This window comes from Streptomyces sp. NPDC026589 (assembly GCF_040638385.1).
GTDB lineage: Bacteria > Actinomycetota > Actinomycetes > Streptomycetales > Streptomycetaceae > Streptomyces.
Genome location: NZ_JBEZYG010000013.1, coordinates 57672 through 113519, shown reverse-complemented (window position 1 = coordinate 113519; position 55848 = coordinate 57672). Strand labels below are relative to the sequence as shown.

At 72.9% G+C, this 55848-nt stretch carries 51 protein-coding genes and 3 pseudogenes (2 of these 54 running past the window's edge); 33 read left to right on the top strand and 21 right to left on the bottom strand.

Translation table 11 applies throughout. The features are described 5' to 3' along the window. The 3 genes from AB0F29_RS22815 to AB0F29_RS22805 form a co-directional block, all read left to right on the top strand. A protein-coding gene (locus AB0F29_RS22815) for a CoA-transferase (RefSeq protein WP_361874707.1) crosses the window boundary here: on the top strand, positions 1-397 show its 3' portion. It extends 389 nt beyond the left edge of the window; 397 of the gene's 786 nt are visible here — the last part of the coding sequence; the start codon falls outside the window, past its left edge; the stop codon is at positions 395-397. A gap of 145 nt (positions 398-542) precedes the next feature. Beyond that, entirely contained in the window at positions 543-2093 is a 1551-nt protein-coding gene (locus tag AB0F29_RS22810; RefSeq protein ID WP_361874704.1) for a 3-hydroxyacyl-CoA dehydrogenase, read from the top strand. A 63-nt stretch (positions 2094-2156) separates the two neighbouring features. Further along, entirely contained in the window at positions 2157-2561 is a 405-nt protein-coding gene (locus AB0F29_RS22805; RefSeq protein WP_361874701.1) for a VOC family protein, read from the top strand. Here AB0F29_RS22805 and AB0F29_RS22800 read toward each other — a convergent pair. Both AB0F29_RS22800 and AB0F29_RS22795 read right to left on the bottom strand, forming a co-directional pair. Further along, positions 2489-3277: an AraC family transcriptional regulator gene (locus AB0F29_RS22800; protein WP_361874698.1), complete on the bottom strand. Its 789-nt coding sequence runs from the start codon at positions 3275-3277 to the stop codon at positions 2489-2491. The genes AB0F29_RS22805 and AB0F29_RS22800 overlap by 73 nt on opposite strands. A gap of 88 nt (positions 3278-3365) precedes the next feature. After that, entirely contained in the window at positions 3366-4568 is a 1203-nt protein-coding gene (locus AB0F29_RS22795) for a YihY/virulence factor BrkB family protein (protein ID WP_361874696.1), read from the bottom strand. A gap of 17 nt (positions 4569-4585) precedes the next feature. On the opposite strand from AB0F29_RS22795, the pseudogene AB0F29_RS22790 reads away from it, so the two are divergent. The 15 genes and pseudogenes from AB0F29_RS22790 to AB0F29_RS22720 form a co-directional block, all read left to right on the top strand. Next, a pseudogene (locus tag AB0F29_RS22790) lies at positions 4586-4758 on the top strand (DNA alkylation response protein); the annotation flags it as partial. Between the two features lie 382 nt (positions 4759-5140). Further along, on the top strand, positions 5141-6436 hold the full coding sequence (locus AB0F29_RS22785; RefSeq protein WP_361874693.1) for a GAF domain-containing protein: 1296 nt from the start codon (positions 5141-5143) through the stop codon (positions 6434-6436). 224 nt (positions 6437-6660) lie between these two features. After that, positions 6661-7257 carry a GNAT family N-acetyltransferase gene (locus AB0F29_RS22780; protein WP_361874691.1) on the top strand — a complete coding sequence of 199 codons (597 nt, stop codon included), beginning with the start codon at positions 6661-6663 and terminating at the stop codon, positions 7255-7257. A gap of 190 nt (positions 7258-7447) precedes the next feature. Then, positions 7448-7531, top strand: a complete 84-nt coding sequence (locus AB0F29_RS22775) for a putative leader peptide (protein WP_310738857.1) — start codon at positions 7448-7450, stop codon at positions 7529-7531. 107 nt (positions 7532-7638) lie between these two features. After that, the gene (locus tag AB0F29_RS22770) at positions 7639-9336 is read left to right on the top strand and encodes a nitrite/sulfite reductase (protein WP_361874689.1); all 1698 of its coding nucleotides are present in this window, start codon (positions 7639-7641) and stop codon (positions 9334-9336) included. Further along, a complete protein-coding gene (locus AB0F29_RS22765) occupies positions 9333-9512 on the top strand; it encodes a hypothetical protein (RefSeq protein ID WP_018956813.1) in 180 nt (59 codons plus the stop codon). The genes AB0F29_RS22770 and AB0F29_RS22765 overlap by 4 nt, the downstream gene beginning before the upstream one ends. Next, a complete protein-coding gene (locus AB0F29_RS22760; RefSeq protein ID WP_361874686.1) occupies positions 9509-10225 on the top strand; it encodes a phosphoadenylyl-sulfate reductase in 717 nt (238 codons plus the stop codon). The genes AB0F29_RS22765 and AB0F29_RS22760 overlap by 4 nt, the downstream gene beginning before the upstream one ends. Further along, on the top strand, positions 10225-10794 hold the full coding sequence (gene cysC, locus AB0F29_RS22755; RefSeq protein ID WP_078625707.1) for an adenylyl-sulfate kinase: 570 nt from the start codon (positions 10225-10227) through the stop codon (positions 10792-10794). Before AB0F29_RS22760 ends, cysC begins: the two co-directional genes overlap by 1 nt. Continuing rightward, positions 10791-11726, top strand: coding sequence for a sulfate adenylyltransferase subunit CysD (cysD, locus tag AB0F29_RS22750; RefSeq protein WP_018956816.1), 936 nt, complete (start codon positions 10791-10793; stop codon positions 11724-11726). Before cysC ends, cysD begins: the two co-directional genes overlap by 4 nt. Before the next feature lie 2 nt (positions 11727-11728). Then, positions 11729-13075: a GTP-binding protein gene (locus AB0F29_RS22745; RefSeq protein WP_361874683.1), complete on the top strand. Its 1347-nt coding sequence runs from the start codon at positions 11729-11731 to the stop codon at positions 13073-13075. A 228-nt stretch (positions 13076-13303) separates the two neighbouring features. Further along, on the top strand, positions 13304-14419 hold the full coding sequence (locus AB0F29_RS22740) for an aliphatic sulfonate ABC transporter substrate-binding protein (RefSeq protein ID WP_361874681.1): 1116 nt from the start codon (positions 13304-13306) through the stop codon (positions 14417-14419). Positions 14420-14467: 48 nt separating this feature from the next. Then, entirely contained in the window at positions 14468-15259 is a 792-nt protein-coding gene (locus tag AB0F29_RS22735; RefSeq protein ID WP_018956819.1) for an ABC transporter ATP-binding protein, read from the top strand. Continuing rightward, positions 15246-16172: an ABC transporter permease gene (locus AB0F29_RS22730; RefSeq protein ID WP_265598458.1), complete on the top strand. Its 927-nt coding sequence runs from the start codon at positions 15246-15248 to the stop codon at positions 16170-16172. The genes AB0F29_RS22735 and AB0F29_RS22730 overlap by 14 nt, the downstream gene beginning before the upstream one ends. Positions 16173-16180: 8 nt before the next feature. Continuing rightward, positions 16181-16945 carry a sirohydrochlorin chelatase gene (locus AB0F29_RS22725; protein WP_361874679.1) on the top strand — a complete coding sequence of 255 codons (765 nt, stop codon included), beginning with the start codon at positions 16181-16183 and terminating at the stop codon, positions 16943-16945. 173 nt (positions 16946-17118) lie between these two features. Continuing rightward, positions 17119-17939 (top strand): annotated as a pseudogene (locus tag AB0F29_RS22720) (class I SAM-dependent methyltransferase). Between the two features lie 79 nt (positions 17940-18018). Here AB0F29_RS22720 and AB0F29_RS22715 read toward each other — a convergent pair. Further along, positions 18019-18516 (bottom strand): annotated as a pseudogene (locus tag AB0F29_RS22715) (hypothetical protein); the annotation flags it as partial. Positions 18517-18581: 65 nt separating this feature from the next. Here AB0F29_RS22715 and AB0F29_RS22710 point away from each other — a divergent pair. After that, positions 18582-18812 (top strand): DUF2283 domain-containing protein, encoded by a 231-nt coding sequence (locus tag AB0F29_RS22710; protein ID WP_361874677.1) that lies wholly within the window; start codon positions 18582-18584, stop codon positions 18810-18812. A 39-nt stretch (positions 18813-18851) separates the two neighbouring features. Here AB0F29_RS22710 and AB0F29_RS22705 read toward each other — a convergent pair whose 3' ends face one another. The 7 genes from AB0F29_RS22705 to AB0F29_RS22675 form a co-directional block, all read right to left on the bottom strand. Continuing rightward, positions 18852-19259 (bottom strand): nuclear transport factor 2 family protein, encoded by a 408-nt coding sequence (locus AB0F29_RS22705; protein ID WP_361874675.1) that lies wholly within the window; start codon positions 19257-19259, stop codon positions 18852-18854. Further along, a complete protein-coding gene (locus tag AB0F29_RS22700) occupies positions 19252-19800 on the bottom strand; it encodes a DUF1697 domain-containing protein (RefSeq protein WP_361874674.1) in 549 nt (182 codons plus the stop codon). The genes AB0F29_RS22705 and AB0F29_RS22700 overlap by 8 nt, the downstream gene beginning before the upstream one ends. A gap of 238 nt (positions 19801-20038) precedes the next feature. Further along, on the bottom strand, positions 20039-21241 hold the full coding sequence (locus AB0F29_RS22695) for a S8 family serine peptidase (protein ID WP_361874672.1): 1203 nt from the start codon (positions 21239-21241) through the stop codon (positions 20039-20041). 566 nt (positions 21242-21807) lie between these two features. Next, positions 21808-23007: a macrolide-inactivating glycosyltransferase gene (mgt, locus tag AB0F29_RS22690; RefSeq protein WP_361874670.1), complete on the bottom strand. Its 1200-nt coding sequence runs from the start codon at positions 23005-23007 to the stop codon at positions 21808-21810. 56 nt (positions 23008-23063) lie between these two features. Further along, the gene (locus AB0F29_RS22685) at positions 23064-24362 is read right to left on the bottom strand and encodes a sugar ABC transporter substrate-binding protein (RefSeq protein ID WP_361874668.1); all 1299 of its coding nucleotides are present in this window, start codon (positions 24360-24362) and stop codon (positions 23064-23066) included. Continuing rightward, the gene (locus tag AB0F29_RS22680; protein ID WP_361874666.1) at positions 24362-25261 is read right to left on the bottom strand and encodes a carbohydrate ABC transporter permease; all 900 of its coding nucleotides are present in this window, start codon (positions 25259-25261) and stop codon (positions 24362-24364) included. The genes AB0F29_RS22685 and AB0F29_RS22680 overlap by 1 nt, the downstream gene beginning before the upstream one ends. A gap of 11 nt (positions 25262-25272) precedes the next feature. Continuing rightward, a complete protein-coding gene (locus AB0F29_RS22675) occupies positions 25273-26286 on the bottom strand; it encodes a sugar ABC transporter permease (RefSeq protein WP_361874664.1) in 1014 nt (337 codons plus the stop codon). A gap of 142 nt (positions 26287-26428) precedes the next feature. Between AB0F29_RS22675 and AB0F29_RS22670 the strand changes: the two genes are divergently transcribed. From AB0F29_RS22670 to AB0F29_RS22655, 4 genes are all read left to right on the top strand, one after another. After that, positions 26429-27295, top strand: a complete 867-nt coding sequence (locus AB0F29_RS22670) for an aminoglycoside phosphotransferase family protein (protein ID WP_361874662.1) — start codon at positions 26429-26431, stop codon at positions 27293-27295. Positions 27296-27392: 97 nt separating this feature from the next. Continuing rightward, the gene (locus AB0F29_RS22665) at positions 27393-28490 is read left to right on the top strand and encodes a sugar diacid recognition domain-containing protein (RefSeq protein ID WP_361874661.1); all 1098 of its coding nucleotides are present in this window, start codon (positions 27393-27395) and stop codon (positions 28488-28490) included. A 172-nt stretch (positions 28491-28662) separates the two neighbouring features. Next, positions 28663-30090 (top strand): GntP family permease, encoded by a 1428-nt coding sequence (locus tag AB0F29_RS22660; RefSeq protein WP_361874659.1) that lies wholly within the window; start codon positions 28663-28665, stop codon positions 30088-30090. A 90-nt stretch (positions 30091-30180) separates the two neighbouring features. Further along, a complete protein-coding gene (locus AB0F29_RS22655) occupies positions 30181-30534 on the top strand; it encodes a DUF4333 domain-containing protein (RefSeq protein ID WP_018956834.1) in 354 nt (117 codons plus the stop codon). 48 nt (positions 30535-30582) lie between these two features. On the opposite strand, the gene AB0F29_RS22650 is transcribed toward AB0F29_RS22655, so the two are convergent. Continuing rightward, positions 30583-31293: a 3'-5' exonuclease gene (locus AB0F29_RS22650; protein WP_361874657.1), complete on the bottom strand. Its 711-nt coding sequence runs from the start codon at positions 31291-31293 to the stop codon at positions 30583-30585. Between the two features lie 205 nt (positions 31294-31498). After that, on the bottom strand, positions 31499-32734 hold the full coding sequence (locus tag AB0F29_RS22645; RefSeq protein ID WP_032790987.1) for an SAV2148 family HEPN domain-containing protein: 1236 nt from the start codon (positions 32732-32734) through the stop codon (positions 31499-31501). A gap of 395 nt (positions 32735-33129) precedes the next feature. On the opposite strand from AB0F29_RS22645, the gene glgX reads away from it, so the two are divergent. Together glgX and treY are read left to right on the top strand one after the other, a co-directional pair. Beyond that, on the top strand, positions 33130-35259 hold the full coding sequence (gene glgX / locus AB0F29_RS22640) for a glycogen debranching protein GlgX (protein WP_361874655.1): 2130 nt from the start codon (positions 33130-33132) through the stop codon (positions 35257-35259). Positions 35260-35338: 79 nt separating this feature from the next. After that, on the top strand, positions 35339-37729 hold the full coding sequence (treY, locus tag AB0F29_RS22635; RefSeq protein WP_361874653.1) for a malto-oligosyltrehalose synthase: 2391 nt from the start codon (positions 35339-35341) through the stop codon (positions 37727-37729). Between the two features lie 19 nt (positions 37730-37748). Here treY and AB0F29_RS22630 read toward each other — a convergent pair whose 3' ends face one another. After that, a complete protein-coding gene (locus tag AB0F29_RS22630; protein ID WP_361874651.1) occupies positions 37749-38771 on the bottom strand; it encodes a cytochrome P450 in 1023 nt (340 codons plus the stop codon). Positions 38772-38897: 126 nt separating this feature from the next. Next, a complete protein-coding gene (locus AB0F29_RS22625) occupies positions 38898-39839 on the bottom strand; it encodes a LysR family transcriptional regulator (RefSeq protein ID WP_361874649.1) in 942 nt (313 codons plus the stop codon). Positions 39840-39951: 112 nt separating this feature from the next. Here AB0F29_RS22625 and lpdA point away from each other — a divergent pair, with 112 nt between their 5' ends. Continuing rightward, complete coding sequence (gene lpdA / locus AB0F29_RS22620) at positions 39952-41391, top strand: dihydrolipoyl dehydrogenase (RefSeq protein WP_361874647.1); 1440 nt, start codon at positions 39952-39954, stop codon at positions 41389-41391. 9 nt (positions 41392-41400) lie between these two features. On the opposite strand, the gene AB0F29_RS22615 is transcribed toward lpdA, so the two are convergent. Continuing rightward, entirely contained in the window at positions 41401-42126 is a 726-nt protein-coding gene (locus AB0F29_RS22615; RefSeq protein ID WP_361874645.1) for a DUF1707 and FHA domain-containing protein, read from the bottom strand. A gap of 130 nt (positions 42127-42256) precedes the next feature. Here AB0F29_RS22615 and AB0F29_RS22610 point away from each other — a divergent pair, with 130 nt between their 5' ends. Both AB0F29_RS22610 and AB0F29_RS22605 read left to right on the top strand, forming a co-directional pair. Then, positions 42257-43219 carry a GNAT family N-acetyltransferase gene (locus tag AB0F29_RS22610; RefSeq protein WP_361874643.1) on the top strand — a complete coding sequence of 321 codons (963 nt, stop codon included), beginning with the start codon at positions 42257-42259 and terminating at the stop codon, positions 43217-43219. 224 nt (positions 43220-43443) lie between these two features. Next, positions 43444-44355 (top strand): GNAT family N-acetyltransferase, encoded by a 912-nt coding sequence (locus AB0F29_RS22605; RefSeq protein ID WP_361874641.1) that lies wholly within the window; start codon positions 43444-43446, stop codon positions 44353-44355. Here AB0F29_RS22605 and AB0F29_RS22600 read toward each other — a convergent pair. Together AB0F29_RS22600 and AB0F29_RS22595 are read right to left on the bottom strand one after the other, a co-directional pair. After that, positions 44327-45457, bottom strand: a complete 1131-nt coding sequence (locus AB0F29_RS22600; protein WP_361874639.1) for an alpha-L-fucosidase — start codon at positions 45455-45457, stop codon at positions 44327-44329. The genes AB0F29_RS22605 and AB0F29_RS22600 overlap by 29 nt on opposite strands. A gap of 14 nt (positions 45458-45471) precedes the next feature. Next, positions 45472-46893, bottom strand: coding sequence for a GH1 family beta-glucosidase (locus AB0F29_RS22595; protein WP_361874637.1), 1422 nt, complete (start codon positions 46891-46893; stop codon positions 45472-45474). 214 nt (positions 46894-47107) lie between these two features. On the opposite strand from AB0F29_RS22595, the gene treZ reads away from it, so the two are divergent. Together treZ and AB0F29_RS22585 are read left to right on the top strand one after the other, a co-directional pair. Then, positions 47108-48868 (top strand): malto-oligosyltrehalose trehalohydrolase, encoded by a 1761-nt coding sequence (gene treZ / locus AB0F29_RS22590; protein WP_361874635.1) that lies wholly within the window; start codon positions 47108-47110, stop codon positions 48866-48868. Between the two features lie 94 nt (positions 48869-48962). Further along, positions 48963-49982 carry an aldo/keto reductase gene (locus AB0F29_RS22585; protein WP_361874633.1) on the top strand — a complete coding sequence of 340 codons (1020 nt, stop codon included), beginning with the start codon at positions 48963-48965 and terminating at the stop codon, positions 49980-49982. A 77-nt stretch (positions 49983-50059) separates the two neighbouring features. On the opposite strand, the gene AB0F29_RS22580 is transcribed toward AB0F29_RS22585, so the two are convergent. Then, positions 50060-51205, bottom strand: coding sequence for an aminopeptidase P family protein (locus AB0F29_RS22580; RefSeq protein ID WP_361874631.1), 1146 nt, complete (start codon positions 51203-51205; stop codon positions 50060-50062). Between the two features lie 145 nt (positions 51206-51350). After that, positions 51351-51992 (bottom strand): nucleoside/nucleotide kinase family protein, encoded by a 642-nt coding sequence (locus AB0F29_RS22575; RefSeq protein ID WP_361874629.1) that lies wholly within the window; start codon positions 51990-51992, stop codon positions 51351-51353. A gap of 89 nt (positions 51993-52081) precedes the next feature. Here AB0F29_RS22575 and AB0F29_RS22570 point away from each other — a divergent pair, with 89 nt between their 5' ends. After that, positions 52082-52474 (top strand): VOC family protein, encoded by a 393-nt coding sequence (locus AB0F29_RS22570; protein WP_361875065.1) that lies wholly within the window; start codon positions 52082-52084, stop codon positions 52472-52474. 37 nt (positions 52475-52511) lie between these two features. Here AB0F29_RS22570 and AB0F29_RS22565 read toward each other — a convergent pair whose 3' ends face one another. Together AB0F29_RS22565 and AB0F29_RS22560 are read right to left on the bottom strand one after the other, a co-directional pair. Continuing rightward, positions 52512-53177, bottom strand: a complete 666-nt coding sequence (locus AB0F29_RS22565) for a response regulator transcription factor (protein ID WP_361874627.1) — start codon at positions 53175-53177, stop codon at positions 52512-52514. Then, positions 53165-54397, bottom strand: a complete 1233-nt coding sequence (locus AB0F29_RS22560) for a histidine kinase (protein WP_361874625.1) — start codon at positions 54395-54397, stop codon at positions 53165-53167. Before AB0F29_RS22560 ends, AB0F29_RS22565 begins: the two co-directional genes overlap by 13 nt. Before the next feature lie 179 nt (positions 54398-54576). On the opposite strand from AB0F29_RS22560, the gene AB0F29_RS22555 reads away from it, so the two are divergent. Continuing rightward, the gene (locus AB0F29_RS22555) at positions 54577-55275 is read left to right on the top strand and encodes an ABC transporter ATP-binding protein (RefSeq protein ID WP_361875062.1); all 699 of its coding nucleotides are present in this window, start codon (positions 54577-54579) and stop codon (positions 55273-55275) included. Positions 55276-55403: 128 nt separating this feature from the next. Then, positions 55404-55848, top strand: the 5' portion of a protein-coding gene (locus tag AB0F29_RS22550; RefSeq protein ID WP_361874623.1) for an ABC transporter permease. It continues 2189 nt past the right edge of the window; the window shows 445 of its 2634 coding nt (coding positions 1-445); its start codon is at positions 55404-55406; the stop codon falls past the right edge of the window.

Genomic DNA, 55848 nt, shown 5'->3' with positions numbered 1-55848 from the left:
CGTCCGGCTGCCGGGTTCCGGTGGGGCGGTCGAGGTGATGGCGAACGCCCGGGAGGTGTTCGTGGTGATGCGCCGCCACACACCGCGTTCCTTCGCCAAGGCCCTCGACTTCTGCACCACGCCGGGCCCGGACCGGGCGCTGGCGGACGGGATCCGCCCGCTGGGCGTCGGCGTCACCCGGGTCGTCACCGAACTGGGCGTCCTCGCCAGGGAGGGGGTCGGCGACGAACTGCGGCTGGTCGCCGTCCATCCCGGGGTCACCGTCGAACAGGTGCGGGCCGCGACCGGGTGGGAGCTGAGGACGGCCGGCTCGGTGGCGACGACGGCCCCGCCGACCGCCGCCGAGCTGCGGCTCCTGCGCGACGATGTCGACCCCGACCGCGTCTACCTCCGCTGAGGACCGCGTCCGCTCCCGTGGACGAACCGCCTGGGTCCCCGTCGGCCGACCGCCTCTGTCCCCGTCGAAGAACTGTCTCTGTCTCCCGTTGCCCATCGTCTCTTTGAGAACCGTCTCTGTCGCCGCTGAAAGGGCTCCCACCGCCATGCGTATCAGGATCGTCGGAGCCGGGGCCATGGGCCGCGGCATCGCCCAGTGGGCGGCGAGCGCCGGTCACACCGTCGAGCTCGGGGACGTACGGCCCGAGGCGGTGACGGACGCCCTGGACTTCGTCGCCTCGATGCTGGACCGGGCCGTCGCCAAGGGCCGGATGCCGGCCGCCGAGCGGGACGCGGCCGTGGCCCGGCTGGTGCCGCTCGTCGAGCCGTGGGCGGCGGGCCCGGAGGTGGAGGTGGTGATCGAGGCCGTACGGGAGGACCTGGCGACCAAGGCCGAGGTGTTCGGGAAGCTGGAGCGCGCGCTGCCCTCCTCCGCCGTCTTCGCGACCAACACCTCCTCCCTGTCGGTGACCCGGATCGCCGCGACGCTCCGGGATCCCTCGCGCCTGGCCGGACTGCACTTCTTCAACCCGGTGCCGCTGATGAGGATCGTCGAGGTGGTGCCGGGCGCGGCCACCCGACCGGAGATCCCGGCCCTGCTGACCGAGCTGGTGGAGGGCTGCGGACACCGGGCGGTGACCGTCGCCGACACTCCCGGCTTCCTGGTCAACCACGCCGGGCGGGGGCTGGTGACCGAGGCGCTGGCGCTGCTGGAGGAGTCGGTGGCGGACCCGGCGGAGATCGACCGGATCGCCCGGGACGTGCTGGGACTGCGGATGGGCCCCTTCGAGCTGATGGACCTGACCGGTCTCGACGTGACGGCCGCGGTGATCGACTCGATCTGGGAGGGCTTCCGGTACGAGGACCGGCTGCGCCCGTCCTTCCTGACCCCGAACCGGGTGGTGGCGGGGCTGCACGGCCGTAAGACGGGCCGTGGCTGGTACGCGTACGGCGAGGGGGCGTCGGGCCCCGCGCCGGAGAGCGCGGTCGCCGGGGACGCGGAGCGCCCGGTGTTCCTGGTCCCGGGCGGTCAGCCGGAGACCGCCGCCTACGAGGAGGCCCTGGCCGGGTCCCTGGAGGCGGCGGGGGCCCGGGTCGAGCGGGGCGCGGGGCCGTCCGCGCGGGCCGTGGTGCTGGTGCCCGTCTGGGGGACGCCGGTGTCGGCGGCGGTCGCGGCGGGTGCGTGGCCCCGGGAGCGTACGTTCGGCGTGGAGGTGCTGCCCCCGGCTGGGCGGCGGCGGGTCCTCGCGGTGACGGCGGCCGGCGACCCGGTGGCCGCCCGGGACGCGCGGGCGGTGCTGGCGCGGGCCGTCGAGGGCGACGGTCCGTACGCGGTGTCGGTGGTGCGGGACACCGCGGGCACGGTCGCGCAGCGGCTGCTGTCCTCCGTCGTCGCGGTCGGCTGCTCGATCGCGGAGCGCTCGCTCGCCGCGCCCGCCGACATCGATCTGGCGGTGACCACGGGGCTCGGCTATCCGTACGGGCCGCTGGCCTGGGGTGAGCGGGTGGGGGCGGCGAGGCTGTTGGAGCTCCAGCGGTCACTGCACGCGACGACGGGCGACCCGCGCCACCGGCCGACGCGGTGGCTCACGGAGCGGGCCGCCCTGGGCCTGGCCGTGACCGACCCGGGGACCTCGCCGGCCGACTGCCTGGGGTGAGGTCCCGGCGCGGGCGACCGATTCGTACAAGACCGTCGGGCGGCGCGTGCGTACGGTCGGGGCATGACTCCACGACTCGACGCGATCAGCATCATCACGGCGGACCTGGCGGCCTCGCTCGCCTTCTACCGCAGGCTCGGCCTCGACATCCCCGAAGGGGCCGAGTCCGCGCCGCATGTCGAAGTGGCCCTGCCGGGCGGGCAGCGGCTGCTGTGGGACACGGAGGAGGTCATCGCCTCGTTCGATCCGGACTGGAAGCGCCCGGCGGGCGGTGAGCGGGTCGGCCTGGCCTTCGTCTGCGACAGCCCGCGGGAGGTGGACTCGGTGTACGCGGAGCTGGTCGACGCCGGGTACACCGGGCATCTGAAGCCCTGGGACGCGGTGTGGGGGCAGCGCTACGCGGTCGTCCTGGACCCGGACGGCTGCGGGGTGTCGCTGTTCGCCTCCGCGTCGCCCGCCGAGAAGTAGGCCCCGAGCGTCGTCCCGGCCAGGGCGCGCATCTCGCGGGACAGGTGCGCCTGGTCGACGCAGCCCGCCGCGGGGGCCGCCTCGGCGTACGGCAGGCCCGCGCGGACGAGGGACAGAGCGCGCTGGAGGCGGAGGATCCGGGCCAGGGTCTTGGGTCCGTAGCCGAAGGCGGCCAGGGAGCGGCGGTGCAGTTGGCGGGCCCCGAGGCCGACCTCGGCGGCCGTCGCCGCGACGGAGCCGCCGCGCCGCAGCCGGTCGGCGACGGCCGCCGTGAGCGGGTCCGGGGGGCCGGTCTCGGCGGCCAGGCCCAGGGCGTAGTCCTCCAGGGCGGCCGCGGGGTCGGCGGCCCGGTCGATCCGGTCGACGAGCCCGCTGACGGCGGCGCGGGGCCAGAGGTCGGCGAGCTCGACCCGGTGGTCGCGCAGTTCGTCGGCCGGTACGCCGAGGAGGACGGGGGCGGTTCCGGGAGGGAAGCGGATCGCGGCGCAGGAGGCGCGGTCGCGGGGGTCGACCCGGAAGGCGTGGGTGTCGGGTCCGGCGACGACCAGGCGGCCGGCGGACCAGATCAGGTCCATGCAGCCGTCGGGAAGGACGGACCGGGCGGGGCCCGGCGGTCCGGACGGGACGTCCAGGGTCCAGACGACGGCCCCGGCCAGCCGCGACGGCCGTTCCTGGTAGTGCTGCCGTTGCTGGTCGCGCTGGTGTTCCCGGGGCATGCTTCCACGCTAAGGGCTGTTCCGCCCGGCCTCTCGGGGCCGTCCTCCGGGCGACGACGGGAGTTCGACGGGAGTTCGGCGACAGGGCCTAACGCGGCCGGCGGGAGGAGGGGTCCTCCGACGACGTGGACTCCTTGGGCTCCCTGCTCTCCTTCGTGTCCCTGGGGTCCTTCTCCCAGGTCGCGTGCAGCCGGGACTTCACGTCGTCGGGCGGCAGGAAGCGGGACCAGCGCTCGGGGAACTCGGAGGGCATGTACGCGGGGCCGTCGTCCTCGTCGTCGTCCGCTCCGGCCTGGGCGGCCGAGCGGGTACGGGCGACGAACTCGGCGGCCTGCGCTGCCCGGACGCGTTCGGTGGCCTCGCGGGCGGCGGCCGTGGCGAGCGAGGGCCACACCCGGTCGATGGCCGCGTTGACCGCGGCGCCGACCAGGACCGCGAAGGCGGAGATGCCGATCCACAGCAGGACGGCGATCGGCGCCGCCAAGGAGCCGTAGATGGTGGGGCCTTCGACCGTGTTGGTCAGGTAGATCCGGAGCAGGAAGCTGCCGAGGACCCACATGCCGAGCGCCATCAGGGCTCCGGGGACGTCCTCGATCCAGGGCGAACGCACCGGCACGGACACGTGGTAGAGCGTCGTGAGGAACGCGACGCCCAGCAGGATCACGAGCGGCCAGTACAGGACGGCTATGACCTCGGTGCCCCACGGCACCAGCTCGACCACCCGGTCCGGGCCGACGACCAGCAGCGGCAGCACCACCGCGCCGATCAGCAGGGCGACGACGTACAGCAGGAAGGCGAGCAGCCGGGTCTTGACGATGCCGCGGTGGCCGTCGAGTCCGTACATGACGGTGATGGTGTCGATGAAGACGTTCACCGCGCGGGAGCCGGACCACAGGGCGATGGCGAAGCCGATGGAGATGATGTCGGGGCGGGCCCCGGTCGTGACGTCGGCGAGCAGCGGTTTGGCGAAGTCGTTGACCCCGCGCTCGGACAGTACCGTCTGGGCGGCGGAGAGGATGTTGCGCTCGATGGAGGCGACGGTGGTGGTCGTGGTCCACTCGTCGACGTAACCGAGCAGCCCGATCATGCCGAGCAGCAGCGGGGGCAGGGAGAGCAGGGTGAAGAACGCCGCCTCGGCCGCGAGTCCCAGAATGCGGTACTCGATGCACGAGTTGACGGTGTCCTTGAGCAAGTGCCACGCCATCCGTCGTTTGGAGACGTTGCGGTAGAGCACTCGCGCCCGGTGGAGCCGGCCCGGTGGCCGCTCGGGTGTTTCATTTGCTGCCTGCACGTCCTTACCGTATCGGCATGGCAGCCACCCCCCGCACCGTGACCGTTCAGGTTCCACCGCTGGTCGGCCATGACGTCCTCGCCGCGGGCCGGGCCCTGGCGAGGCCGTGGGACGGCATGTCGCGCCCGGGGTCCTGCCCGTGGCGCTGGAGGCGCTCGGCGAACTCGGCCGGGCCGCGGGCTCGGGGCGCGTATCCGCTCACCCGTCACCAGTGGTTCTGTTCGGCGCCGATGTTGAGGGCCGGGGCTCGGTGTTCGGGACGCTGCAGCAGTCCGGACCTGGCGTCGGTGGTGACACGGGCCCGGCCGGACGGCGCGCGGCGAAGGAGGGCGGGGAAGCGACGGAGGGTGGTGCTGCGCCGACACGGCACCACCCTCCATGCTTCTGCGACACCGGGCGACCGGGACAGGCCCGGCGCACAGTGTTCCTGCCACTCTTGTACGGAGCCGCGGGACCTGGCCAGAGTTGCAAAGGGTTGCAACGATTGTGTGGACTGAGTGGACTGATCGGCGGTCCGGCCAGGTGACCGGCAGGACGGGCCGGGCGGGAAACGTTCGGGGGGAACGGGGACCATGACGGAGACAGGTTCTGCGGGGGTGGCGCGAGTGACGGGCCAGGAGGCGGGCCGCCAGGCGACCCGGTCGCTCCACCGGGCGCGGGAGGCGCGGCTGGCGGGGGCCCGGTCCGAGGTCGCGCCCCGGGTGGAGATCGACGCCTCCTGGGACCGGGTGGTGCGCAGCGGTATCGACCCCGACCAGTCGCCGGAGAGTGAGCTGTTACAGGCGGACGAGATCGAGCACCGGCGCCACAGCACGGCGCTCGGCGAGCTGATGCCGTTGCTGCGGGCGGGGCTGGCCTCGATAGCGGATGCCGCGCAGCAGATCCTGGTGGTGACCGACACCGAGGGCCGGGTGCTGTGGCGGCAGGGCCATCCGGGGGTGCTGCGCCGGGCCCACGCCATCTGCCTGGAGGAAGGGGCGGACTGGGCCGAGGCGGCGACCGGGACGAACGCGATCGGGACGGCGCTGGCCGCCCGGGTCCCCGTCCAGGTCCACTCGGCCGAGCACTTCATCCGGGCCCTGCACGGCTGGACCTGTGCGGCGGCCCCGGTCCGGGATCCGCGCGACGGCCGGCTGATCGGGATCGTGGACATCAGCGGTCCGGCGTCCACGTTCCACCCGGCGACGCTGGCCCTGGTCGATTCGGTGGCCCGGCTCGCCGAGGGTGAGATCCGCACCCGTCACCTGGCGGAGATCGAGCGGCTGCGCGCGGTGGCCGCTCCGATCCTGTGCCGGATCGGCGGGCGGGCGCTGGCGGTGGACGTGCACGGGCGGCTGGCGGCGGTGACGGGGATGGCTCCGGTGGACCGGCTGCCGCTGCCGAAGTCGCTGGGGCCGGGTCCGGTGTGGCTGCCCTCGCTCGGTATGTGCCGGGTCGAGCCGCTGCCGGGCGGCTGGCTGGTACAGGTGGACGACGGCGGCACGGAGGAGGCGCCGCGACGGGTGGTGTTGGACCTGAGCCGTCCCCGGGCGCTCGTCGTGCGGGTGACCGGGCCGCTGGGGAGCCGCACCGAGCGGCTCTCGCCGCGTCACGCGGAGCTGTTGTACGCGCTGGCGGTGCACCGGCAGGGGCGGTCGGCCTCGGAGCTGGCGCGGGACATCTTCGGGGACGGGACGCGGACGGTGACGGTCCGGGCCGAGATCTCCCGGCTGCGGCGTCAGCTGGCGGAGGTGCTGGCCCACCGCCCGTACCGCTTCGGGGACGGGGTGGAGGTGGAGGTGATCCACCCGGAGGACCGCGCGGATCTGCTGCCGCACTCCAGGGCGCCTGTGGTGACGGAGTCCCGCGGGGCGGCTCCGCCCGCCTGAGGAGGGCGGCCGATGGGGGCGTGGTCTTCCCGCGCGGGGGCCGCCCGTGCGGGGGGGCCGTCGGACGCGTGGCTCCCCGGGCGGGGGCGCCGTGCGGGGGTGGGCGTTGAGGACGTGTGTCTTCCCGGGCGGGCGCCACCCGTGCGGGGGCGGCCGTCGGACGCGGGGCCTCCCGGGCGGGGCCGCCGTGCGGGGGTGGGCGGCGGCATGGTTCTCTGGCCGTCATGAGCGATACCCCGCAGCCCGCAGCCCCGACCACCGAGGTGACCGTCTGGTCGCTGGAGCAGACCTCGCCCGACGATCTCCGGCCCGCCGCCGTACCGGAGGGCGATCTGCGCATCGTCCGGTCCGAGGTGGTGCTGCCGGAGTTCAGCCGGTTCCTCTACTCCGCCGTGGGCGGCGACATCCAGTGGACCGACCGGCTGGGCATGACGTACGCCCAGTGGCAGGAACTCCTTCAGCGGCCCGGGGCGGAGACCTGGGTGGCCTACGAGAACGGGACGCCGGCCGGGTACGTCCAGCTGGACGCGCAGGACGACGGCGTGGTCGAGATCATGTACTTCGGGCTGATCCCGGCGTTCCGGGGGCGGCGGATCGGCGGGCACCTCCTCAGCTACGGGGTGGCGCGCGCGTGGGACCTGGCGGAGCGCTGGCCGGAGCGGCCGGCGACGAAGCGGGTGTGGCTGCACACCTGCTCGAAGGACGGCCCGCACGCGATGGACAACTACCTCCGGCGCGGTTTCCGGCTCTTCGACACGAAGACCGAGGTGGAGCCGGACGTGGCGACGCCGGGGCCTTGGCCCGGGGCGTACTCCTCCTGACCACCCGTGACCCCTGAGGGCGGTGGAGCGGTGGCTCCACCGCCCTCAGGGCTGCCAGCTGGGCGTTTTGTCGCCATTGCGGGTGCCGTACTCCGTGACCAGCGCCACACCGTCCCACCCTTCGAGACTCAGCCGTCCACATAGCGGATAGTGGTGGACTGCCCCGAGATGCGCGTGACACGCTTCCGCCATGCCTGGAACTGGAATTGCCTTGGTGAGTCGACGCCACGTCGACCTCTGCCGCATGTCCAGCGCCATCTGTCCGGCGAGCTGAGAGTCCCAGCACCGCCGCCCCCTCTGAACCGCCCTGCGCACCGCCGCGCCTCTGCGCGAGTGTGCCGCTCAGAGCCGCCCTCCCGCAGTCCCGAAGGACGTATTGTCATGGCCGCTACCCCGGAACAGCCTGCGACCACCACGCCCCGCCGCAAGGCCGGACGCCACCGCGGCGAGGGCCAGTGGGCCGTGGGCCACCACACCCCCCTGAACGGGAACGAGCAGTTCAAGAAGGACGACGACGGTCTCAACGTACGGACACGTATTGAGACGATCTACTCCAAGCGCGGCTTCGACTCCATCGACCCGAACGACCTGCGCGGACGCATGCGCTGGTGGGGGCTGTACACCCAGCGCAAGCCCGGCATCGACGGCGGCAAGACGGCTGTGCTGGAGCCGGAGGAGCTGGACGACGAGTTCTTCATGCTGCGCGTCCGCATCGACGGCGGCCGGCTGACCACCCAGCAGCTGCGGGTGATCGGGGAGATCTCGCAGGAGTTCGCGCGAGGCACCGCCGACCTCACCGACCGGCAGAACGTGCAGTACCACTGGATCCGCATCGAGGACGTGCCGGAGATCTGGCGGCGGCTCGAAGAGGTGGGCCTGTCCACCACCGAGGCCTGCGGTGACACGCCCCGCACCATCCTCGGCTCGCCCGTGGCGGGCGTCGCGGAGAACGAGATCATCGACGGCACGCCCGCCATCGACGAGATCCAGCGGCGGTTCATCGGCAACCCCGACTTCTCCAACCTGCCCCGTAAGTTCAAGACGGCGATCTCGGGCTCCCCGCACCTGGACGTGGCGCACGAGATCAACGACATCGCCTTCGTCGGCGTGAACCACCCGGAGCACGGACCCGGCTTCGACCTCTGGGTCGGCGGCGGTCTCTCCACCAACCCGAAGCTCGGGGTGCGGCTCGGCGCCTGGGTGCCGCTGGACGAGGTGCCCGACGTGTACGGCGGGGTCATCGCGATCTTCCGCGACTACGGCTACCGGCGGCTGCGCACCCGCGCCCGTCTGAAGTTCCTGGTCGCGGACTGGGGTCCGGAGAAGTTCCGCCAGGTCCTCCAGGACGAGTACCTGAAGCGTGAGCTGATCGACGGCCCCGCGCCCGAGGAGCCCGCCCAGACCTGGCGCGACCACCTCGGGGTGCACCGGCAGCAGGACGGCCGTTTCTACGTCGGCTTCGCCGCGCGGGTCGGCCGGGTCGACGGATCCACGCTCACCAAGATCGCCGAGCTGGCCGACGCGCACGGCTCCGGCCGGGTGCGGACCACCGCCGAGCAGAAGATGATCGTGCTCGACGTGGCCGAGGAGCAGGTGGAGTCCCTGGTCTCCGGGCTGGAGGCGCTCGACCTCAAGGTCACCCCGTCCCCGTTCCGGCGCGGCACGATGGCCTGCACCGGCATCGAGTTCTGCAAGCTGGCGATCGTCGAGACGAAGGCGCGCGGCGCCGCCCTCATCGACGAACTGGAGCGCCGCATCCCGGAGTTCGACCACCCGATCACCATCAACATCAACGGCTGCCCGAACGCCTGCGCCCGCATCCAGGTCGCGGACATCGGTCTCAAGGGCCAGTTGATGCTGGACGAGAGCGGCAACCAGGTCGAGGGCTACCAGGTGCACCTCGGCGGGGCGCTCGGCCTGGAGGCGGGGTTCGGCCGCAAGGTCCGCGGCCTGAAGGTCACTTCGGCCGAACTGCCCGACTACGTCGAGCGGGTGCTCGGCCGCTTCCAGGAGGAGCGCGAGGACGGCGAGCGCTTCGCGACCTGGGCGGCCCGGGCCAGTGCGGAGTCGCTGTCATGAGCGAGCGAGCCGCCCCGTTCCACTGCCCGTACTGCGGCGACGAGGACCTGCGTCCCAACGAGACCGGTCACGGCGCCTGGGAATGTGCTTCCTGCAACCGTGCGTTCCAGCTGAAGTTCCTGGGTCTGCTGGCCCGGGGCGTTCGGCGCAACGACGGTGAGGGAGACGGGATATGACGGACGCTCTGCTGATCGGACAACTCGGCGACGAGGACCTCCGGGATCTGGCCGAGGAGGCCGGACGGGAGCTGGAGGACGCCTCAGCGTCCACGATCCTGAAGTGGGCGACCGAGACCTTCGGGCCGCGCTTCTGCGTCACCTCCTCGATGGAGGACGCCGTGGTCGCGCATCTGGCGTCGCGGGTGATGCCGGGCGTGGACGTGGTCTTCCTGGACACCGGCTACCACTTCCCGGAGACCATCGGGACCCGGGACGCGGTGGACGCGGTGATGGACGTCAACGTCATCACGCTCACCCCCCGGCGCACCGTGGCCGAGCAGGACGCCGAGCACGGCGAGAGGCTGCACGACCGCGACCCCGACCTGTGCTGCGCGCTGCGCAAGGTCAAGCCGTTGGAGGACGGCCTGACCGCGTACGCCGCGTGGGCGACGGGCCTGCGCCGCGACGAGTCCCCGACCCGGGCGAACACCCCGGTCGTCGGCTGGGACGCCAGGCGCCGCAAGGTGAAGGTCTCCCCCATCGCCCGCTGGACCCAGGACGACGTGGACGCCTACGTCGCCGAGCACGGGGTGCTCACCAACCCGCTGCTGATGGACGGTTACGCCTCCGTCGGCTGCGCGCCCTGCACCCGCCGGGTGCTGGAGGGCGAGGACGCACGGGCCGGCCGCTGGGCCGGACGGGGCAAGACCGAATGCGGGCTGCACGGCTGATGACGACTGATCAGGAGAGTTCGATGAGCGTGACGGAGACGGGAGCCACGATCTGGCTGACCGGTCTGCCGAGCGCGGGCAAGACCACCATCGCGTACGAGCTGGCGGGCCGGCTGCGGACCGAGGGACACCGGGTGGAGGTGCTCGACGGCGACGAGATCCGCGAGTTCCTCTCCGCGGGCCTCGGCTTCTCCCGCGAGGACCGGCACACCAACGTGGCCCGGATCGGCTTCGTCGCCGAACTGCTCGCCGCCAACGGCGTGAAGGTGCTGGTCCCCGTCATCGCCCCGTTCGCCGACAGCCGCGAGGCCGTCCGCAAGCGGCACGCCACCGAGTCCACCACGTATCTGGAGGTGCACGTCGCGACCCCCGTGGAGGTGTGCTCCGTACGCGATGTGAAGGGGCTGTACGCCAAGCAGGCGGCCGGCGAGATCAGCGGTCTCACCGGGGTCGACGACCCCTACGAGGCGCCCGAATCACCCGACCTGCGGATCGAGTCGCACCAGCAGACCGTGCAGGAGTCCGCAGCGGCGCTCCACGCGCTGCTCACCGAGAGGGGCCTGGCGTGAGCACCGTCGCCACCGTGCCGGAAGGCACCGTCAACCCGTACGCGCTCAGCCACCTGGACTCCCTGGAGTCGGAGGCGGTCCACATCTTCCGTGAGGTGGCGGGAGAGTTCGAGCGGCCGGTGATCCTGTTCTCCGGCGGCAAGGACTCCATCGTGATGCTGCACCTGGCGCTCAAGGCGTTCGCGCCCGCGCCGGTGCCGTTCACCCTGCTGCACGTGGACACCGGGCACAACTTCCCCGAGGTCCTGGAGTACCGCGACCGCACGGTGAAGAAGCACGGGCTGCGGCTGCACGTCGCCTCCGTGCAGGAGTACATCGACGCCGGGAAGCTCCGCGAGCGCCCCGACGGCACCCGCAACCCGCTCCAGACGGTCCCGCTCACCGAGGCGATCCAGCAGCACCGCTTCGACGCGGTCTTCGGCGGCGGGCGGCGCGACGAGGAGAAGGCGCGCGCCAAGGAGCGGGTCTTCTCGCTGCGCGACGAGTTCTCCCAGTGGGACCCGCGCCGTCAGCGGCCCGAGCTGTGGCAGCTCTACAACGGCCGGCACGCCCCGGGCGAGCACGTCCGGGTCTTCCCGATCTCCAACTGGACCGAGCTGGACGTCTGGCAGTACATCGAGCGCGAGGGGATCGAGCTCCCGGAGATCTACTTCGCCCATGAGCGCGAGGTCTTCGACCGCAACGGCATGTGGCTGACCGCCGGGCACTGGGGCGGCCCCAAGGAGCACGAGTCCACCCAGACCCGTCTGGTGCGCTACCGCACGGTCGGCGACATGTCCTGCACCGGCGCCGTCGACTCCGACGCCACCACGCTGGACGCCGTGATCACCGAGATCGCCGCCTCCCGGCTCACCGAGCGGGGTGCGACCCGCGCCGACGACAAGATGTCCGAGGCCGCGATGGAAGACCGCAAGCGCGAGGGGTACTTCTAACCATGACCACGACAACCGAGCAGTTCGCCGACGTGTCGGCCACCACCCTGCTGCGCTTCGCCACGGCCGGGTCGGTCGACGACGGCAAGTCCACCCTCGTGGGACGCCTGCTGCACGACTCCAAGTCGATCCTCACCGACCAGCTGGAGGCCGTCGAGCAGGCCTCGCTGAAACGGGGTCAGGAAGCGCCGGACCTGGCGCTGCTGACCGACGGGCTGCGGGCCGAGCGCGAGCAGGGCATCACCATCGACGTCGCCTACCGCTACTTCGCCACCGCCCGCCGCCGGTTCATCCTCGCCGACACCCCGGGCCATGTGCAGTACACCCGCAACATGGTGACCGGCGCCTCCACGGCGGAGCTGGCCGTGGTCTTGGTGGACGCCCGCAACGGCGTCGTCGAGCAGACCCGCCGGCACGCCGCCGTCGCCGCGCTGCTGCGCGTCCCGCACGTGGTGCTGGCGGTCAACAAGATGGACCTGGTCGACTACGCGGAGCCCGTGTTCGCCTCGATAGCCGAGGAGTTCACCGCGTACGCCGCCTCGCTCGGCGTCCCGGAGATCACCGCGATCCCGATCTCGGCGCTGGCCGGGGACAACGTGGTGGAGCCCTCCGCGCACATGGACTGGTACGGCGGGCCGACCGTCCTGGAGCACCTGGAGACGGTGCCGGTCAGCCACGACCTCACCGCCTGCCACGCGCGCTTCCCCGTGCAGTACGTGATCCGCCCGCAGAGCGCCGAGCACCCCGACTACCGGGGCTACGCCGGTCAGATCGCGGCCGGTGTGTTCCGGGTCGGCGAGTCCGTCGCCGTGCTCCCCTCGGGTCGCACCACCACCATCACGGGCATCGACGCGCTCGGGGAGAGCGTCGACATCGCCTGGGCCCCGCAGTCGGTGACGCTCCGGCTGGCCGACGACATCGACATCTCGCGGGGCGACCTGATCGCCCCGGCCGACGACTCCCCCGCCGTCACGCAGGATGTCGAGGCGACCGTCTGCCACGTCGCCGACCAGCCGCTCTCGGTGGGCCAGCGGGTGCTGATCAAGCACACCACCCGCACGGTCAAGGCGATCGTCAAGGACATCCCCTCCCGGCTCACCCTGGACGACCTCTCCCAGCACCCGGCCCCCGGGCAGCTGGTCGCCAACGACATCGGCCGGGTCGTCGTGCGCACCGCCGAACCACTCGCGCTCGACGCCTACGCCGACTCCCGGCGCACCGGTTCGTTCCTCCTGATCGACCCGGCGGACGGTACGACGCTGAGCGCCGGCATGGCGGGCGCCTCGTTCGCCGCGGTCGCCGAAGCCGCCGCCCCGGCCGCCGACGACGACACCGAGTGGGACTTCTGATGACCACCGACTTCTTCTCCACCTTCGCGAAGGAGGGCGGCCGGGTCGGCAGCGGCGCCCTCGGCAGCGGTCAGGGCGGGGTCGGGCGATGTGCGTGATGACGTACGCGCACCGCTCGCGCGCCCTCCCGCACCGTCCGTACCGCCGAAGACCTGCCGACCTCCCGGCCACGCCCCCCTGACCAGACAGCGGGACGTGAGCGCCGGGCCAACGAGAGGAAAGCCTCCCGTGCCTGCCCCCCGTTCCACCGTTCGCCGCTCCATCGCCGCCGTCGCGGCGCTGCCCCTGCTCGCCCTGGCGGCCACCGCCTGCGGCTACGGCTCCGAGGCCAAGGACGACGACGCCAAGAAGGCGAACGTCTCCGCCAAGGGGAAGAAGCTCTCCACGGACACCGTGAAGATCGGCTACTTCCCGAACCTCACGCACGCCACCGCCCTGGTCGGCATCCAGGAAGGCACCATCCAGAAGGAACTGGGCGGCACCCAGGTCGAGTCCACGACCTTCAACGCGGGCCCCTCCGAGATCGAGGCGCTGAACGCCGGCTCCATCGACATCGGCTTCATCGGCCCCTCCCCCTCCATCAACGGCTTCAGCAAGTCCCAGGGCAAGGGACTGCGGATCATCTCCGGCTCGGCCTCCGGCGGGGTGAAGCTGGTCGTCAACCCGGACAAGATCAAGACCCTGGACGACCTCAAGGGCAAGAAGATCGCCACACCGCAGCTCGGCAACACCCAGGACGTGGCCTTCCTCAACTGGATCTCCGAGAAGGGCTGGAAGGTCGACGCCCAGAGCGGCAAGGGCGACGTCTCCGTGGTCCGCTCGGACAACAAGGTGACGCCCGACGCCTACAGGTCCGGTGACCTGGACGGTGCCTGGGTGCCCGAGCCGACCGCGTCCAAGCTGGTCTCCGAGGGCGCGAAGGTGCTCCTCGACGAGAAGGACCTGTGGCCGGACAAGAAGTTCGTGATCACGAACATCATCGTGTCGCAGAAGTTCCTCGACGAGCACCCGGACGTGGTCGAGGCGGTGCTGAAGGGTTCGGTCGCCACCAACAAGTGGATCAACGCCAACCCCGAAGAGGCGAAGGCGTCCGCCAACAAGGCGCTGGAGGCCCTGAGCGGCAAGCCGCTGCCCGAGAAGATCCTCGACCCGGCGTGGGAGTCCATCGAGATCACCGACGACCCGCTGGCCGCCACGCTCAAGACACAGGCAGGGCACTCGGTGAAGTCCGGTCTGCTCAAGGAGCCGGACCTCCAGGGCATCTACGACCTGGGCCCGCTGAACAAGATCCTCAAGGCCGAGGGCCGGCCCGAGGTCGCCGACGCCGGTCTCGGCGTCAAGTAACCCCGCCCATCCGTACCAGGACGTAAGGATCCCCAGGAGGTGACGACCATGGCGACCACCACCCTCACCAAGGCCGAGGACCGTACGACGGTCGAGCACGCCGCCCGTCTCGCGCATGTCTCGAAGTCCTTCGCCGGGCCCACCGGTCAGCAGCTCGTCCTGGACGACATCACGCTCGATGTCGCGCCGGGCGAGTTCGTCACCCTCCTGGGAGCCTCCGGGTGCGGAAAGTCGACGCTGCTCAATCTGGTGGCCGGACTCGACCGCCCGTCCAAGGGGTCCATCGAGACCCCCGGCGGGCGGCCGGCCCTGATGTTCCAGGAGCACGCCCTCTTCCCGTGGCTGACCGCGGGCAAGAACATCGAACTGGCCCTGCGGCTGCGCGGGGTGCCCAAGTCCGAGCGGCGCACCGAGGCTGAACGGCTGCTCGAACTCGTCCGCCTGGGCGGGGCGTACGGCAAGCGGGTGCACGAGCTGTCCGGTGGTATGCGGCAGCGCGTCGCGATGGCCCGCGCCCTCGCCCAGGACAGTCAACTGCTGCTGATGGACGAGCCGTTCGCGGCGCTCGACGCCATCACCCGCGATGTGCTGCACGACGAGCTCACCCGGATCTGGCGGGAGACGAACGCCTCGGTCCTCTTCGTCACGCACAACGTGCGCGAGGCCGTACGGCTCGCCCAGCGCGTCGTGCTGCTCTCGTCCCGGCCGGGCCGGATCGCCAGGGAGTGGACGGTCGACATCGAGCAGCCGCGCCGTATCGAGGACACCGCCGTCGCGGAGCTGTCCGTCGAGATCACCGAAGAACTGCGTGGGGAGATCCGCCGACATGGCCAGCACTGACATCACGTCGAGCCGGAAGCGGCCGGACGAGTCGGCCGGACCGGGCGGCGCGAAGCCCGACGATCTGGCGGGCCTGGAGGCCGGGCTCGACGCCCTGGACGCCGTGCAGATCAACCGCACCCCGGTGCGCGAGGTCCTGCTGCGCAAGGTGCTGCCGCCGGTCGTGGCGGTGGCGCTCGTCCTGGTGATCTGGGAGCTGCTTGTCCGCGCCCAGGTCACGGAGGTCTACAAGCTGCCGCCGCCCTCCGCGGTGTGGAACAGCGCGCGGGAGATGTGGCTCGCGGGCACGCTGCTGGAGGTCGTCTGGACCAGCGTCTCGCGCGGTCTGCTCGGCTTCCTCCTCGCGGTCGCCATCGGTACGCCGCTGGGGCTGCTGGTCGCCCGGGTGAAGCTGATCCGGGCCGCGATCGGCCCGATCCTGTCCGGGCTCCAGTCGCTGCCGTCGGTGGCGTGGGTGGCCCCGGCGGTGATCTGGCTCGGGCTGAACGACCAGATGATGTTCGCGGTGATCCTGCTGGGCGCGGTGCCCTCGATCGCCAACGGGCTGGTCTCCGGTGTCGACCAGGTGCCGCCGCTGTTCCTCCGGGCCGGCCGCACGCTGGGCGCGACCGGGCTGCGCGGGACCTGGCACATCGTGCTCCCGGCGGCGCTGCCCGGCTATCTGGCGGGCCTCAAGCAGGGCTGGGCGTTCTCCTGGCGCTCGCTGATGGCGGCCGAGATCATCGCCTCCTCACCCGAACTGGGTCTGGGGCTCGGGCAGTTGCTGGAGAACGGCCGCAGCAACTTCGACATGCCCGGGATCTTCCTCTCGATCCTGCTCATCCTGTTCGTCGGCATCGCCATCGACCTGCTCATCTTCAGTCCGCTGGAGCGGTGGGTACTGCGCAGCCGCGGTCTCCTCGTCAAGAACTGAGCCCTCCCATGACGCACCCCACGCTCCTCGTCATCGCCCACGGAAGCCGCGACCCGCGGCACGCCGCGACCGTGCACGCGCTCACCGAGCGGGTCCGGGCCGAGCGGCCGGGGCTGCGCGTGGAGACCGCGTACCTGGAGTTCAACGCCCCTTCCGTTCCTCGGGTGCTGGAGCGCCTGGCGGCGGCGGGGGCGGACGAGGTCGTCGCCCTTCCGCTGCTGCTCACCCGGGCGTTCCACGCCAAGACCGACATCCCCTCGGTCCTGCGCGAGGCCCGCGCCCGGCTGCCACGGCTGAACATCCGGCAGGCCGACGTGCTCGGCCCGTCCCCGCTGCTGAACGCCACGCTGGGGCGGCGGCTGCGGGAGGCCGGGATCCGTCCCGGCGACATCCCCCGGACCGGGCTCGTCCTGGCCTCGGCGGGATCCACAGACCCGGAGGCGATCGCAGTGATCGCTGAAATCGCGCGGGAGCTGCGGCACACCGGTTGGTGCGCCGTGCGGCCTGCGTTCGCCTCCGCTGTTCATCCCGGTGGCATCTCCCGCACCGAGGACGCGGTGAGGGCCCTGCGCGCCGACGGGGTGCGCCGGGTGGCGGTGGCCCCGTACGTCATCGCGCCCGGCCGGCTCCCCGACCGCATCGCGGTGGGCGCCGAGGTGGCCGGGGCTGACGTACTGGCCGATGTGCTGGGCCCCGCACCGGAGTTGGCGCGGCTGCTGCTGGACCGGTACGACGAGGCGCGGGTGACGGAGCGGGCCTCGCTGTCGGCGTGAGGTCCGGGAACGGCCGCCGTGGTGTTCCGTCCGGGTCAGCCGGCCGACCGGAGCCGCGACTCGTCCGCGCGGGCCGCGGCACCACGCGGTGCCCGGGAAACCGGAGGCACCGCTGCCCGCGCGTCTCCTGTTCATCGGGCCGCACCGACCTGTCGAGTATCACCAAGGACTCCGTGAACCGCTCCGATCTCCCCGCCAGGGCTCCCTCGCTCGCGGCCGGCATGGCCGCCGCCGATCACAGCCCGGCCGACCAGCTCGTCCAGACGCGCCATCGCGCCACGCTCGTGGCGAGCTGGGACATCGTGCCCGGATCGACCGTCCTGGAACTGGGCTGCGGTCAGGGTGACATGACCGCTGTCCTGGCAGAGGCGGTCGGGCCCGAGGGGCGCGTGGTGGCCATCGACGTGGCCGGCCCCTCCTACGGGTCACCGGTCACGCTCGGGGAATCGGCGGGCCGGCTCGCGGCGGGCCCTCTCGGGCCCCGCATCGACTTCCGTTTCGGCACCGACGTCCTCGACCCCTCGGTCGACTTCCCCGACCGTGCTTTCGACCATGTGGTGCTCGCGCACTGTTCCTGGTACTTCGCCTCGCTCGGGCAGCTGCGGGACACCCTGGCCCGGGCGCGGCGGTGGGCGCGGCAGCTGTGGTTCACCGAGTGGGACTTGACGCCCGGGTCCGGCGACCAGCTGGCGCACCTCCTCTCCGTGCTGATCCAGGGGCAGATCGAGGCCGCGGGATCAGCACGGCCGGGGCAACGTCCGCACGCCCTTCTCGCGTGAGGAGCTGCTGCGGCTCCTGCCCGCGGCCGGCTGGTCGGCCGAAGGCAGCCGGCCAGGTCGCCGCCTGTCTCGACCTGGCCGGATCGAAGGAGCGCCTGGCGTCGCTGCCCGAGCCGGTTCGCCGGCTCGTCCTCAGCCAGGCGGACGTCCTCCGGGCCCTTGCCGCGCCGGGCGGCAATCGCCCGCTCGCCGCGTATGCGGTCACGGCGCGCTGACATACGGCTCAGGGGTGGCGAACGAGCGGCCCTGCCTTCCGGCCTCGACCGATGTCGGCTCGCGGGCGGCCCCGGCCGGTCAGTCGTAGGAGAGGCCGCCGGACCGGGCGCGCTTGAGCTCGAGGAAACCCGGGTGGTTCGCGAGGACCCGGAAGCTGTCGAAGAGTTCGGCCGCCTCCGCGCCGCGCGGGATCGTGTTGAGGACCGGGCCGAACCAGACCGTGCCGTCGACGTGGATCGTCGGCGTGCCCACGTACGCGCCCTGCCCCGGGTCCTTGCCCGCGTCGTGGCCGCGGGCCACCTCGTCGTCGTACGCCGTGGAGTGTGCCGCTTCCGCCAGCTCGGCCGGCAGGCCCAGCTCGGCGAGCGAGGCGACGGTCACGGCGTCGAAGTCCTCGTCCTTGTGCTGGTGGATGCGGGTGCCGAGCGCGGTGTAGAGGTCCCGCAGGACTCCGTCGCCGTGGGCGGCGGCCGTCGGGCGAGCGTCTTTCGCGGCCGGTCCGGCTCCGGCGGTTCCGGCGCTGTCCGCGCCCGCGAGCGGGGCCGACCGGGAGATGTCCTGCCGCTCATCGACGTCGTAGCCTCTCCCTGAGGACCAGGGCCCGATACCGCGGGCCGGAGAAGAGTGGGAAGGGCCGAACCATGCGGGTCGAGTACGACGCGTCGACGAATATGGCGTACCTCTACCTGGTCGACAGCATCGGCCCGGGAGAAGCCGTCCGGCAGGTACCCGCCGAGGACGACTCGGCGGTACTCGACTACGACGCACACGGACGGCTCCTGGGTATCGAGCTTTCCAGCGCCACACGCCGGTTGCACCCGGAACTGCTGGCCGGCGCGGAGAAGACCGGCGGCGAGCCGCGCACGCGGTGATGGCCCGCCATGGCCGTGCGGCGGGACGCGGCCCGGAGATCAGACCTCGGTGAAAGGGCCGTCGTGGGGGCCGCCGGGCGGGCCGTCGTCGAACGGTGTGGCCTGGTGGAAGTAGAGCCGCCACCCCAGCGGGGTCAGCCGCCACAGGGAACTGCGGTGCGAGTGGACCCCCTTGGATTCGGTGTCGAAGGTGAGGTGCACCAGGTCGGCGCAGAGCTGCGCCCCTCGCATGCGGGAGGCGGTGAGCGGGCCGGGGCGTGGCGCGTCGTCGGCGGTGAGCGAGGCGATGATCGTCTCCCGGGTCCAGAGCCGACCGCTGGTGCCGATCTCCCGGAACTCGGGGTGCAGCAGCGAGGCGAGGCGCTCGGCGGAGGCCCGTACCACCGGGTCCAGCAGGCGCAGCTCGCCCTCGATCGCCGCGGCCACGGCGGGCGACGGCTCAGCCACGGGTCAGCTCCACGAGTTTCGCCACGGTGTTCCAGTTGCGGCTGGTGGCGGTGAGGCCCTTGACGTGGCGGGGGCGTCCCAGCGCGACCGCCAGCTTGGAGCGGCCGAGTCCGTCGGGGGCGTACAGGTACAGACAGCGGTCGCCGAGCCGGAACTCCTCCGGCAGGAAGTCCCCGGCTTCCAGGCCCGCGAAGCGGTCCGCGTCCACAGGCCGGTCGAAGAAGGTGGCGTGGAGCTGCTTGCCCTCCAGCTCGGCCGCGGGGAAGGGGCAGGCCCGGGCGACGGCGGCGAGATAGGCGGCGTCGCGGACGAGGCAGTCGACGGCGAATCCGAGCCGCCGGTGCAGGGCCTTCTCCAGGGCGGCGGCCAGCAGGTCCTCGTCGTCGGTCTCGCTCCGGAAGACGGCGTTGCCGCTCTGCAGGTGGGTGGCGATGCCGGTGTGCCCCAGTTCGGTGAGCACGGTGCGCAGTTCGGGCATGGGGACCCTCTTGCGGCCGCTCACGTTGATGCCCCGCAGCAGCGCCGCGTACGTCGTCGTCATGGCCACTCACTCTAGGCCCTCACCCGCGGATCCGGCCGGATTGGCCGGATTGGCCGGATTGGCCGGATCGGGGAGCGAGGCCCTGGCGACCGGGGAGCAAGGCCCGGGCGATGGTCGCGGTCGGCCGGATACGACGTGGCCGCCGCGCCCCGTGGGGGAGAGCGCGGCGGCCGCTGTGCTCGGGGCCGGGCGGCGGGGGTGTGACCACCGCCGCCCGGCGTCCGGTCGGAACGGGGTACTACTCGACGACCTTGAGGAGCTTGTTGGCCGTGCCCTCGGTGGCGTTGCTGATGGCGTCCGGGGTGGCTCCCTCGGTGAGCGCCGTGGCGACGGCCTCCGGGGTCGCGCCCTGGTTGCCCGCCAGGTAGACGGCGGCCGCGCCGACGACGTGCGGGGTGGCCATGGACGTACCCGAGATGGTGTTGGTGCCGGTGTCGCTGTCGTTCCAGGTGGACGTGATGTCCGAGCCCGGGGCGTAGATGTCGACGACCGGGCCGTAGTTGGAGAACGACGACTGCTCGTCGGCCTCCGTGGACGAGGCGACGGTGATCGCCTCGGGGACGCGGGAGGGCGAGCCCTGCCCGGCGTCGCTGGACTCGTTGCCGGCGGCCACACCGAAGGTGATGCCCGCGGCGATGGCCTTCTGCACGGCCTCGTCGAGGGCGGGGTCGGCTCCGCCGCCGAGGCTCATGTTGGCGACGGACGGGCCCTTGGCGTTGGCGGCGACCCAGTCGATCCCGGCGATGACCTGCTCGGTGGTGCCCGAGCCGTTGTCGTCCAGGACGCGGACGGCCACGATGTTCGCCTTCTTGGCGACGCCGTGCGCTGCCCCGGCTATGGTGCCCGCCACGTGGGTGCCGTGCCCGTTGCCGTCGTCGGCGTCGTCGTCGTTGTCGACGGCGTCGAAGCCGGAGGTGGCCCGGCCCTCGAAGTCCTCGTGGGTGACGCGGACACCGGTGTCGATGACGTACGCGGTGACGCCCTCGCCGCCGGCGTCCGGGTAGGTGTAGGCGTTGTCGCCCGCGGTCTCGGTCTGGTCGATCCGGTCCAGACCCCATGACGGCGGGTTGTCCTGGGTGGCGTCGATGCTGAACTTCTTGTTCTGCACCACCTTGGCGACGGCCGGGTCGGCGGCGAGGCGCTTGGCCTCGGTCTCCGAAAGGCCGCTGGCGGAGAAGCCGTCGATGCTGGAGGAGTAGGAGCGCTTGAGCTTGCCGCCGTACTCCTTCGCGAGCTCGGACTTGTCGGCCTTCTTCTCGTCCAGCATCACGATGTAGCTGCCGGACACCGCGGTCGCGGCGTCCGCGCCGTAGACCGTGCCCATGGGAGCCGGTGCGGCTCCGGCGAACGAGGTGCCGAGAAGGGTGACTCCGGCGGCGGCCGCCACGGCGGTGATCGCGGCGGTCAGCTTGGTGCGACGGGTGCGCTGGTGCTTGGCCATGAAGAGGGGTCTCCTCGTCAAACTCTGTGGGGGGATTGGCCCTCGGCCGGAAGATCTCCGGGGGCTGGCTCGAAACCCTGACCGATTGACGAGCACAGATCAAGGCCTGCATGAGGGTGTGACTTGCTCAACAAGGTTCCGTAATAAGAAATCGGCCATGGCCGGTCACACGGGCCGCGGAGAGCCGACCGCTGTCCGGGCCGCCCGGATCGACCGGCCCCGGACCGCCCCGCGAGCACGCACCGCCTCGCATATCGCCTGCTCAGAGCCGCACTTGAAGCGTCGGACACCGACCGTCCGGCCGCTACCGGGGCGCCGCCGGGGCCGGTGGGGCGGGAGTGACCGGACGTGAAGACTCGTGAAGGTCCGTGAAGGTGTGCGCGAGAGGGGTGAACACCCGGCCCCTGGTGTGAAATCGCGAGGGCGTGCGTGCAGATGCGCCGACCGGACCCGGCGCGACAGAGGCTTCACAGAGCCGAAAAACGGACGTCCCGCCCCGGAGAACCGCTGGTCGCGGCAGTCGGGGCGGGACGGAGAACGTCCGGATAGCGCTCAGGCGATTCCGCTCAGCGCGACAGTTGGGCCTCGATGAGGTCGGCGGCCCGCGGGGTGCCACCCTCCCGCGCCATCTGCTCGCTCAGCCGCTCGCACCGGGCGGCCACTTCGGGGTCGTTCACCAGAGCCAGCACGGCCTCGCGCAGGCTCGCGGCGTCGGCCTCCTCCATCGGGAGGTGCCGGGCCACCCCCAGCGACTGGAGCATGTCCGCGTTGCCGAACTGGTCGACGGCCTGGGGGACGGCGACCATCGGGGTGCCGGTGGCGAGCCCCTCCTGGCTCCCGCCCGCGCCGGCGTGGGTGATGAAGGCGTCGGCCTGCTTGAGGACGGCCAGCTGCGGCACCCAGGTGCGTACCTCCACATTGCCCGGTACGTCTCCGAGTTCGGCGGGGTCGACGTGGGCGCCGATCTGGAGCACCACGTGCCAGCCCGGCAGGCCGCGAGAGGCCTCGACGCACTCCCGGTAGAACGCGGGCTGCTTGGTGAACGAGGAGCCCAGCGACACCAGGAGCACCTTCTCCGCCCCGGCGGGCCGGGCCCACTCCCCCTGGTCCGCGCGGTCGCCCTGACAGGCCCCGACGAAGGTGTACATCTCGCGGTTCACCCGGTCCGCGTTCGGCTGGAGCGCCTCGGGGATCAGCACGATGCCGAAGCGCGGGCGGGCCACGAAGTCGTCGCTGGGAACATGGCCGAGGCCGTTCTCGGCGAGCCAGTCGTCGAAGCGCGCGTAGTACGCCTTGCCGCGCTCGGTCTGCTTCAGCTCGGCGGTCATCGGCTCGCCGACCTCCTGCTCGTATCCGTCCCAGGGGACCAGGTTGGGCCAGAGGGAGACGGCGGGAACGCCCCAGCGGTGGGCAAGGACCCGGGCGGGGTAGGAGGTGATGTCGTGCAGGACGAGGTCGGGCTCGTCGCCCGCGAAGGCCTCGGCGAGCTGCGGGAGCGCCTGGAGCGCGTCGTCGAGGAAGGGTTCGATGTTGTCGATCAGCTCGGTGCCCCAGGCATCGGGGTCGTCGTCGGTCGGCAGGGTCGAGGTGTAGATCACCGGCCGGGCGCCGGTGGCGGCGACCTTTTCGGCGAAGGAGGCCGGGATGGCGTAGCTGACGCGGTGTCCACGGTCGACGAGTTCGCGGATGACGTCGAGGCTCGGGTTCACATGTCCGTGGGCGGCGATGGAGAACATGGCGATGTGGGCACGCGGGGATTCCGTCATGCCGCACACCCTAGGCGAGACGAGACGTCTCGTGCAACCTGTTTCCCTGGCCGGGATCAGCGCTGGTAGCGGGCCAGCACCCGGTTTCCGTCGTCGACCAGCCGTTTCCGCAGCTCGTCGGTGTCGATCGCGCCGCTGTAGTACTCCTGGAGGGCGGGGGTGGCCACCTTGTCCTTCCACTCGGGGTAGCCGCGCACCGACTGGGCGGGTGCCGGGCGCAGCCCCCGCGCGAGCGCGGTGCCGACGGCCCAGCCGTGCTCGCTCCCCCGCAGCGACGGGTCGGCCAGGGCCTCCGTACCGGTGGGCAGCATCCAGTCGCCCCGGGCGAGGCGCACCATGTTCGGGGGGCGCAGCAGGAAGTCGATGAACGCGACGGCCTCCTTCTTGTGCGGGCTCTCCTCGGCGACCGACAGCGTCTGCGGGCTCACGCCCTGGACCGCGCCGCCGGCGCCCGCGGGCATCGGCAGAACCGTCCAGTCGAACCCCTCGGGGGCCTGCTGGATGATCTGCTGGCGGTAGGAGAAGCCGAGCGGGAGCATCGCGTACTTGCCGCCGAAGAACCCGGGCAGCGCGTCCGACCCGCCCATGCCCAGCGCGCCGCGGGCCGCGCTCCCGTCGGTGTTGACCTGGTCGCGGATGGTGCCGGTCACCACGCCGTCGCCCGGCTCGAAGCGCAGGACCGCCTTGCCGTCGTCGTCGCGGTGGAAGAGCTGTCCGCCGCCGGACAGGCCCAGGTTGAGTGTGACGGAGACCGGCTCTTTCAGCGGCCAGGCGACCCCGTACCGCCCTTTGCCCGTCAGCTCGTCGGTGACCTGCCGGAACTCCTTCCAGCTCCAGGGGCGCTCCGGGGTCGGGACGCGCGCGCCCGAGTCCTTCAGCAGCTTCGTGTTGGCGATCAGCACCCGGGGCTCCTGGAGGAAAGGCACCCCGTACACGCCCTCGCCGAACGTGGTGGTGCGCCAGGACTGTTCGGGGATGTCGGCCTTGAGCCGGTCGGGGAGAAGGGGGCGCAGGTCGGCGAGGTAGCCCCCGTACGCGAAGTCGGCCAGGTCGTCGGAGGCGTCGTGGATGACGTCGGGGGCCTCGCCGCCCTCGAAGGAGGTGAGCAGCTGGTCGTGGACGCTGTCCCAGGTGCCCTGGACGTAGTCCACCTGGACATCGGGATGGGCCGCGTTCCACTCCTTCACCAGTTGCTTGTTGGCGTCGACGGACTCCTTCTGCCAGGCCAGCGACTGGAACCGGAGCCGGATCGTGCCGTCCGCGTCCCGCCCGTCGTCGCCGTCGCCGGAGCAGCCGGTGAGCAGCAGGGCCAGTACGGCGACGGCGGTCGCCGCCCGCCGGGCCGCGGCGCGCATCAGTTCTTCACCGCCCCGGCCGTCATCCCGCCGGTGATCCGCCGCTGGATGAAAGCGAAGAGGACGAGGGAGGGGAGTGTGGCGAGGAAGGCGGCCGCGGCGAGGGGGCCGAGGTCGGCCACGCCCTCCGCGCCGAGGAAGTGGGTGAGGACGACCGGCAAGGTCTGCTTCTCCGGGGTCTTGAGCAGGACGAGCGCGAAGAAGAACTCGTTCCATGCGGTGATGAACGCGAACAGCGCGGTGGCGACGATCCCGGGGGCGAGCAGCGGGGCCACGACCGAGACGAGCGTCCGTACGCGGCCCGCCCCGTCGACGGCGGCGGCCTCCTCCAGCTCGGTCGGCACGGCCCGTACGTATCCGGCGAGCATCCACAGCGCGAAGGGCAGCGACCAGACGACGTAGACCATGATCAGCCCCCACAGGGTGTTGATCAGGTGCAGGTTCTTCAGGATCAGGAAGAGCGGGATGATCACCAGGACGAACGGGAACGCCTGGCTGACGACCACCCAGCCGGTCGCGGCGGCGGCGAGCCGGCCCCGGTGGCGGGCCATCACATAGGCCATCGGGGTGGCGATCACGACGGCGATCACGGCCGCGCCGACGGCGGCGATCAGGGAGTTGGCGGCGGCCTGGAGCAGCGGCTGCTCGTCGAAGGCCTGCCGGAAGTTGTCCAGGGTGGGCTGCTCGGGGATCCAGGTGGGGTGGAGCGAGCCCAGTTCGCGGGCGGGTTTGAAGGCGGTCGAGATCAGCCACACGAACGGGAACGCGAGGAAGACCAGATACGCCAGGAGTGCCAGGTACTGAGCGGCCCGCGCGGACGCGCTGGTGCGCAGGCCGGTCGGCTCCCGCCCCGCCGGTCCACGCCTCGCGGACCCGGCCCCCGCCGGCTTCCGCCCCATCGGTCCGCGCCTCATCGGTCCTCGCCTCCCCTGAGCCGGCCGACGAGGTGGACGGCGAGGAGCACGGAGATCACCGCGACCATCACGAAGCCCATCGCCGCGGCGTACCCGAACTGCCCGTACCGGAAGGCCTCCTCGTAGGCGAAGAGCATCGGCAGCCGGGTCCGGCCGCCGGGTCCGCCACTGGTCAGGACGTAGACCAGGGCGAAGGAGTTGAAGTTCCAGATCAGGTTGAGCGCGGAGATCGCGAGCGCGATCGGTTTCAGCGCGGGCCAGGTGACGGTACGGAAACGCCGCCACGCGCCCGCTCCGTCCAGGGCGGCCGCCTCGTGCAGTTCGCGCGGGGTGTTCTGGAGTCCGGCGAGCAGGGCCACGGTGGTCTGGGGCATGCCCGCCCAGATGCCGACGAGGATCACGGCGGGCAGCGCGGTGGCGAGGCCGGTCAGCCAGTCCCGGCCGTCGCCGAGTCCGAGGTCGCGGACGGTCTCGTTGAGGATGCCGGCGTCCGGGTTGTAGACGAGCCGCCACATGATGCCGACGACGACCTCGGGCATCGCCCAGGGGATGATCGCCAGCGCCCGGGCCAGCCAGCGCATCCGCAGGTTCTGGTTGAGCAGCAGGGCGAGGCCGAGCGCCAGCAGGAACTGCGGGACGGTGACGCCCACGGCCCAGAGCAGGCCGATCCGGAACGAGTCCCAGAACAGGGTGTCGTGCAGCAGGTCCTGGAAATTCAGGGTGCCGATCCACTGGGTGGAGCGGGTGCGACCGGACTGCGCGTCGGTGAAGGCGAGAGCGAGGCCGTAGAGCAGCGGTCCGACGCTGAGGAGCAGGATCGGAATGAGCGCGGGCAGCACCAGGAACCAGGCGGCCCGGTCCCCGAACGCCTTGCGTTCCGGTCGGCCCGGCCGTCCCGGGCGGCCGGAGCCCCCCGCGCGTCCGCCCCGCCCGCCCTGCCCGTCCGGTCCGGTGCGCCCGCTGTGCGGGTCGTCAGGTCCGGGCCGCTTCGCCGCGGTCACCGATGTCACGAAGTAGACCCCTTTGCCCCGTATCTCCCTGATGCGGCTGAGACGGACTTCATCCCGTTCCTCCTGCCCGGGAGGCCTCCGTCATCGTGCTGACGGGGCATCGGTTCGTCAAGGTGGCCTGCGGGGATGCAAAATCGCACCCATGGACGAGATGCGAGCGCGCGAGGTGCTGACGGCCGCCGGCGTTCCCGGCGCGGCTGAGCTGCTCGCGCTGGGCGAGAACGCGGTCTTCGCCGCCGGCGACCTGGTGATCAAGGTCGGCCGGGACGCCACCGGCCACCCCGAGCTGCGCGAGCGGGCGGAGCGGGAGGTGGCCCTCGCCGACTGGCTCGCCGCGTCCGGCGTCCCGGCCGTCCGCGCGGCCGAGCGGGGGCCGCGCCTGGTCGAGGGCCACCCCGTGACGCTGTGGCACCGGCTTCCCGACCCCGTACGCCCCGCCGAGCCGCGCGACCTCGCACCGCTGCTCTCCCTGGTGCACGCGCTGCCCGCCCCGGTCGGCTTCACCCTGCCGCGCCGCGAGCTGCTGGGCGGCGTGGAGCGCTGGCTGAGCCTGGCGGGAGAGGCGATCGACCCGGCGGACGCCGACTACCTCCGCGAGCGCCGCGACGGCTTCGCGGCCGCGGCCGCCGCGCTCGTTCCGCATCTGCCGCCGGGACCGATCCACGGCGACGCGCTCCCGCGCAACGTCCACGTCGGGCCCGACGGCCCGGTCCTGGTCGACCTGGAGACGTTCTCCGCCGATCTGCGCGAGCACGACCTGGTCGTTCTCGCCCTCTCCCGCGACCGCTACGGCCTCGACCCCGCCGCCTACGACGCCTTCACCTCCGCGTACGGCTGGGACGTCCGGGAGTGGGAGGGGTGCGCGGTGCTGCGCGGCGCCCGGGAGACGGCCAGCTGCGCCTGGGTCTCCCAGCACGCCCCGGCCAACCCGAAGGCGCTCGCCGAATTCCGCCGTCGGGTGGCATCGCTGCGCGAGGGGGACGCGGCGGTTCGGTGGTATCCGTTCTAGCGCTCGACGACTCCCGTGGTTCCGGTTCAGGTGCCAGTACCGGTTCAGGTTCCGGTTCCGGTTCCGGTTCCGGCAGGGTCGGCGACGGGAGGACCGGATGATGGACGGCGTCGCGGCTCAGGCCATCGTGGGCGACATCGTCGATCGGCTCGGCGTCCGGGTGAACGTCATGGACGATCACGGCATCATCATCGCCAGCAGCGACCGGTCCAGGGTGGGCAGCCTCCACGAGGGGGCGCTGCGTGTGCTGCGGACGGGGCGGCTGTTCGCCGTCACCAGCGAAGAGGCCCACGCCCTGACGGGGACGCTCGCCGGAGTCAATCTGCCGTTGCGGCTCGGCGACGAGATCGTGGGCGTCGTCGGTGTGAGCGGCGACCCCGCGCGTGTGGGCGAGATCGCCCGGGCCATCGCGAGGATGGCCGAACTCATGGTCGCTCAGCAGGCGTTCCTCGGAGAGGCCGGCTGGCGCCACCGCGTGCGGTTGCAGCTGATCGAGGACCTGCGCACCGGAGGTCTGACCGGGGCGGGCTGGCGGCAGCGGCAGCAGCTCGCGGGCTGCCGGGTGGAGCCTCCGTACCACCTGTTCGTGATCGACGGCGTGACGTCACGGCCCGGCCGCGGCCCCCTGGGCGATCCGGAGGACCCCGCGGAGCGGTACCGCCGGCTGGAGGCGGACGAGGCCGCCACCATCATCGCGCCGGACACGAACGGCGTCCTGTGGGTGGTGGCCGGCGGGTCCGCCGGAGTCGGGCTGCGGCACCGGATCTCGCTGCTGTGCCGGGCGGAGAGCGACATCGGATGCCTGGACGCGGGGCGCGCCGATGACTTCCCGACGCTCCTCGAACGGGCCGCGCAGGCCGGGTTCGCGCTGCGGCGGCGGCTGCGCGGTGTGGTGCACCTGTCCAGTCTGGAGCTGCCGGTCCTCCTCGCCAGGCTCGACCCCGGGACCCGGCGCGGTGCGGCGGCACGCATCGTGGGGGCGCTGCCCGAGGAGCTGCGCCACACCCTGCGGGTGTACTTCACGCACGACCGGAACGTGGGCGACGCCGCGACCGCTCTGAACGTCCACCGCAACACCCTGGCCTACCGCCTCGGACGCGTGGAGCACCTCACCGGCCGCGACCCGCGCGCCTTCCAGGACGCGGTGGTCCTCCAGGTCGCGCTGCACCTGCAGGAGCTGTCCGAGCCGGAGTGACCGGGATGTCGAGGTTCCTTCCGCGGGCGCTTGTGCACATGCACAGAGACGCCCGGCCAGGACCGGGGGAACTTCGTCTGCCGAGCCGATGTCCCACGGGTGGGGCGATTCCTACAGTGCTCTCACGGACCGTTCGTTTCCCGAGTGTTCCGGTTTCCACCCAAGGAGTCCCATGAGCACCGCAGGACCGTCCCTGCTCGTCGCCCTCGCGATAAGCATCGTCTTGATCATCGTTCTGTGCGGCCGGTTCCGGCTGCACCCCTTCCTGGCCATCGTCATCGCCACGTACGGCTTCGGCCTCGCGGCGATGGGCATCGGGGCGGCGACCGGGGCGGACAAACCCTTCGTCGACGACCTCGGAGCCACCATCGCCGAGGGGTTCGGCTCCATTCTGGCCAGTATCGGCCTGGTGATTCTGTTCGGGACGATCATCGGCAAGGTCCTGGAGCGCACGGGTGCGGCGGTCACCCTCGCCGAGGCCGTGCTCAAGGTCGTGGGCAAACGGCATCCGGCGCTCGCCATGTCGGTCATGGGCTGGGTCGTCTCCATTCCCGTGTTCTGCGACTCCGGCTACGTGGTGCTGTCCCCGCTCCAGCGGTCGATCGCCCGCAGGACCGGCAAGAACCCGGTCGTCCTGGGCACGGCGCTGGCCACCGGCCTGTACGCGTCGCACACCTTCGTACCGCCCACGCCGGGTCCCATCGCCGCGGCGGGGAACGTGGGCATCGGGTCGGACGGACTGGTGTGGGTCATCCTCTTCAGCATCCCGGTCTCGTTGGTCGCCGCGCTGGCCGGACTGGTCTGGGCCCTGCGTCGCACCCAGGACATGCGGAGTTCGCTGCCCGACGTCGAGGAGTCCTTCGAGGAGTACAAGGAGCAGTTCGAGCGGCTTCCGGGGCTCGGCCGGGCGCTGGCTCCGATCCTCGTCCCGATCGTCCTGATGGCCACCGGCTCGGTCGCGGCCTTCCCCTCGGGTGACTCCACGCTCGTCGACGGCGCCCTCGGAGCCCTGCTCACGGACCTGGGCTCCCCGGTCAACGCCCTGCTGATCGGTGTCGTCCTGGCACTCGCGCTGCTCCCGCCGCGGCGGGACGCCAAGGCGCTCACCACCTGGGTCGCCGAGGGCCTGGTCGACGCGGCGCCGATTCTCGTCATCACCGGGGCGGGCGGCGCGTTCGGCGCGGTGATCAAGGGGACGCCGCTGGCCGACTACATCGGCACCCTCATCGGGGACGGCTCGGCGCTGAGGGGAGTGACCGCCCTCCTGGTGCTGTTCGGGATCGCGGCGCTTCTCAAGACCGCGCAGGGCAGCAGCACCGCCGCGCTCATCATCACCTCCACCCTCGCCCACCCGCTGCTGCCCACGCTGGGCCTGGACGGAACGCTCGGCTCGATCCCCATCGGCCAGGTGATGGCGGTGCTGGCGATCGGCGCCGGCGCCATGGTGGTGAGCCATGTCAACGACTCGTACTTCTGGGTCGTCACCCAGTTCTCCGGAATGGACGTCAAGACCGCGTACCGGGCGCACACGGCGGCCACCCTGGTCCAGGGCCTCAGTGCGCTGGCCGCCGTACTCGTGCTCGGCGCCGTGCTGCTCTGAACGGCCGACGCCCTCCGGCGGCCTGCCGGCCGCACGGTGCCACGTATGCTTCCGCCGACTGTCCCGCACCATGCGAACCGGAGCCTTCCCATGCCCATGGCCCGCTCGACCGCAGTGACATGGAGCCTCTCGGCCCTGGCCGCCGGAGCGCTGCTCGTCGGCTGCTCGGCCTCGGCCAGTGTGGGGAGTTCCGAGTCGAAGCTGTCCAAGGACAAGCTGTCCGCCACGGTCGCGAAGAAGCTCGCCGAGACGACGGGCCAGCCGGAACCGGACGTCACGTGCCCCGAGGACCTCGCCGGGAAGGTCGGCACCGAGACCCGCTGCACCCTCACGGCGGGCGACGGCAGCACCCTGGGCGTGACGGCCACCGTCACCTCGGTCGACGGCGATCAGATCAACTTCGACATCGAGGCGGACGACAAGGCCTCCCCCGCCGCGAACTGACGCGGGGGGCTTCCGTCCCGCCCGCCCCGGCTCAGCGGCTGCGCGGGATCACCGGCTGCGCGGGATCACCGGCCAGGACGCCTCGACCACGGCCGTCGGGTCCGAGCGGCGCAGGTAGGCCTGGAGCGAGGCCGACTGCTCGGCGGCCGCCCGGATCTGAAGGGCGTGCAGTTCGGCGGGCGGCAGGGTGCCGACGGGGCGGTGCCGCTCTCCCATCCGGCGCACCACGCGTACGGCGGCCACCGCGTCGGCGCTCGCCTCGTGGGCTCCGTCGAGCGTGACCCCGTAGTGGTCGCAGAGTGCTTGGAGGGCCCGCTTGCCCCTGCGGTACTTGTCGACGTGCTTGTCGATCACCAGCGGGTCGATGACGGGCGAGGGCGCTCCGCCGACCCGCTCGTCGACCGATGGCAGCCCGTACCTGCGGCACTCGCGGTCCAGCAGCGAGAGGTCGTAGCGGGCGTTCATCACCACCAGCGGGACGCCCGAGCGCAGCACCTCGGCGACCGCGTGTGCGATCTCCTCGACCGCCGGGGCGGCCCGCGACCCGTGCCTGCGGGCGTGGTCGGTGCCGATACCGTGGATCGCGGAGGCCTGTTCGGGTATCGCCACCCCCGGGTCGAGCAGCCAGGTCCGCTGCTCGGCGACCGTCCCGTCCGCGTCCAGCCGGACCAGTGCGGCGGTGACGATCCGGTCGTTCTCGACGTCGGTCCCCGTCGTCTCCAGGTCGAAGCCGACCAGTGTTCCCCGGTGCCAGCTCATCCCGATACCTCCTTCGTGGTGCGCTCCCCCATGTGCTGACCACCTTCGCACGGGCCACTGACAGCGCCCCGGGGAGGGCCGCGGCCGGCCACGGCCCGTCAGAAGACCGGGCGGGCCGGTGAGGAGAGCAAGGCGCGCCCGTCGGCTCAGGAGGACGGGCGGGTCCGTCAGGGGGCAGGGCCGGAGAGCGGGCGGGCCCGCCGGCTCAGGAGACCGGCCGGGAGTCCGTCCAGACCGATTCGAACTCCTCGCGGTATGTCTCGAACAGGCCGTGCTCGCTGTCCTGACCCGCCCGCACCACCGTCCGCCGGCCCCCGCCGCGCAGCACCAGGACGGGCGCCTCCATGCCACGGGCCCGCCGCAGATAGGGCTGGACGACGCCCACGGCGTCCGGGCCGTCGCCGTCCACCAGGTAGGCGGTGAAGCGCGGGGTCTCGTCGAAGACCTGGATCTCGAACGCGCCCGGGTCGCGGAGCTTGGAGCGCACCCGGCGCATGTGCAGGATGTTCATCTCCACCGAGCGGCTCAGCTCGCCCTTCTTGAGGCCGAGTTCCCGCTCCCGGCGGCGCACCGCGCTGCTGGCCGGGTTGATGAACAGCAGCCGGACCCGGCAGCCCGATTCGGCGAGCCGGACGAGCCGGCGGCCGGAGAAGTTCTGGACGAGCAGGTTGAGCCCTATGCCGATGGCGTCGAGTCGCCGTGCCCCGCCGAAGAGGTCCTCGGCGGGCAGCTGGCGCTGGAGCCGGACCCGGTCGGGGTGGACGGAGACCACGTCCGCATAGCGGTCGCCGACCAGCTCCTCCACCGCGTCGACCGGCAGCCGGTCCGCGGAGGGCACCCCCGCCCCGCTGCCGAGGATGTCAAGCAGCCGGGCGGAGGCGCGCTCCGCCTGGGCGAGGACCGCTTCGTTCAGCGCGCGGTTGCGGGAGACGACGTTGCGTGCGACCTCCAGCTCGTCCAGGGCCAGCTCGACGTCCCGCCGGTCGTCGAAGTACGGCTCGAAACAGGGCCAGTGCTGGACCATCAGCTCACGCAGCTGCGGCAGCGTCAGGAAGCTGAGGACGTTGTCGTCGGCCGGGTCCAGCAGATAGCCCTTGCGGCGCGAGACCTCGCGTACGGCGACGGCGCGCTGCACCCACTCCTGCCCGGCCGGTCCGGCCGCGGCCACCACCCACTCCTCGCCGTGCACCGGCTCGTAGATCGGCCGGAGCACCGCGGCGACGACGGCCCGCAGACGTTGTTCGACCAGATTCAGCCAGATATAGGCGCGCCCGGCCCGCTGGGCCCGGGTGCGCACCTCGTTCCAGGCCTCCGAGCCCCAGTCCAGCTCGGCGCCGATCTCCATGGGCTGCGCGAGGGACACCGCCCCGGGCGGGGCATCGGTCGATTCCCCCTCGTGACCTGCGTCACCTGGGGGCAGCTCGAACCCTCCCGAGCTCACCCGCGTACCGCCTTCCACTCCCCCACCCAACGATCAAGGAAGGGTACTCCGGGACCACGATCCAACGCAGCCCGATGCGCAGGCGACTTTCTCAACTCCCCTGCGTGTAAGGCTTGTTCCTTGCGGCAAGATCGGGTGGAGTGAGCGGATTCATAGCGATTCGGGCCCCTGCCCCAGGGCGGGAACCGGACGCCCACCGGGTGACGGGGCCCGGAAGCGCGTCCGGGGCGGCACGGGAGTGTCCGAAGTTGACCGGTGCGGCCCGGGTCCGGCGACGGGACCCGGCCGCACCGGGCGACGTCCTAGGTGAGCACCGTGTTTTCGGGGAGTATTCGGGAAGCATCGGGCCGAGGAAAGCCACCGCACCCGGATCAGAAGTGGGAAGAGTCTTCATCATGCAGGTCTGGCCGGGACACGCTTACCCCCTCGGCGCCACGTACGACGGCGCCGGCACCAACTTCGCGGTCTTCTCCGAGGCCGCCCACCGGATCGAACTGTGCCTGTTGCACGACGACGGTTCGGAGACGGCGGTGGAGCTGCGCGAGACCGACGCCTTCGTGCGCCACGCCTATCTGCCCGGGGTGATGCCGGGTCAGCGGTACGGCTTCCGGGTGCACGGCCCCTACGAACCCCAGCGCGGGCAGCGGTGCAACTCCGCGAAGCTGCTGCTGGACCCGTACGCCCGTGCGGTGGCCGGAAAGATCCAGTGGGGCGAGGAGGTGTACGGCTATCCGTTCGGCAGGCCGGACGCCCGCAACGACCTCGACTCGGCCCCGCACACCATGAGCTCGGTGGTGGTCAACCCGTACTTCGACTGGGGCGACGACCGCCGCCCCCGGACGGACTACCACCGCACGGTGATCTACGAGGCCCATGTGAAGGGCCTGACGATGCTGCATCCCGGCCTCCCGCCCGAGCTGCGCGGCACGTACGCGGGTCTCGCCCACCCGGAGGTGATCGCCCACCTGACCGAACTGGGGGTCACCGCGATCGAGCTGATGCCCGTTCACCAGTTCGTGCAGGACCACCGGCTTTCGGACATGGGGCTCGCCAACTACTGGGGCTACAACACCATCGGCTTCTTCGCCCCGCACAACACGTACGCCTCCTGGGGCGACCGCGGCGAACAGGTGCTGGAGTTCAAGCAGGCGGTGAAGGCGCTCCACCAGGCGGGGATCGAGGTCATCCTCGATGTCGTCTACAACCACACCGCCGAGGGCAACCACCTCGGTCCCACGCTCTCCTTCCGCGGCCTCGACAACGCCTCCTATTACCGGCTCACCGACGACCAGCGCTACTACATGGACACCACGGGCACGGGGAACTCCCTGCTCATGCGGTCCCCGCACGTCCTCCAGATGATCATGGACTCGCTGCGGTACTGGGTGACCGAGATGCATGTGGACGGCTTCCGCTTCGACCTCGCGGCGACGCTCGCCCGGCAGTTCCACGAGGTGGACCGGCTCTCCTCGTTCTTCGACCTGGTGCAGCAGGACCCGGTGGTCAGCCAGGTGAAGCTGATCGCCGAACCGTGGGACGTCGGCGAGGGCGGCTACCAGGTGGGCAACTTCCCGCCGCTGTGGACCGAGTGGAACGGCAAGTACCGCGACACGGTCCGCGATCTGTGGCGGGGCGAGCCGCGCACCCTGGCGGAGTTCGCCGGGCGGCTCACCGGCTCCTCCGACCTCTACCAGGACGACGGCCGCCGCCCGCTCGCCTCGATCAACTTCACCACCTGCCACGACGGCTTCACCCTGCACGACCTCGTCTCGTACAACGACAAGCGCAACGACGCCAACGGGGAGGACAACCGGGACGGCGAGAGCCACAACCGGTCCTGGAACTGCGGCGCGGAGGGCGAGAGCGACGACCCGGAGGTCCTGGAGCTGCGGGCCCGCCAGATGCGGAACTTCATCGCCACGCTGATGCTCTCGCAGGGCGTGCCGATGCTGAGCCACGGCGACGAGTTCGCCCGTACGCAGAACGGCAACAACAACGCCTACTGCCAGGACAACGAGCTGGCCTGGGTGCACTGGCCCGATCCGGACGAGAAGGCCGACGCCCCCGCCTCGACCCTGCTGGAGTTCACCCGGGCCATGGTGTGGCTCCGCCGCGACCACCCCGTCTTCCGGCGCCGCCGCTTCTTCCACGGACGGCCGGTGGAGGGCACCCACGACGAGCTCTCCGACATCGCCTGGTTCACCCCGGAGGGCGAGGAGATGACGCAGCGGGACTGGCAGGCGGCCCACGCCAAGGCGATGACCGTGTTCCTGAACGGGCACGCGATCTCGGAGCCGGGGCCGCGCGGCGAGCGGATCTCCGACGACTCGTTCCTGCTGATGTTCAACGCGAGCGCCGAGACGCTGGAGTTCGCCGTTCCGGTCGGCCACGGGGAGCAGTGGCAGGTCGTCGTCGACACCGCGCGGCCGGACGGGGTGGAGCCGGGGGCGGGACCGAAGGTCGCCGAGGGCGAACGGGTCACGCTGATCGGGCGCAGCCTGACCGTGCTGAAGCGGCCCGCCTGAGGTCTCGTGGGCCGGGAGCGGGAGTGAGTGTTCCGCGCGGGGTGACACGGAGCGCCCCGGGCGGGGTACGTAGGAGTCCATGACGCCCACCGCCACGTACCGGCTTCAGCTCCAGCCCGACTTCCCGTTCGCCGCCGCCGAGAAGGCCGTGCCGTATCTCGCCGCGCTCGGCGTCTCGCACCTCCACCTGTCGCCCGTCCTGGAGGCGGTCCCCGGCTCCCCGCACGGCTACGACGTCGTCGACCACAGCCGGGTCCGGGCGGAGCTGGGCGGGGAGGAGGGGCTGCGCTCGCTCGCCTCGGCCGCCCGGGAGCACGGGCTCGGCCTGGTCCTGGACATCGTGCCCAACCACATGGCGGCCGCGCCCCGGCACAACCGCCGGCTGTGGGACGTGCTGCGCGAGGGCCCGACCTCCCCGTCCGCCCGCTGGTTCGACATCGACTGGGCGGCCGGCGGAGACCGGGTGCTGCTGCCGGTGCTCGCCGGGCCGCTCGGCGGAGAGCTGGAGCGCCTCTCGGTGGACGGGGAGGTGCTGCGCTACGGCGAGCTGGAGTTCCCGTTGCGCGTCGGGACGGCGGGCCTTCCCCTGCCGGAGCTGCTGGACGCCCAGCACTACCGGCTCGGCTGGTGGCGCCTGGCCCGTACCGAGCTGAACTACCGGCGGTTCTTCACCGTCTCCGAGCTGATCGGGGTCCGCGTCGAACACCCGGAGGTCTTCGACGCCACGCACGCCAAGGTCCTCGAACTGCTCCGCGACGGGGTACTCGACGGGCTGCGCGTCGACCATCCCGACGGCCTCGCCGCCCCCGCCGCCTATCTGGAGCGGCTGAACGAGGCCACCGGCGGCCGCTGGACGGTGGTGGAGAAGATCCTCACCGGCGACGAGCGGCTGCCTGCGGAGTGGGCGGTCGCGGGCACCACCGGGTACGACGCGCTGCACCGGATCGACGGGCTGTTCACCGACCCGTCCGGCGCGGCGGAGCTGCTCGGCCGCTACCGGGAGTTCGCGGGCCCGCCGGGCGACCGGGGCGGCGACTGGACGGCGACGGTGCGCCGGGCCGCGTACCGGGTGGTGACGCACGAGCTGGCCGCCGAAACCGCGTGGCTGACCCGGCTCGCGGCCGGGATCTGCGGCCGGGACCCCGCGCTGCGCGACCACGCGCCCTGGGCGCTGGAGACGGCGGTCCGGGAGCTGCTGGTGCGGATCCCGGTGTACCGCCCGTACGTCACGGCGGGCGAACCGCCGACGCGGATCGCCGAGAAGACGCGGATCGCCGAGGAGACGCTGACCGACGAGGCGGTACGGGACGCGAAGGCGGTGTTCTCCGTCCCGGAGGAGGCGACGGCCGTGGACGTCGTACGGGATCTGGCGCTCGGGCGGCTCGGTGACGGGGAGGAACAGGCGGCGTTCTGCGCCCGGTTCGCGCAGACCGCGTCCGCGCTGCACGCCAAGTCGGTGGAGGACACGGCGTTCTACCGGTACGTCCCGCTGGTCTCGGCCACCGAGGTGGGCGGGGACCCGGGGCGGCCCGCGGTGTCGCCGGAGGAGTTCCACGCCTTCGCGGCGCGGATCGCGCGCGACTGGCCCGCCACCGGCACGGTCCTGACCACGCACGACACCAAGCGCAGCGCGGACGTGCGGGCCCGGATCGCGGTGCTGTCCCAGTGCCCGGAGCGGTGGGCGGCGCTGGTGGCGGAGCTGTCGGCGGCGACCGCCGTGGCGGCCCCGGATCGACAACTGGCCTGGGCCGCATGGCAGTCGGCGTACGGCTGCGCGGAGCTGCCGGCCGAGGAGCTGTCCGAGCGGCTGGGGCCGGCGTTGTTGAAGGCGGTGCGGGAGGCGGGCCTGTTCACCAGTTGGACGGAGCCGGATCCGGTGTACGAGCGTGCGGTGGCGGACTTCGTCGCAGCCGGTCCGGGCGCCGGGGCGGGCGCGGCCCGGACCCGGGTCGCGGAGTTCGCCGCCGCGCTCGCCCCGCAGGTGCGGGCCCAGGTGCTGGGGGCGGCGCTGGTGCAGCTGACGATGCCGGGGGTGCCGGATCTCTACCAGGGCACGGAGTGCGAGTACCTGGCCCTGGTCGACCCGGACAACCGGCGGCCGTTCCGGCGGCCGGAGTCCGGGGGCGAGAAGCAGGCGCTGACGGCGGTCGCGCTGGGGCTGCGGCGGGAACTGCCGGAGGTGTTCGGGGAGTCGGGGACGTACGCACCGCTGACGGCCCGGGGCCCGGCCGCCCCGCACCTGGTGTCCTTCTGCCGGTCGGGCGAGGTGGTCACGGCGGTGACCCGGCTGTCGCTGCGGCTGGACGAGGACGGGGGCTGGCGGGACACGGTGCTGGAACTGCCGGGCGGGAGCCCCTGGCGGGACCTGCTGGCGGCCTCGCCGGGCCGGGAGTTCGCGGGCGGCGCGGTGGCGGCGGCCGAGCTGTTCGCCGAGCGGCCGGTGGCACTGCTGCGGCGGGTGCGGGACTGACGGGCGGGGGCCGTGACCGTCAGGACGGGCGTACGAGGAGGGTGCGCGGGCCTCGGGTGAGCAGGCCGCCCGCCCGCGGGCGGAAGCCGTCGGCCCAGCGGATGCCGGGCATCGCCGTCAGCAGGGCGCGCAATCCGTGTTCGGCCTCCAGCCGGCCCAGGAGCGCCGCGGGGCAGCCGGCCGGGCCGATGAGCAGCGGGTCGGCGTCGGTGCGCAGCGGGTCGAAGCGGTCGGGCGCGCCGAACCGGGCCGGGTCGCGGCCCGCCGCGCCGATGAGGCAGGCGACGGGTGCGTCCGCGGGGAGCGTGCCGCCGCTGACGGCCACCTCGGTTCGGGTGCGGCGCAGCACGATCTGGACGGGCGGGTCGCGGCGCAGCGTCTCGGCCCAGGCCCGCCCGAGCAGCGTGGCGGCCCCTTCGCCCGCCGTCGCGGCGGCCAGCAGGTCGGGGTCGTCGAGCATGTTGGCGAGGAACGAGGCGAGGGCGTGCTCGCGGAGCGCGGTGGCCCCGGCGCAGTCACGGGCTCCGCCGCCGGTCCGCCGGTGGGGGGCGCCCCGGGGCAGGGTGCTCAGGTCCGGGTAGGAGAGCCCGGCCGCCGCGGCGGCGGCGCCGGCGGGCAGCCAGCGGCAGAAGTCGGCGACCAGGTCCGCCCGGTCGCGCCCGGCGATCCGGCGGGCCAGGACGTACGCGGTCCGCTCGACGGCGGGTTCCGCGGTGCGGTGGGGCACGGCCGGCGGGACGCAGACCAGGCTGCCCCGGCAGAGGCCGAGCGGGACGGGGGCCCGCCCGCGCGGGGCCCCGTCGTGCGGGTAGCCGGTGAACCGGGGGTCGGTGAGGGCCAGGGCCACATCCGCGTACCGGCTCAGCAGCCAGGCGCCGAGGCCCGGGTCGTAGCCGAGGGGGTAGTCGGTGCGCAGCAGGCGGTAGAGGCGCAGCCGGTACGGGTCCGTGGTCGCCCCGGGCGCCAGCAGGCCCGGCTGTCCGCCCGCCAGCCGGTGCGGGCGGCGTGCGGCGGGCAGGGCGTCGGGGCGGTCGGTCGGCATCCCGCGCCCCCTGGAGTCGGTGCGCCGGCGGTCGGCGCGCGCCCTCTCAGCGGACCACCGCCGGGGGCGTACCGCAGTCGGCGTGCGGCCGTTCGGGTGAGAGCGTGGCGGGGCTGGGGCCTGTCGTCAATCTGCCGTCGTCGCCCGGCAGGCGGCCGTTCGACGACCGGCCCCGGGCGGGCGGATCCCGGCGGTGGGCAGGGAGCCGAGCAGTTCCGTGAAGGCCGCCGCCGCCCCGGTCAGCGCCACCCGGGAGAAGACGCCCATGGGTCGCAGCCAGGGCGGGTCGACGCGGAGCACCGCGCAGTCCTCGCCGATCGCGCTCCGGACGAGGTGGGCGGCGGCCGTGGACACACCGACGCCGGCCGCCGCCATCCGGACGGCTGTGGAGGTGTGCTCGGTCCACACCGCCGTACGGGGCACGAAGCCGGCCGCCTCGCAGACCCCTTCCAGGAAGGGGCGGCCGTCGATGAGCGGCTCCATGGCGCACCGCACCCAGAAGCGGTCGGCGAGCTCGTGGAGGGCGACCGAGGTACGCCCGGCCAACGGGTCGTCGAACGGGACGACGAGGACGATCTCCTCCTCCCCCACCGGGACGACGGGGCCGGTCCAGCGCGCCGGCAGCGGTCCGACGGCCAGGTCGGCGATGCCGCGCTCCACCTCGTCCTCCAGGGCGTCGGTGGTCGCGTACTCGTGGAGGACGAGGCGCACGCCCGGATGGGCACGCCGCCAGTGGGCGAAGACGTCGGGGAGGATGCCGACGGCCACCGAGTGCACGGTGGCGATGTGCAGTTCGCCGCCCTCCGCGCCGGCGGCGGCGCGGGCCGCGCGGCGGGCCTGGGCGGCGCTGCGGACGGAGCGTTCGGCGTGCGGCAGGAAGGCCCGGCCCATCGGGGTGAGCAGGACGCCGCGCGGCAGCCTTTCCAGCAGCTCGCCCCCGACGGTCCTCTCCAGCGCCTTGATCTGGTGGGAGAGGGCGGGCTGGGTGACGTGGAGCCGTTCGGCGGCGCGGGTGAAGGAGGACTCCTCGACGACCGCGACGAAGTACTCCATCTGACGCAGGCTCATACGCCTTACCCTCCCCGGGGCTTCACGCACCGCGTCCCATGAACGTTGTGCATCGACTCCACACGCATTCTGCCTTGGACGCATGCCCGGGGCCGGGGCGAGGGTGGGACCCATGACGCTGACGAACACGGAGAAGATCCAGAAGAGCGAGAACACCACGGACGTGCTGGTCATCGGCGGCGGGACCGGCGGCTACTCGACGGCGTTGCGCGCGGCGGCCCTGGGGCTGAGCGTCGTGCTCGCCGAGCGGGACGCGGTCGGCGGCACCTGTCTGCACCGCGGCTGCATCCCGAGCAAGGCGATGCTGCACGCCGCCGAACTCGTCGACGGCATCGCCGAGGCCCGGGAGCGGTGGGGGGTGAAGGCGACGCTCGACGCGGTGGACTGGCCCGCCCTGGTGGCGACCCGGGACGACATCGTGGCCCGCAACCACCGCGGGGTCGAGGCGCAACTCGCGCGGTCCGGGGTCGAGGTGGTGCGCGGCAGCGCCGAGCTGACGGGCCCGCGCTCGGCCCGGATCGACGGGTTCGGGGAGGTCGTCGCCCGGCGCGGCGTGGTGCTGGCGACCGGGTCGCGGCCCCGGATGCTGCCGGGGCCGGCGGTGGACGGGCGGCGGGTGGTGACGAGCGACGACGCGCTGTTCGCGCCGGGATTGCCCGGGTCCGTGCTGGTGGTCGGGGGCGGGGCGATCGGCGTGGAGTACGCCTCGTTCCATCGGTCGATGGGGGCCGAGGTCACCCTGGTGGAGGCCGCGGACCGGCTGGTTCCGCTGGAGGACGCGGAGGTGTCGCGGCACCTGCTGCGGGGGCTGCGGAAGCGGGGCATCCGGGTGGAGGCGGGGGCGCGGCTGCTGGAGTGGGCGGTGGTGGAGGAGGGGGTGCGGGCCGTCGTGCGGACCTCCCGGGGCGAGAGCGTCATGGTGGCGGCCGAGCGGCTGCTGGTCGCGGTGGGCCGGGAGCCGGTGACGGAGGGGCTGGGGCTCGCGGCGGCGGGGCTGGCCACGGACGGGCGGGGCCATGTGGTGCCCGCCGACTGGTCGCGGCTGGAGACGGCGGTGCCGGGCATCCACGTGGTGGGCGACCTGCTGCCGCCGCCGTCGCCCGGACTGGCCCACGCCTCGTTCGCCGAGGGGCTGTTGGTGGCGGAGACACTGGCCGGGCTGCGTACCTCCCCGATCGACTACGCCACCGTTCCCCGGGTCACGTACTCCTCGCCGCAGACGGCCGCGGTGGGGCTGACCGAGGCGCAGGCCCGGGACGCGGGCCACGACGTGGTGGTGAACGCCCTGCCGCTGACCGCCGTCGCCAAGGGCATGGTGCACGGCAGGGGCGGTCTGGTGAAGGTGGTGGCGGAGCGGGCGGGCCGGGTGCTGGGCGTGCATCTGGTCGGCCCGCACGTCTCGGAGATGATCGCGGAGAGTCAGCTCGTGGTCGGCTGGGACGCCGAGCCCGCCGATGTCGCCCACCACATCCATCCGCATCCGACGCTCTCGGAGGCGGTCGGGGAGGCGTTTCTCACACTGGCCGGGCGCGGGCTGCACCAGCAGCACTGACGCGGGCGGTCAGGCGGGCGGGTGACCGGGGTGGGGCGGTGGCAGCTCGGGCGGGTGGGCGGACGGCCGGGGCGCGGGCGGCGGAAGCTCGGGCGGCTGCGCGGACGAGCGGGGCGCGGGCGGCGGAAGCTCGGGCGGCTGCGCGGACGAGCGGGGCGCGGGCGGCGGAAGCTCGGGCGGGCGGGGGGCCGGGGCGGTGAGGCGGAAGCTCATCCGGCCGAAGCTCACCTGGTCCCCGTCCCGCACCGGGATGGAGCCGACGAGCCGCTGGCCGTTGACGCAGGTGCCGTTGGTGGAGCCGAGGTCGCGCAGCACCCAGCGGCCGTTCCGCGCGGAGAGTTCGGCGTGCAGCCGGGAGACGGTCTCGTGGTTGAGCCGCAGGCCGTTGGCCGGGTCGCGGCCGATGAGCAGGGGGTACGGGCCGGGGGCGGGGAGCAGCAGTTTGGGGAGCCGTTCGGTCTGCCAGGCGCGGCGCAGCCGCCCGGGGAAGGCGGAGATCCCGCCCACCGCGCGGACCAGTCCCTGGGACCAGCCGCTGCCCGCTTCCAGGTCGGAGGTGAGGGCCGCCAGCTCCTCCGGGCGCCGGGCCACCAGGGCGAGCTCCATGCGCCGCATGAAGGTGTCGTGCGACAGCTTGCCCTGTGCCGCGCCGTCTCTGAGCACGCCGAGGACACGGTCGCGCTGGGCGTCCGACAGCCGCGCGGGACCCGTGTGGAACTCGAAGGAGGACGTCACGTCGACGATTGTCGGGCCGAGGGGCCCGGGGTGTCCAGATGAGGCCGTGTTTCCTCCCGCGCTGACCTGCGCCGCTGCCCGGCGGAGCCCCTTGCTAGGGTCTGCGGCTCATCCATCACGAGGAGACTCTGTGCCCCCTGTTCCACCGCGGTTGACGGTCCGTCCGCTGTCCGGACCCGATGAGCTCGACCTGTTCTGCGGCCTTTCGTATGTTCTCGACCACGAGCTGGCCGACGACCTCGCCACCGGGCGGCGCGTCCCGGGGTGGATGTGGGTCGCCCTGGACGGGGACCGGGTCGTCGCCAGGGCCGCGTGGTGGACCGACACCGCGGGGAACAGGCCGCTGGCACTGGACTTCTTCGACCTGGACGACACCCTCCCGGTCCCGGAGCGTGTCGCGATCGGCGTCCGGCTGCTGGAGACGGCGACGGCGGCCGTGCTGCCCGCCGGTGCGGACCGGCCCGAGTACGGGCGGTTCGTGCCGCCCAACTGGCACGAGGACCCGCTCGCCCGGGACGTCGTCGAGGCGCGGATCCGGGCGATGGAGGAGACCGGGGCCCGGATGCTGGTGGAGCGGCTGCGGCTGGAGTGGCGGGCCGGTACGCCGGTGCCCGAGGACTCCGGCCGGCTGGTGTTCCGTCCGGTCGCCGGCCGGGAGGACCTGCTCGCGCTGATGGCACCGGTGATGGAGGGCACCCTCGACGCCCACGGGCAGGCGGACCTGGCCTCCGGACTCGATGCGCGCGAGGCGGCCGAGAAGCAGTACGACGAGGAGCTGGCGGGGTACTCCACCCCGATGGACTGGTGGCGGATCGCCGAACTGCCCACCGGTGAACCGGTCGGCTTCGTCATTCCGGCCCGTAACAGCTACAACCCGATCATCGCGTACATCGGGGTGCTGCCCGCCCGGCGGGGCCACGGGTACATCGACGACCTCCTCGCCGAGGGCACCCGGGTGCTGGCGGCCGAGGGCGTGGACCGGATCCGGGCGGCGACGGACCTCGGCAACGTGCCGATGGCCAAGTCCTTCGAGCGCCTCGGGTACGTCAACTTCGAGCGGGCTTTCAACATGGTGTGGGACAAGCCCCGTTGAGCCCCACCGCTGATCCACGCCCTAATCCGGTGGACGGCGGGCGCGGGGGCGGCTACGGTCGGCACCGACATCGGAACCGGTCGTGGAAGGAGGCGGGACACGTGCGCAGGAACATCCGCACCACCATTCGCAGTACGTCACTTTCGCGCTCCCGCCCCGTCCGCCGGGCGGTGTCGGACCTCGTCTGACCGGGAGCGCGGCATTCCGTCCCGGAGGACATTTCCATGACCGATCCGGTCATCCGCGCGCTCACCCCGAGCGACGCCGCACTCTTCACCACGTTCGAGGACAGCCCCTTCGTCGGCCGGGCCGCCTTCGGTCACGCGTACACCTCGACGGCCGACGGCGGCGAGTACCGCCCCGACTGGTCCTGGGTCGCCCTGCGCGACGACACCGTGATCGCCAGGGCCGCCTGGTGGGGCGCGCCCCACGACACCGAGCCCGTCGTGCTCAACTGGTTCGACTTCGCGGACGGGGAGGCGGAGGCGGGCGCCGAACTCCTGCGCCGCGCCCCGTTCGACAAGGAGTACGAGGTCATCGCACCCGCCGGGTGGCGGGACGACCCGGCGGTGCGGGCCGCCGTCGAAGCACGGGTCGCCGCCGCGACGGCGGCCGGCATGAAGCCGCTGGTCGAGCGCTACCGCTACCGGTGGACCCCCGACCGCCCGCTGCCCGAGCGGACGGGCCGGCTCACCTACCGTCCCGAGCCGGACGACGCCGTCGTCCTCGACGTCCTGCGCCGGGTCCACTCGGCCACGCTGGACGCCCACGCCCGCAAGGCCATCGAGGGCCCCGGAGGTCTGGAGGCGGCGGCCCAGGAGGAATTGGACTTCTTCCACTGGTGCCCATCGCCGAGGGAGTGGTTGCGGCTCGCGTACACGCCGGACGGCGAGGTGGCGGGCATCCAGGTGCCCGCGCACAACCCGTCGGGGCCGTGCGTCGGCTTCATCGGGGTCGTCCCCGAGGCGCGCGGGCACGGCTACGGCTACGACCTGCTGGTGGAGTGCACGCACTTCCTCGTCGAGCAGGGCGCCGAGTTCGTCGCGGCCGCGACGGACCGGGGCAACGTGCCGATGGCCGCCGCGTTCGCCCGCGCCGGGTACCCGGTCACCCAGGAATGGGTCCATCTGGCGTGAGGGCCCCGGCCTCCTCGGCCAGCCACTCCAGGCGGAGGCGCTGCTCGGCGGGGATCGTCGCGTCCTCGCCGCGCGGCCCCACGTTGAGCAGGACGTTTCCGCCGTCGGCCGCCGTGTCGCGGACCAGTGAGGTGAGGGCTTCGCGGCCGATGAAGGCGTCGGCCCCCGAGGCCCGGTTGTAGCCGAAGCTGTGGTCGACGCCCCGGGTGATCTCGTACGGGTCGGAGCCCTCGTAGCGGGCGTACTCCGGGGTGCGGAAGTCGAAGACGGGCGGTGTGCGCGGGACGAAGCCCTCGCCCCGCGCCACCGTCCGGCGGTCCCACCAGTTGTACAGCGCCTTCGCGCCGGGCAGGTTCAGGCCCCGCCAGTGCGGGGCGTAGGGCAGCAGCCGGTCGTTGACGACGCCGTGCGGGACGGTGAAGCGGTAGAAGTCGACCAGGGAGCGGATCTCGCCGGCGGAGGCGGGCCAGGCGATGTCGTTCCAGAGGATGTCGGGCCGGTAGCGGCGGATCAGCTCCCGCAGCTGGGCGTCGGCGTAGGCGGGGTAGCTCCCGCGCGGGACGGCGGAGAACATGTCGGCGGCGGTGCCGATGGGCCGGTCGTCGAAGGTCCAGTCGAGCCCGCCGGAGTAGTAGACGCCGAAGCGCAGGCCCTCGGCCCGTACGGCTTCGGCGAACTCGCCCACCACGTCCCGGGTGGTGTGCCAGCCGGAGCGGTGCGGGTTCTCCGTCTCCGAGGGCCAGAGGCAGAAACCGTCGTGGTGCTTGGTGACCAGGACCGCGTAGCCGGCCCCCGCCTCGCGGAACGCGCGGGCCCAGGCGGCCGGGTCCCAGCCGGCGAGCCCGTCCTCGAAGTCGCGGCCGAACTCCGTGTAGGGGCGCTTTCCGTAGGTGGCGCGGTGGTGGGCGGCGACCGGGGAGCCGGGGAAGCGGAGCGCGTTCTCGTACCACTCCGCGTACGAGGTCCAGCCCAGCGGGGCACGCCGGCCGGCCGCCGGGAGTTCGGCGGCGGGGACGTAGGGCGGGGCCCAGCCGGGAACGGATGCGGGTGTCCAGTGGACGAAGATCCCCAGTTGGGCCCGGGACCACCATGAAGCGACCATGGCGGGAGTATTGATCATTCGGGGGGAGCTGCGTAAGCCCCCTCGACCGCCGGATTCCGCTTCTGTGCCTTCTCTGCCTTATGCGCCTTCTGCGCCTTCTGCGCGCGGATCAGGTCGCGGTACCAGGCGTAGGAGCGCTTGGGCGTACGGGTCAGGGTCTCGTAGTCGATGTGGACCAGGCCGAACCGCTGCGAGGCGCCCTCCGTCCACTCCACGTTGTCGGTGAGCGACCAGGTGAAGTAGCCGCGCACGTCCACCCCGGCGTCCATCGCCGCGCGCAGGGCTCGCAGGTGGCTCTCCAGGTAGGCGATGCGGCGGTCGTCCGCGTGGGGCTCCTCCAGGGCGCAGCCGTTCTCGGTGATGTACAGCGGCGGGAGGCGGTCGCCGTAGCGGGTGTGGAGCGCGGTGACGATCTCGGTCAGCCCCTCGGGTACGACGGGCCAGCCGAAGCCGGTCTTCTCGTACCCTTCGATCTCCCGTATGCCGAAGGGGAGTTCGGCGGGCATCGTGAAGCCGGAGAAGGTGTCGAGCGCTTCCGGCCTGGGTGCTCCGACGAGGGTGGGGTTGTAGTAGTTCACGCCGTACCAGTCGAGCGGGGTGGAGATGACCTTGAGGTCGTCGGCGACCGGGCCCGGCATCAGGGCGGCGAGGTTCTCGTCCGGGTAGCGGCCGGTGAGGACCGGGTCGGCGAAGAGCCAGTTGGTGAGCGTGTCGTACAGCTCCGCGCCGAGGCGGTCCTCGTCGGTGTCGCCCGCCGTCCAGACCGGGGCGTGCGAGAGCGCGGCGCCTATATTGTCCGCGCCCGCCGCGCGCAGGGCACGGACGGCGAGGCCGTGGGCGAGGAGCTGGTGGTGGGCGGCGGGCAGGGCGTCGAAGAGCAGGGTGCGGCCGGGGGCGTGCTCGCCCAGCGCGTAGCCGAGCAGCGTGACCTCGGCGGGCTCGTTGACCGTGATCCACATGGGGACGCGGTCGGCGAGGCGTTCGGCGACGATGCCCGCGTACTCGGCGAAGCGGTAGGCGGTGTCCCGGTCGAGCCAGCCGCCCGCCTCCTCCAGCGGGAGCGGGGTGTCCCAGTGGTAGAGGGTCGGGGCGGGGGTGATGCCGTGGGCGCAGAGCTCGTCGACGAGCCGGTCGTAGAAGTCGAGCCCGTCGGCGTTGACGGCTCCGCTGCCGCCGGGCACCACGCGGGGCCAGCTGACGGAGAACCGGAAGGCGTCGGCTCCGAGTCCGGCCAGCAGGGCGACGTCCTCGCGGTAGCGGGCGTGGAATCCGGTGCCCCGGGTGGTGTCGGTGCCGTCCTTGATCCGGCCGGGCAGCGCGGCGAAGGCGTCCCAGCCGGAGGGGCCCTTGCCGTCCGCGTCCACCGCCCCCTCGGTCTGGAAGGCGGAGGCCGAGGCGCCCCAGAGGAAGCCGGGAGGGAACATCGGCAGGGTCATCGCGGCCTCCAGCAGCCATACGTAGGAGCGAAACCAGTACGTGTCAGCAGAACCAGTACGTGTGAGCGGAATCCGTATGAGCGGGCGTCTCGCCGGGCAATGATCAGGACCAGACCTTAATCGCCGGTGGCGGGCGGCAACAGAGCCTGTCGCGTGGATCGTGGAGCCCGCCCGCGGGCGGCCGCGCGCCCCGCCCAGGGACGAGGAGTGGTGGATGCAGTTCGAGGTGTGGGCCCCCGAGGCGGACTCCGTCGTGCTGGAGGCGGCGGACGTCCGGTGCCCGATGGAGCGTGACGCGGGGCGCGAGGGGTGGTGGACGGCCGAGGCGGAGGCCTCGGACGGGGTCCGGTACGGGTTCCGGCTGGACGAGGGCCCCCTGCTGCCGGATCCCCGTTCGCGGCGTCAGCCGGACGGGCCCGACGGCCCGAGCGCGGTCGTCGACCAGGAGGCGTACGCCTGGCGCGAGGCGTGGGCGGGGCGGCGGCTGAACCGCGCGGTGCTGTACGAGCTGCACGTGGGGACGTACACCTCCGAGGGCACCTTCGACGCGGCAACGGCGCGGCTGGGCCATCTGGCCGAGCTGGGCGTCACCCATGTGTCGCTGATGCCGGTCTGCCCGTTCCCGGGCGTCAACGGCTGGGGGTACGAGGGTGTCTCGCTGTGGGCGGTGCACGAGCCGTACGGCGGACCCGAGGGGCTGAAGCGCTTTGTCGACACGGCGCACGGGCTGGGGCTGGGGGTGGTCCTGGACGTCGTGCACAACCACCTGGGCCCGTCCGGGAACCACCTGCCCGCCTTCGGCCCGTACTTCACCGACACCCACCACACTCCGTGGGGCGCGGCGGTCAATCTGGACGCGCCGGGCTCCGACGAGGTGCGGGCGTTCCTGCTGGGCAGCGCCCTGGCCTGGCTGCGCGACTACCGGCTCGACGGGCTGCGGCTCGACGCGGTGCACGCGCTGGCCGACACCCGGGCGCTCACCTTCCTGGAGGAGCTGTCGGCGGCGGTCGACGCGCTGGCGGTCGAGGTGGGCAGGCCGCTCGCGCTGATCGCCGAGTCCGACCTCTGCGACCCGCGCACCACGACCCCGCGTCCGGCGGGCGGCCTCGGGCTGCACGCCCAGTGGAACGACGACTTCCACCACGCCCTGCACACCGCGCTCACCGGCGAGTCCCAGGGCTACTACGCCGACTTCGCCCGCGCTCCGCTCGCCGCCCTCGCCAAGACGGTGACGTCCGTGTTCTTCCACGACGGGACCTTCTCCTCCTTCCGGGGCCGCACCCACGGCCGTCCGGTCGACGTGACGCGCACCCCGGCCCACCGCTTCGTGGGCTACGCGCAGACGCACGACCAGATCGGCAACCGGGCGCTCGGCGACCGGCTGGCCACCTCCCTGACCTCCGGGCTCCAGGCCTGCGCGGCGGCCCTGGTGCTGACGGGCCCGTTCACGCCGATGCTCTTCATGGGCGAGGAGTGGGGGGCGCGGACCCCCTGGCAGTTCTTCACCGACCACACGGATCCGGAGCTGGCCGAGGCCGTACGCAACGGCAGGCGGCGCGAGTTCGGCGCGCACGGCTGGGCGGAGGAGGAGATCCCCGACCCGCAGGACCCGGCGACCCGGGACCGGTCCTGTCTCGACTGGTCCGAGCCGGAGCGCGAACCGCACGCTCGGCTGCTCGCCTGGTACCGCGAACTGATCGCGCTGCGGCGTACGTTGCCGGATCTGCACGATCCCGACCTGGCCTCGGTGAAGACGGCGTTCGCCGAGGACGCGCGCTGGCTGGCGTACCGCAGGGGCGACCTGCGGATCGCGGTGAACCTCGCGGACAAGCCGGCGGCCATCCCGCTGGGCTCCGGCCGTCACCGTCGGGCCGGCGGGCGGGTGTTGGCGGCCTGGGAGCCGGTGGAGGCCCCGGGGGCGGACGGGGTCCTGCGTCTGCCGCCCGAGTCGTGCGTGGTCCTGGCCGACGACTGAGCGATACCGACAGGACGCCGTCAATTTCCTTGCCTTCGCGTGCACTTCAACTCGTAGCGTTCGGCGCAGTGCACGAAACCACGAGAGGAACACCATGAAGCAGCGATTCCTGGGGCGTTCGGGGCTGCGCGTCAGCGAACTGTGCCTCGGCACGATGACGTTCGGCCAGGACACCGACGAGGCGGCCGCGCATCGGATCCTCGACACGTTCACGGAGGCGGGCGGCACGTTCGTCGACACGGCCGACGTGTACAACCAGGGGGTGTCCGAGGAGATCGTCGGCCGGTGGCTGAAGGGCCGCAGGCGCGACGACCTCGTCATCGCCACCAAGGTGTTCGGGACGATGGGCGAGTCCCCGAACGCGGGCGGGCTGAGCCGCAAGCACATCGTGTCGGCGGTGGAGGCGAGCCTGCGCCGCCTCGGCACGGACCACATCGACCTCTACCAGACGCATGTGTGGGACGCGACGACGCCGGTCGAGGAGACGCTCTCCACCCTGGACACCCTGGTGAAGGCGGGCAAGGTCCGCTACCTCGGCGCGAGCAACGTCTCCGCCTCTCAGCTCCAGCGCTCCCAGGACCTCGCGGACCGGAACGGCTGGGAGCGGTACGTGTCCCTCCAGCCGCTCTACAACCTGCTGGCGCGCGAGATCGAGTGGGAGCTGGTCCCCGTCAGCGCGGCGGAGGGCGTCGGCATCATCCCGTGGAGCCCGCTCCAGGGCGGCTGGCTGACCGGCAAGTACCGGCGTGGCATGACCGCCGCCGCACCGGGCACCCGGGAGGCCCGTTACCAGGAGGAGCTGGGCCGGGAGGCCTGGCGGGAGCGGGACAACGAGGAGACCTGGCGGGTCGTGGAGGAGGTCGTCGCGGTGGCCGGGGAGGCGGGCCGCACCCCCGCGCAGACGGCGCTGCGCTGGCTGCTCGGCAGGCCCGGCGTCACCGCGCCGATCGTCGGGGCCCGGACGCCGGAGCAGCTGGCCGACAGTCTCGGCGCGGCGGGCTGGGAGCTGACGCCGGAGCAGGCCGAGCGGCTGGACGCGGCGAGCGCCCGGCCGCTGCCCTACCCGTACGACGTCCTGCACCGCTTCCGTGACCGGGAGCCGCGCGACGACTGAGCCGGGGAGGCCCGGGGCCTCGACGACTGAGCCAGGGAGGCCCGGGGCAGCCGGGGGGGGCTGTCCCGGGGCGGCCCTTACTCCACGACGGCCAGTTCGCGGGCGGTGGTGTTGAGCCGCCGCCCGCCCTCCTCGGTGACGGCCACGATGTCCTCGATCCGGACGCCGAAGCGGCCCGGGAGGTAGATGCCCGGCTCCACGGAGAAACACATGCCGGGCACCAGCGGCTGCTCCTCGCCCTCGATCATGTAGGGCGGCTCGTGGGTGGTGACGCCGATGCCGTGGCCGGTGCGGTGGATGAACCGTTCGCCGTAGCCGAATTCGGTGATCACCGCGCGGGCGGCCCGGTCGATCTCCTGGCAGGCGACGCCGGGCCGGACGGCGGCGCAGCCCGCCTGCTGGGCCTCGCGGACGATGTCGTGGACGCGCTGTTCCTCGGCGGTGGGCTCGCCGACGTGGACCGTACGGGAGGTGTCGGAGCCGTAGCCGTGCTTGAGGCCGCCGAAGTCGAGGACGACCATGTCGCCCCGCTCGATGGTGCGTGTTCCGGCCTCGTGGTGCGGGTTGGCCCCGTTCGGTCCGGAGCCGACGACGGTGAAGTCGACCTGGGAGTGTCCGAACTCGCGGAGGAGGGCGGCCAGATCGGTGGCCACGTCGACCTCGCGGCGGCCGGAGAAGCGCACCTTGAGGATCTCCTCGTACGTGGCGTCCGCGGCGGCCCCGGCGGCGGTGAGCCGTTCCAGTTCGGCGGCGTCCTTCACCGCGCGGAGCATCGGGAGCGCTTCGGTGAGCGCGGTGTAGGAGGTGCCGGGAAGCTCCCGCTGGAGGCCGAGCAGATGCATCGCCCAGGCGTTGTCGCTGACGCCGAAGCGGCCCTCGGCGTCCAGCAGCGGGGCGGTCACCGCGTACGGGTCCTTGCCGTCGGTCCAGTCCCGCAGGGTGAGGGCGGGCGCCCCGGTGGCGGCGGCCGCGTCGGGGGCCTCCAGGGTCGGAACCACCAGGACCGGGTCCTGGCCGGCCCGCAGCACGAGGAGCGTGAGGCGTTCGGTGCTCACGGGGCGGTAGCCGGTGAGGTGGACGAGGTCGGGGCCCGGCGCGACGATCACTCCGGCGAGCCCGGCCTCGGCGGCGGACTCGGCGGCGCGCGCCATCCGGGCCCGGTAGTCGTCGGCGGTGAAGGGCGGCGGGGCGGGCTGCTGGGCGGACGGGCTCGGGCTGGACATCAGGACCTCCTGGCGGTGCGACACGGCACACAGCATCCTGCCCGCCCGGCGGGGCGTGCGCGACCGGCTTGCCGGAGTGTGTCAGGCGCCTTCGCCGCGCGTCCGACGCCTTCGCCGCGCGTCGGGTGTGAGGGCGCCCGGCCGGTCAGACGCGCACGATCAGGTCCGCCCGGTCCCGGCCCCGCTCCACCAGCCGGGCGTTCGCCTCGTCGGACCGGGCCACCCACTCCTCCGCGCCACGCCGGGGCCGGCCGTGGCGGACATGGCGGTCGACGAGCCGGCGCACCCGCACCTCCGGGTCGAGTTCCAGGAACCACACCTCGTCCAACAGGGCGCGCACCGGGGCCCAGGGGCCCTCGTCGAGCAGCAGGTAGTTCCCCTCGGTGATGACGAGCGGGACGTCCGGCGGTACGGACAGCGAACCGGCGACCGGCTCCTCCAGGGACCGGTCGAAGGCCGGGGCGTAGACCGCGTGCAGCGGGTCCGGTGCGCGCATCCGCCGCAGCAGGGCCGCGTACCCGGCCGCGTCGAAGGTGTCGGGGGCGCCCTTGCGGTCGGCGCGGCCGAGGCGCTCCAGCTCGGCGGCGGCGAGGTGGAAGCCGTCCATCGGAACGAGGGCGGCACGTCCGTCCAGGGCCGCGACGAGCCGTTCCGCCAGGGTGGACTTCCCGACTCCGGGCGGGCCCGCGATCCCCAGGACACGTCGTCCTCCGGTCTCGGCAAGGACGCGGGCCCGGTCCGTCAGCGCGGCCCGGCCGCCGGTGGTCGTGCCGTCCAGGATGTCCATGCGGGGCATTGTGCGCCGGCGGGGGCCCCGGCGTTACTGTGGCGGCGTTAGTGTTACGTATAACCCCCTCGATGGAAGGCTTCCCCGCCATGTCCCGTATCGCCTTGGTCACCCTGGTCGTCCGCGACTACGACGAGGCTCTCGCGTTCTACCGCGACGCGCTCGGCTTCGAGCTGGCGGAGGACACCGACCGGGGCGACGGCACCCGCTGGGTGGTGGTGCGCCCGCGCGGAGCCGCGCCCGGCACGGGGCTGCTGCTGGCCCGCGCGAAGGACGAGGTCCAGGGCGGGGCGGTGGGGGCGCAGACGGGCGGCCGGGTCGGCTTCTTCCTGCACACCGAGGACTTCGCGGCCGACCACGCCCGGATGGTGGCGGCCGGGGTGCGGTTCTTGGAGGAGCCCCGGCACGAGACGTACGGCTCCGTCGCGGTCTTCGAGGACCTCTACGGCAACCGCTGGGACCTGCTCCAGCCGGCCGCCTGACCCGCACCGCCCCCGGTACGGCCCCGCCACCGGCTCCTCACAGGGTGAACCCGTCCCGGCCCTCCAGGTACGCCAGCACCGCGAGGACGCGGCGGTGGACGGTGCCGTCGTCCGGCTCCAGGCCGAGCTTGGCGAAGATCGAGCCGATGTGCTTGCTCACCGCCCTTTCGGAGACGGTGAGTTCGGCGGCGATGGTGGCGTTCGCCTTGCCCTGCGCCATGTGCTCCAGGACCTCGCGCTCGCGGGCGGTGAGGCTCTGGAGCGGGCCCGCCGAGGACTTGCGGGTGAGGAGCTGGGTGACGACCTCCGGGTCGAGCGCGGTGCCGCCCGCCGCCACCCGGTCCAGGGCCTCCAGGAACTGCTCGACCCGGCCCACCCGGTCCTTGAGCAGGTAGCCGATGCCCCGGGCGCCTTGGGCGAGCAGCTCGGCGGCGTACGTCTCCTCGACGTACTGCGACAGGACCAGGATCGGCAGGCCGGGCAGTTCGGCACGGGCGGCGATCGCGGCCCGCAGCCCCTCGTCGCGGAAGGTCGGCGGCAGCCGTACGTCCAGCACGGCGACGTCCGGGCGGTGTTCGAGCAGGGCGGGCAGGATCTCCGGGCCGGCCGCCGCGTCGGCCACCACCTCGTGTCCGGAGCTGGTGAGCAGGAGGACGAGGCCCTCGCGCAGGAGGGCGTTGTCCTCGGCGATCACGATCCGCACGGCAGCTCCACTTCGATGTCCGTCGGCCCCCCGGTGGGGCTGCTGACGCGGGTGGCGCCGTCCAGCGCGGCGACCCGCCGCCTGATGCCCACCAGCCCGCTGCCGGCGCGTTCGTCCGCGCCGCCGCGACCATCGTCGCCGATGGTCACCCGCAGGAGGCCGGGGGGCCGGTCGACGCGGACCCGGGCGGCGGTGGCGCCGCTGTGCTTGCTGATGTTGGTGAGCGCCTCGGCGACCACGAAATAGGCGGCGGCCTCGATCGCGGCGGGCAGCCGCCGCCCGTCCTCCACCGCCTCCAGGTCCGCCGTGACGGGTACGGCGACATCGGCGGCCAACGCCCGTACGGCACCGGCCAGTCCACGGTCGGTGAGGACCGGCGGGTGGATGCCGCGCACCACGTGCCGCAGCTCGGCGAGCGCGGCCTCGGCGCCGTCCTGGGCCTCGTCCAGGCGGGCCCGCGCGGCGGCCGGATCGCGGTCGAGCAGCTGTTTGGCGAGCCCGATCCGCATCGACAGGGCGACGATCCTGGCCTGGGCGCCGTCGTGCAGGTCCCGCTCGATGCGCCGCAGTTCGGCCCCGTGCGCGGCGACCGCGCCGGCCCGGCTCTCGGTGAGGTGGGCGATCCGCTCGGTGAGTTCGGCGGCGGGCGGCGGGGCGAGCAGGGCCATGGTCCAGCCCGCCGAGAGGTCGGCCAGCACCGGGTGCCAGCGCAGGGCCCAGCCGGGCCGGTCGGGCGGCTCGATGCCGTACTCGTCGGCCCGCCGCCGGTCCACCAGGCCCACGACGGACAGTGCGATGCCGTCCACCAGCAGGGCGACGGGCCAGAGGATCATCGTGAGGTAGCCGAGCCCCATGCCGAAGAGCGTCTGGACGGGCAGCCAGAGCGCGAGCCGCCAGGTGGTCCGGTCGGTGAGCGTCCGCCGGACCCGTTCGGGCAGCTCGCCGCCGCCCAGCGGCGGATAGGAGGCGGGGCGGTGTCCCGGCCCGAGCCGGGCCGCAGCCCTGCGGCTCTCCGCCGAGGCGGCCCGGCGCAGCAGCGTGGCGGCCTCCGGCAGCGCGGGCAGCCCGATGATCGCGACGGCGAACAGGAGGGCGGCCACCACCAGGAACGCGCCGACGTAGGTCAGCATCGCGACCCCGATGCCGATGAGGAGGTAGCGCGAGGCGTCCCAGGAACGCCGGACGGCGACCGTGAGGGGACCGGGTGGTGAGCTGCTCATGGCAGCCCACGGTACGGGGGCGGACCCGCCGCCGGAGGGGGGCGGTCCCCCGGCGGGGGGTGGAGCTGGCTGCACCCCCGGTCCGGTAGTGCGCACCCTCGCCCGGACGCGTCCCGGCTCATAGCGTTCTAGCAGGTCAAACAGTACGGGGACGGTGGAGGCGAACAGTGGGTACGACGATGGTGGAGCAGGCGGCCGCGCTCGGTCTGGAGGGGGTGAGCCGGAGCTACGGGCGGCGCGGGAGCAGTCGGAGGACGACGGCGCTCGACGGGGTCAGCTGCGCGGTCCCGGCCGGCAGTTTCACCGCGGTGGTCGGCCCCTCGGGTTCGGGCAAGAGCACCTTCCTCCAGGTCGCGGCGGGCCTGGACCGGCCGACCTCGGGCACGGTCAGGATCGCCGGCACGGATCTCGGATCGCTCTCGGAGGCCGCGCTGACCCGGCTGCGCCGGGACAGGATCGGGTTCGTCTTCCAGTCGCACGCGCTCAACCTGGTGCCGTCGCTGTCCATCGAGGAGAACGTGGTGCTGCCGCTGGTGCTGGGGGGCGCGGACCCGGGCAGCCCCGATGTGCTGGCGCGGGGGCGGGAGTTGCTGGCCCGGGTGGGTCTCGCGGGGCGTGGCGGCGACGGGCCGTCGACGCTGTCGGGCGGCCAGCAGCAGCGGGTCGCGGTGGCGCGGGCGCTGGTGACGGAGCCCGAGGTGATCTTCGCGGACGAGCCGACCGCGTCCCTCGACCCGGAGTCCGCGGCGCTGGTGCTGGCGCTGCTGCGGGACGCCGTATGGATCGAGGGCCGCACGGTCGTGATGGTCACCCATGACCCGGTGGCGGCGAGCTGGGCGGACACCGTGCTGACGATGGACGGCGGCCGTCTGCGATGAGAAGGCGTACGGGCCCGGTGGCCCAGGAGCAGTCGGACGTACCGGACGGGCGTACGGGAGCGGTGGCCCGGGAGTCGTCGGGAGCACGGGCCGGACGTGCTAGCACGGCGGCGCGGGAGTCGCTGGGGGTGCGGCAGGGGTCGCGGCGGGCGTCGGCGTTCCTGGCCCGGCGGTCGCTGGCCACGCACCGGCGGGCCTGGGCGGCGGTGATCGTGGCGACGGGGGCCGCCGCCGCGCTGGTCGGCGCGTTCGCGTTCGTCGTCGGCTCGCTGCTGGTGGCCGTGCCGCCGGTGCAGCGGTACGCGGGCGCGGACGCGGTGGTGGCGGCGGACCAGAAGGTGTCGTACACCGCGAAGCCCTGGGGCAGTGAACCTCGGACCACGACGGCGTATCTGCCGGAGCGGGCCCGTCTGGACCGGTCGGTGCTGGCCGCGGTGGCGGGGGCCGACGGGGTGGCGAAGGCCGTCGCGGACGATTCCGTGCCGGTGTCCACGGGCGACGGGCGGCCCGCGGTGGGCCGTTCCTGGCCGTCCGCCGTGCTCACCCGGTACGAGCTGGCCGAGGGCCGGGCCC

What these genes read in the sequence shown, in the direction of transcription:
- AB0F29_RS22810 (WP_361874704.1), top strand. Translation starts at nt 543, where the DNA reads ATGCGTATCAGGATCGTCGGAGCCGGGGCCATGGGCCGCGGCATCGCC.
- AB0F29_RS22805 (WP_361874701.1), top strand. Translation starts at nt 2,157, where the DNA reads ATGACTCCACGACTCGACGCGATCAGCATCATCACGGCGGACCTGGCG.
- AB0F29_RS22800 (WP_361874698.1), bottom strand. Translation starts at nt 3,277, where the DNA reads ATGCCCCGGGAACACCAGCGCGACCAGCAACGGCAGCACTACCAGGAA.
- AB0F29_RS22785 (WP_361874693.1), top strand. Translation starts at nt 5,141, where the DNA reads ATGACGGAGACAGGTTCTGCGGGGGTGGCGCGAGTGACGGGCCAGGAG.
- AB0F29_RS22780 (WP_361874691.1), top strand. Translation starts at nt 6,661, where the DNA reads ATGAGCGATACCCCGCAGCCCGCAGCCCCGACCACCGAGGTGACCGTC.
- AB0F29_RS22775 (WP_310738857.1), top strand. Translation starts at nt 7,448, where the DNA reads ATGCCTGGAACTGGAATTGCCTTGGTGAGTCGACGCCACGTCGACCTC.
- AB0F29_RS22770 (WP_361874689.1), top strand. Translation starts at nt 7,639, where the DNA reads ATGGCCGCTACCCCGGAACAGCCTGCGACCACCACGCCCCGCCGCAAG.
- AB0F29_RS22765 (WP_018956813.1), top strand. Translation starts at nt 9,333, where the DNA reads ATGAGCGAGCGAGCCGCCCCGTTCCACTGCCCGTACTGCGGCGACGAG.
- AB0F29_RS22760 (WP_361874686.1), top strand. Translation starts at nt 9,509, where the DNA reads ATGACGGACGCTCTGCTGATCGGACAACTCGGCGACGAGGACCTCCGG.
- cysC (WP_078625707.1), top strand. Translation starts at nt 10,225, where the DNA reads ATGACGACTGATCAGGAGAGTTCGATGAGCGTGACGGAGACGGGAGCC.
- AB0F29_RS22745 (WP_361874683.1), top strand. Translation starts at nt 11,729, where the DNA reads ATGACCACGACAACCGAGCAGTTCGCCGACGTGTCGGCCACCACCCTG.
- AB0F29_RS22735 (WP_018956819.1), top strand. Translation starts at nt 14,468, where the DNA reads ATGGCGACCACCACCCTCACCAAGGCCGAGGACCGTACGACGGTCGAG.
- AB0F29_RS22730 (WP_265598458.1), top strand. Translation starts at nt 15,246, where the DNA reads ATGGCCAGCACTGACATCACGTCGAGCCGGAAGCGGCCGGACGAGTCG.
- AB0F29_RS22725 (WP_361874679.1), top strand. Translation starts at nt 16,181, where the DNA reads ATGACGCACCCCACGCTCCTCGTCATCGCCCACGGAAGCCGCGACCCG.
- AB0F29_RS22710 (WP_361874677.1), top strand. Translation starts at nt 18,582, where the DNA reads ATGCGGGTCGAGTACGACGCGTCGACGAATATGGCGTACCTCTACCTG.
- AB0F29_RS22700 (WP_361874674.1), bottom strand. Translation starts at nt 19,800, where the DNA reads ATGACGACGACGTACGCGGCGCTGCTGCGGGGCATCAACGTGAGCGGC.
- AB0F29_RS22695 (WP_361874672.1), bottom strand. Translation starts at nt 21,241, where the DNA reads ATGGCCAAGCACCAGCGCACCCGTCGCACCAAGCTGACCGCCGCGATC.
- mgt (WP_361874670.1), bottom strand. Translation starts at nt 23,007, where the DNA reads ATGACGGAATCCCCGCGTGCCCACATCGCCATGTTCTCCATCGCCGCC.
- AB0F29_RS22685 (WP_361874668.1), bottom strand. Translation starts at nt 24,362, where the DNA reads ATGCGCGCCGCGGCCCGGCGGGCGGCGACCGCCGTCGCCGTACTGGCC.
- AB0F29_RS22680 (WP_361874666.1), bottom strand. Translation starts at nt 25,261, where the DNA reads ATGGGGCGGAAGCCGGCGGGGGCCGGGTCCGCGAGGCGTGGACCGGCG.
- AB0F29_RS22670 (WP_361874662.1), top strand. Translation starts at nt 26,429, where the DNA reads ATGGACGAGATGCGAGCGCGCGAGGTGCTGACGGCCGCCGGCGTTCCC.
- AB0F29_RS22665 (WP_361874661.1), top strand. Translation starts at nt 27,393, where the DNA reads ATGATGGACGGCGTCGCGGCTCAGGCCATCGTGGGCGACATCGTCGAT.
- AB0F29_RS22660 (WP_361874659.1), top strand. Translation starts at nt 28,663, where the DNA reads ATGAGCACCGCAGGACCGTCCCTGCTCGTCGCCCTCGCGATAAGCATC.
- AB0F29_RS22655 (WP_018956834.1), top strand. Translation starts at nt 30,181, where the DNA reads ATGCCCATGGCCCGCTCGACCGCAGTGACATGGAGCCTCTCGGCCCTG.
- AB0F29_RS22650 (WP_361874657.1), bottom strand. Translation starts at nt 31,293, where the DNA reads ATGAGCTGGCACCGGGGAACACTGGTCGGCTTCGACCTGGAGACGACG.
- glgX (WP_361874655.1), top strand. Translation starts at nt 33,130, where the DNA reads ATGCAGGTCTGGCCGGGACACGCTTACCCCCTCGGCGCCACGTACGAC.
- treY (WP_361874653.1), top strand. Translation starts at nt 35,339, where the DNA reads ATGACGCCCACCGCCACGTACCGGCTTCAGCTCCAGCCCGACTTCCCG.
- AB0F29_RS22630 (WP_361874651.1), bottom strand. Translation starts at nt 38,771, where the DNA reads ATGCCGACCGACCGCCCCGACGCCCTGCCCGCCGCACGCCGCCCGCAC.
- AB0F29_RS22625 (WP_361874649.1), bottom strand. Translation starts at nt 39,839, where the DNA reads ATGAGCCTGCGTCAGATGGAGTACTTCGTCGCGGTCGTCGAGGAGTCC.
- lpdA (WP_361874647.1), top strand. Translation starts at nt 39,952, where the DNA reads ATGACGCTGACGAACACGGAGAAGATCCAGAAGAGCGAGAACACCACG.
- AB0F29_RS22605 (WP_361874641.1), top strand. Translation starts at nt 43,444, where the DNA reads ATGACCGATCCGGTCATCCGCGCGCTCACCCCGAGCGACGCCGCACTC.
- AB0F29_RS22600 (WP_361874639.1), bottom strand. Translation starts at nt 45,457, where the DNA reads ATGGTCGCTTCATGGTGGTCCCGGGCCCAACTGGGGATCTTCGTCCAC.
- AB0F29_RS22595 (WP_361874637.1), bottom strand. Translation starts at nt 46,893, where the DNA reads ATGACCCTGCCGATGTTCCCTCCCGGCTTCCTCTGGGGCGCCTCGGCC.
- treZ (WP_361874635.1), top strand. Translation starts at nt 47,108, where the DNA reads ATGCAGTTCGAGGTGTGGGCCCCCGAGGCGGACTCCGTCGTGCTGGAG.
- AB0F29_RS22585 (WP_361874633.1), top strand. Translation starts at nt 48,963, where the DNA reads ATGAAGCAGCGATTCCTGGGGCGTTCGGGGCTGCGCGTCAGCGAACTG.
- AB0F29_RS22580 (WP_361874631.1), bottom strand. Translation starts at nt 51,205, where the DNA reads ATGTCCAGCCCGAGCCCGTCCGCCCAGCAGCCCGCCCCGCCGCCCTTC.
- AB0F29_RS22575 (WP_361874629.1), bottom strand. Translation starts at nt 51,992, where the DNA reads ATGGACATCCTGGACGGCACGACCACCGGCGGCCGGGCCGCGCTGACG.
- AB0F29_RS22570 (WP_361875065.1), top strand. Translation starts at nt 52,082, where the DNA reads ATGTCCCGTATCGCCTTGGTCACCCTGGTCGTCCGCGACTACGACGAG.
- AB0F29_RS22560 (WP_361874625.1), bottom strand. Translation starts at nt 54,397, where the DNA reads ATGAGCAGCTCACCACCCGGTCCCCTCACGGTCGCCGTCCGGCGTTCC.
- AB0F29_RS22555 (WP_361875062.1), top strand. Translation starts at nt 54,577, where the DNA reads ATGGTGGAGCAGGCGGCCGCGCTCGGTCTGGAGGGGGTGAGCCGGAGC.